General features: G+C 41.8%; 38 protein-coding genes, 1 pseudogene and 1 other annotated feature. Of the genes and pseudogenes, 25 read left to right on the top strand and 14 right to left on the bottom strand.

From position 1 onward, the window contains the following. The 5 genes and pseudogenes from Q7J41_RS08380 to Q7J41_RS08360 form a co-directional block, all read left to right on the top strand. A pseudogene (locus Q7J41_RS08380) lies at positions 1–303 on the top strand (hypothetical protein); the annotation flags it as partial. Then, on the top strand, positions 304–1,050 hold the full coding sequence (locus tag Q7J41_RS08375) for a lantibiotic immunity ABC transporter MutG family permease subunit (RefSeq protein ID WP_304887061.1): 747 nt from the start codon (positions 304–306) through the stop codon (positions 1,048–1,050). It begins immediately after the preceding pseudogene. 9 nt (positions 1,051–1,059) lie between these two features. Next, complete coding sequence (locus Q7J41_RS08370) at positions 1,060–1,722, top strand: response regulator transcription factor (RefSeq protein WP_304887060.1); 663 nt, start codon at positions 1,060–1,062, stop codon at positions 1,720–1,722. Beyond that, positions 1,710–3,098 carry a HAMP domain-containing sensor histidine kinase gene (locus Q7J41_RS08365; RefSeq protein ID WP_304887058.1) on the top strand — a complete coding sequence of 463 codons (1,389 nt, stop codon included), beginning with the start codon at positions 1,710–1,712 and terminating at the stop codon, positions 3,096–3,098. The genes Q7J41_RS08370 and Q7J41_RS08365 overlap by 13 nt, the downstream gene beginning before the upstream one ends. A 34-nt stretch (positions 3,099–3,132) precedes the next feature. Beyond that, a complete protein-coding gene (locus Q7J41_RS08360) occupies positions 3,133–3,762 on the top strand; it encodes a DUF3786 domain-containing protein (protein ID WP_304887056.1) in 630 nt (209 codons plus the stop codon). 269 nt (positions 3,763–4,031) lie between these two features. Here the strand turns inward: Q7J41_RS08360 and Q7J41_RS08355 are convergent, their stop codons facing one another. Beyond that, positions 4,032–6,317 carry a methyl-accepting chemotaxis protein gene (locus tag Q7J41_RS08355; RefSeq protein ID WP_304887054.1) on the bottom strand — a complete coding sequence of 762 codons (2,286 nt, stop codon included), beginning with the start codon at positions 6,315–6,317 and terminating at the stop codon, positions 4,032–4,034. Positions 6,318–6,587: 270 nt separating this feature from the next. Between Q7J41_RS08355 and Q7J41_RS08350 the strand changes: the two genes are divergently transcribed. The 3 genes from Q7J41_RS08350 to Q7J41_RS08340 all read left to right on the top strand — a co-directional run bounded on the left by Q7J41_RS08350 (position 6,588) and on the right by Q7J41_RS08340 (position 10,623). Beyond that, the gene (locus Q7J41_RS08350; RefSeq protein ID WP_370651000.1) at positions 6,588–7,040 is read left to right on the top strand and encodes a MarR family winged helix-turn-helix transcriptional regulator; all 453 of its coding nucleotides are present in this window, start codon (positions 6,588–6,590) and stop codon (positions 7,038–7,040) included. Then, positions 7,040–8,503 (top strand): MFS transporter, encoded by a 1,464-nt coding sequence (locus Q7J41_RS08345; protein WP_304887050.1) that lies wholly within the window; start codon positions 7,040–7,042, stop codon positions 8,501–8,503. Before Q7J41_RS08350 ends, Q7J41_RS08345 begins: the two co-directional genes overlap by 1 nt. 152 nt (positions 8,504–8,655) lie before the next feature. After that, positions 8,656–9,036, top strand: a binding site (T-box leader). Between the two features lie 48 nt (positions 9,037–9,084). After that, positions 9,085–10,623, top strand: a complete 1,539-nt coding sequence (locus tag Q7J41_RS08340) for a 2-isopropylmalate synthase (RefSeq protein ID WP_304887048.1) — start codon at positions 9,085–9,087, stop codon at positions 10,621–10,623. 112 nt (positions 10,624–10,735) lie between these two features. Here the strand turns inward: Q7J41_RS08340 and Q7J41_RS08335 are convergent, their stop codons facing one another. The 5 genes from Q7J41_RS08335 to Q7J41_RS08315 all read right to left on the bottom strand — a co-directional run bounded on the left by Q7J41_RS08335 (position 10,736) and on the right by Q7J41_RS08315 (position 14,357). After that, positions 10,736–11,128 (bottom strand): cupin domain-containing protein, encoded by a 393-nt coding sequence (locus Q7J41_RS08335; RefSeq protein WP_304887046.1) that lies wholly within the window; start codon positions 11,126–11,128, stop codon positions 10,736–10,738. A gap of 100 nt (positions 11,129–11,228) precedes the next feature. Beyond that, positions 11,229–11,969: an AraC family transcriptional regulator gene (locus Q7J41_RS08330; protein ID WP_304887045.1), complete on the bottom strand. Its 741-nt coding sequence runs from the start codon at positions 11,967–11,969 to the stop codon at positions 11,229–11,231. A 45-nt stretch (positions 11,970–12,014) separates the two neighbouring features. Next, complete coding sequence (locus Q7J41_RS08325) at positions 12,015–12,851, bottom strand: creatininase family protein (RefSeq protein ID WP_304887044.1); 837 nt, start codon at positions 12,849–12,851, stop codon at positions 12,015–12,017. 60 nt (positions 12,852–12,911) lie between these two features. After that, positions 12,912–13,769: a MerR family transcriptional regulator gene (locus tag Q7J41_RS08320; protein ID WP_304887042.1), complete on the bottom strand. Its 858-nt coding sequence runs from the start codon at positions 13,767–13,769 to the stop codon at positions 12,912–12,914. A gap of 147 nt (positions 13,770–13,916) precedes the next feature. Continuing rightward, the gene (locus Q7J41_RS08315) at positions 13,917–14,357 is read right to left on the bottom strand and encodes a MarR family winged helix-turn-helix transcriptional regulator (RefSeq protein WP_304887041.1); all 441 of its coding nucleotides are present in this window, start codon (positions 14,355–14,357) and stop codon (positions 13,917–13,919) included. A gap of 141 nt (positions 14,358–14,498) precedes the next feature. Between Q7J41_RS08315 and Q7J41_RS08310 the strand changes: the two genes are divergently transcribed. Beyond that, positions 14,499–15,686 (top strand): aspartate aminotransferase family protein, encoded by a 1,188-nt coding sequence (locus tag Q7J41_RS08310; RefSeq protein WP_304887064.1) that lies wholly within the window; start codon positions 14,499–14,501, stop codon positions 15,684–15,686. A 198-nt stretch (positions 15,687–15,884) separates the two neighbouring features. On the opposite strand, the gene Q7J41_RS08305 is transcribed toward Q7J41_RS08310, so the two are convergent. Continuing rightward, positions 15,885–16,592 (bottom strand): cytochrome b5 domain-containing protein, encoded by a 708-nt coding sequence (locus tag Q7J41_RS08305; protein WP_304887039.1) that lies wholly within the window; start codon positions 16,590–16,592, stop codon positions 15,885–15,887. Between the two features lie 452 nt (positions 16,593–17,044). On the opposite strand from Q7J41_RS08305, the gene Q7J41_RS08300 reads away from it, so the two are divergent. Together Q7J41_RS08300 and Q7J41_RS08295 are read left to right on the top strand one after the other, a co-directional pair. Continuing rightward, the gene (locus Q7J41_RS08300) at positions 17,045–17,332 is read left to right on the top strand and encodes a response regulator (protein WP_304887038.1); all 288 of its coding nucleotides are present in this window, start codon (positions 17,045–17,047) and stop codon (positions 17,330–17,332) included. A gap of 761 nt (positions 17,333–18,093) precedes the next feature. After that, entirely contained in the window at positions 18,094–19,731 is a 1,638-nt protein-coding gene (locus tag Q7J41_RS08295) for a glucosyltransferase domain-containing protein (protein WP_304887037.1), read from the top strand. A gap of 112 nt (positions 19,732–19,843) precedes the next feature. Here the strand turns inward: Q7J41_RS08295 and Q7J41_RS08290 are convergent, their stop codons facing one another. Next, the gene (locus Q7J41_RS08290) at positions 19,844–20,992 is read right to left on the bottom strand and encodes a double-cubane-cluster-containing anaerobic reductase (protein WP_304887036.1); all 1,149 of its coding nucleotides are present in this window, start codon (positions 20,990–20,992) and stop codon (positions 19,844–19,846) included. A 355-nt stretch (positions 20,993–21,347) separates the two neighbouring features. On the opposite strand from Q7J41_RS08290, the gene Q7J41_RS08285 reads away from it, so the two are divergent. From Q7J41_RS08285 to Q7J41_RS08270, 4 genes are all read left to right on the top strand, one after another. Further along, the gene (locus Q7J41_RS08285) at positions 21,348–22,415 is read left to right on the top strand and encodes a DUF3798 domain-containing protein (RefSeq protein WP_304887034.1); all 1,068 of its coding nucleotides are present in this window, start codon (positions 21,348–21,350) and stop codon (positions 22,413–22,415) included. Positions 22,416–22,529: 114 nt separating this feature from the next. Further along, the gene (locus Q7J41_RS08280; protein WP_304887032.1) at positions 22,530–24,098 is read left to right on the top strand and encodes a sugar ABC transporter ATP-binding protein; all 1,569 of its coding nucleotides are present in this window, start codon (positions 22,530–22,532) and stop codon (positions 24,096–24,098) included. Then, positions 24,091–25,131: an ABC transporter permease gene (locus Q7J41_RS08275; RefSeq protein ID WP_304887031.1), complete on the top strand. Its 1,041-nt coding sequence runs from the start codon at positions 24,091–24,093 to the stop codon at positions 25,129–25,131. The genes Q7J41_RS08280 and Q7J41_RS08275 overlap by 8 nt, the downstream gene beginning before the upstream one ends. Further along, positions 25,121–26,194 carry an ABC transporter permease gene (locus Q7J41_RS08270; RefSeq protein WP_304887029.1) on the top strand — a complete coding sequence of 358 codons (1,074 nt, stop codon included), beginning with the start codon at positions 25,121–25,123 and terminating at the stop codon, positions 26,192–26,194. The genes Q7J41_RS08275 and Q7J41_RS08270 overlap by 11 nt, the downstream gene beginning before the upstream one ends. A gap of 161 nt (positions 26,195–26,355) precedes the next feature. Here the strand turns inward: Q7J41_RS08270 and Q7J41_RS08265 are convergent, their stop codons facing one another. The 4 genes from Q7J41_RS08265 to Q7J41_RS08250 all read right to left on the bottom strand — a co-directional run bounded on the left by Q7J41_RS08265 (position 26,356) and on the right by Q7J41_RS08250 (position 29,379). After that, complete coding sequence (locus tag Q7J41_RS08265) at positions 26,356–26,886, bottom strand: cysteine hydrolase family protein (protein WP_304887062.1); 531 nt, start codon at positions 26,884–26,886, stop codon at positions 26,356–26,358. Between the two features lie 122 nt (positions 26,887–27,008). After that, positions 27,009–27,374: a helix-turn-helix domain-containing protein gene (locus tag Q7J41_RS08260; protein WP_304887027.1), complete on the bottom strand. Its 366-nt coding sequence runs from the start codon at positions 27,372–27,374 to the stop codon at positions 27,009–27,011. Between the two features lie 147 nt (positions 27,375–27,521). Beyond that, on the bottom strand, positions 27,522–28,334 hold the full coding sequence (mutM, locus tag Q7J41_RS08255) for a DNA-formamidopyrimidine glycosylase (protein WP_304887024.1): 813 nt from the start codon (positions 28,332–28,334) through the stop codon (positions 27,522–27,524). Between the two features lie 217 nt (positions 28,335–28,551). Further along, positions 28,552–29,379, bottom strand: a complete 828-nt coding sequence (locus tag Q7J41_RS08250) for a helix-turn-helix domain-containing protein (protein WP_304887022.1) — start codon at positions 29,377–29,379, stop codon at positions 28,552–28,554. A gap of 311 nt (positions 29,380–29,690) precedes the next feature. Between Q7J41_RS08250 and Q7J41_RS08245 the strand changes: the two genes are divergently transcribed. The 3 genes from Q7J41_RS08245 to Q7J41_RS08235 are packed head-to-tail and all read left to right on the top strand — an operon-like array spanning position 29,691 to position 33,991. Then, a complete protein-coding gene (locus tag Q7J41_RS08245) occupies positions 29,691–31,805 on the top strand; it encodes an FAD-dependent oxidoreductase (protein ID WP_304887020.1) in 2,115 nt (704 codons plus the stop codon). 11 nt (positions 31,806–31,816) lie between these two features. Next, the gene (locus Q7J41_RS08240; RefSeq protein WP_304887018.1) at positions 31,817–32,503 is read left to right on the top strand and encodes an NADH-ubiquinone oxidoreductase-F iron-sulfur binding region domain-containing protein; all 687 of its coding nucleotides are present in this window, start codon (positions 31,817–31,819) and stop codon (positions 32,501–32,503) included. Positions 32,504–32,536: 33 nt separating this feature from the next. Then, positions 32,537–33,991 carry an FAD-dependent oxidoreductase gene (locus Q7J41_RS08235; protein WP_304887017.1) on the top strand — a complete coding sequence of 485 codons (1,455 nt, stop codon included), beginning with the start codon at positions 32,537–32,539 and terminating at the stop codon, positions 33,989–33,991. A gap of 177 nt (positions 33,992–34,168) precedes the next feature. On the opposite strand, the gene Q7J41_RS08230 is transcribed toward Q7J41_RS08235, so the two are convergent. Continuing rightward, entirely contained in the window at positions 34,169–34,297 is a 129-nt protein-coding gene (locus Q7J41_RS08230; RefSeq protein WP_304887015.1) for an SDR family oxidoreductase, read from the bottom strand. A 2-nt stretch (positions 34,298–34,299) separates the two neighbouring features. Here Q7J41_RS08230 and Q7J41_RS08225 point away from each other — a divergent pair, with 2 nt between their 5' ends. The 5 genes from Q7J41_RS08225 to Q7J41_RS08205 all read left to right on the top strand — a co-directional run bounded on the left by Q7J41_RS08225 (position 34,300) and on the right by Q7J41_RS08205 (position 40,059). Beyond that, complete coding sequence (locus Q7J41_RS08225; RefSeq protein WP_304887013.1) at positions 34,300–34,491, top strand: helix-turn-helix domain-containing protein; 192 nt, start codon at positions 34,300–34,302, stop codon at positions 34,489–34,491. Between the two features lie 219 nt (positions 34,492–34,710). Continuing rightward, positions 34,711–35,310 carry a helix-turn-helix domain-containing protein gene (locus tag Q7J41_RS08220; protein ID WP_304887011.1) on the top strand — a complete coding sequence of 200 codons (600 nt, stop codon included), beginning with the start codon at positions 34,711–34,713 and terminating at the stop codon, positions 35,308–35,310. A 356-nt stretch (positions 35,311–35,666) separates the two neighbouring features. Next, positions 35,667–36,287 carry a TetR/AcrR family transcriptional regulator gene (locus Q7J41_RS08215; RefSeq protein WP_304887010.1) on the top strand — a complete coding sequence of 207 codons (621 nt, stop codon included), beginning with the start codon at positions 35,667–35,669 and terminating at the stop codon, positions 36,285–36,287. Positions 36,288–36,462: 175 nt separating this feature from the next. Then, complete coding sequence (locus tag Q7J41_RS08210) at positions 36,463–37,161, top strand: ABC transporter ATP-binding protein (protein WP_304887007.1); 699 nt, start codon at positions 36,463–36,465, stop codon at positions 37,159–37,161. Positions 37,162–37,170: 9 nt separating this feature from the next. Continuing rightward, the gene (locus Q7J41_RS08205) at positions 37,171–40,059 is read left to right on the top strand and encodes an FtsX-like permease family protein (RefSeq protein WP_304887005.1); all 2,889 of its coding nucleotides are present in this window, start codon (positions 37,171–37,173) and stop codon (positions 40,057–40,059) included. Between the two features lie 165 nt (positions 40,060–40,224). On the opposite strand, the gene Q7J41_RS08200 is transcribed toward Q7J41_RS08205, so the two are convergent. Next, positions 40,225–40,875, bottom strand: coding sequence for a DUF3786 domain-containing protein (locus Q7J41_RS08200; protein ID WP_304887003.1), 651 nt, complete (start codon positions 40,873–40,875; stop codon positions 40,225–40,227). Between the two features lie 309 nt (positions 40,876–41,184). Here Q7J41_RS08200 and Q7J41_RS08195 point away from each other — a divergent pair, with 309 nt between their 5' ends. After that, a complete protein-coding gene (locus tag Q7J41_RS08195) occupies positions 41,185–41,550 on the top strand; it encodes a cysteine hydrolase family protein (protein ID WP_304887001.1) in 366 nt (121 codons plus the stop codon). A gap of 74 nt (positions 41,551–41,624) precedes the next feature. Next, on the top strand, positions 41,625–41,960 hold a 336-nt coding region (locus Q7J41_RS08190), incomplete at its 3' end, for a DUF305 domain-containing protein (protein WP_304886999.1).

The following is a 41,960-nucleotide window of genomic DNA, read 5'->3' as shown; positions in this document are numbered from 1 at the left end:
ATTTGCATGTTTCTGGCGGATCGATTCAATCTTTTTGTGACAACGCTGTTTAACGTCGGCATGGTTATTTTATCGGTGGTGTCATTTGGAACGGAATCAATTATAGCGTATTCCCCATATGGTGTCGGTGTGGCCTTGATGTGTCCGATTCTCCATATTTTGCCCAATGGTTTACCCGTTCCGGAAGGCAGTCCGTTATTAGTTAACAATGGCATCGGGAGTGCGGCACTGGGTTGTATGCTCGTTTTTATCATGCTAGTGGCAGCAACGGCCTGGGCCTTTAAAGATCGGGAGGGAAAATAAATGAAGTTTAAAAATCTGCTGATTACTGATATAATGAAACTTAAATCAACCCCAGTTCTGTGGCTGCACTTGCTGGTGCCGATGATTGGGTTGATGGTATTTTTGAGTTATTATTCGGTGAGTTCGATGGACGGCTTTATGAAACAAAAAACCTATATTACGGTGATGTGCGTGGCGTTTCCGATTCTGATTGGCGTGATTACCGCGATGGTGGCCGAAGCTGAAGACCAGGCCGGGAATTATCGCAATCTGTTGAACGTCTTTCCGGTCAAGTGGTCGGCGCTGATGAGTAAATACCTGGTACTGATTGCGCTTGGGGCGCTAAGTACCGTGATTGCCGTGATTGGTTTTTATCTTGGCATGTCGCAAATGATAACCGCATTGCCGATCGGAACTTATTTTGCATTGACGGGCATTCTATTTGGGTGCAGTCTGTTTTTATATGCATTTCATTTATTCTTAAGTCTGCGTTTTTCAAAATCGGTTTCTGTCGGCATTGGGATCTTTGAAGCCCTCATTGTGGCCCTTTTCAGAACCGGAATGGGGGATGGCCGATGGCCTTATTTCCCCTGTGCCTGGAGCATCCGTTTTGCCTGGACGACGATTACGCAAAGTGGCAAGGGCATCATGATCCCGGATCCGATGATGACGCTGGGGATCGTTTTGAGTATTACGGTTACCATTTTGGCGATGGTACTTCTGATGGTGTGGTTTTCGAGGTGGGAAGGCCGTAAATCGGAAGAATAGGAGTGGGTTATGGCAAATATATTAGTGGTCGATGATGACCCCGGGATGTTGGATTTAATCGCCAATGTCCTGAGTAAAAATGGTCATCTAATAAAAAAAATCGAAGTACCCGAGGATGTCTTAAAAGAAAAATTGAATTATTATCAGCTCATAATCCTGGATGTGATGATGCCAGGGATGAGTGGCTTTGAATTATGTCATAAAATCAGAAATCAGGTAGATTGTCCGATTCTTTTTTTAACAGCCAAAGCGGAAGAAGCGGCGATTATTTATGGTCTTGGTTTGGGGGCCGATGATTACCTGACCAAACCATTTGTTATTACCGAACTACGGGCGCGGGTTGACGCCCATTTAAGGCGGGAATCACGCCAAAAGACCCATGCCTTTACGGTCGGTAATTGTCATTTTTTTATGTCCCGAAAAGCCTGTTACATTGGTGATGCACCTATTGCACTGACTAAAAGCGAGTATGAAATATCAGAGCTGTTGGCGTTACATCATGGGCAGGTGTTTTCCAAAGAACAGATTTATGAGTCGGTGTTTGGCGTTTTTGGCGAGAGTGACAACAGCGTGATTGTCGAACATGTCAAAAACATTCGCGGTAAATTTGCATTAAGCAAAGAAGAGCCCATCAAAACAGTTCGGGGAGTGGGCTACAAATGGGAAGCATAAGGGGTAAAAATAAATCGTTGCGGCGGATATTTTTATACTATCTGGGATGCATACTGGGATTTAGTTTACTTATTATCGGAGCCAATTTTGGACTTTTATCGTATGCGCTTAACTCGGCAATTATCTATCCGGCAAATTACGCGGAATCATTTATTCAAAAAAACAGTGCGATACTTCAAAGCTCAAAGACGATTACCCCAGATATGATTCCCGATGGGTCTGGCTTTGGCGTTTATGATCTGACTGGCACTTATCAATATGGTTCATTTCCTGAGGATGGGTCGGATGCTCTTGAAAAAATCAGCCAGGTATGGAAGAATTATGAAAATGGGGACTCGTCATTGAGTGGGTCGGCATTTATTTATGTGATCCAAAGAGAAAATGAAGTGCTCCTAATCACTTATCCAATCTCATTGCAATTTAGTGATACACGCTTGCGCCAGGCCTTTCCAAATTTGGAAGCGCTCTGGATCGGACTCTTTACGCTGGAAATGATTGGAATGATTGTGATTCTATCAATCATTTTTGGTAAATACTTAGGCGAAAAAATAGCGGTCTTGCAGGCGGCTTCCCGGAACATTGAAAATCAGAACCTGGATTTTGATCTGGGCGGAAGCGATGTGCGAGAAATCAATCAGGTGTTGGACAGCCTGTATCAGCTCCGGGATGCGCTAAAAGAGTCGTTGCTGCAGCAATGGCAGATTAAAAAAGGAAAACAGGAACAAATTTCCGCTTTAGCCCACGATATCAAAACGCCATTAACGATCATCAAGGGGAATGTCGAGCTTTTAGGCGAAACGGTCTTAGACCCGGAGCAAATGCAATATCAGAAATATATCATCGAAAATGCGACCCAAATAGAAGGCTATATTAATAAATTGGTTGAGCTTTCAAAATCGGAAACACCGGAAGCGTTGGCGGTTAAAAAGGTGGCGGTTAAGAATTTACTTGATGGCATCCAAGAGCAGACTAGGGGGATGATCATAAAAAAGAACATTAATCTCACCTGGCAGGAAATCGATTTGGACAAGGAAGTGATTCAAGCTGATCGGGAAAAGTTACACCGGGCGATTATGAATGTGATGGGAAATGCCGTTGAATTTACGCCACCCCAGGGAACCATTGCGGTAACGGCGCAAAAAAGGGACAGTGAACTGATCTTGACCATTCGTGATGGTGGAAAAGGCTTTGGAGACCAGGCGCTACGCCATGGGAAAGAGCAATTCTTCATGTCGGATAGCAGCAGGACCGATCACAAACATCACGGGATGGGACTTTATATTGCCGACAACATTGTGAAGCAGCATGGTGGTCAGCTTGTCATTGGCAACACGGCCCAAGGTGGTTTGGTAACCATCACCCTTAAGATATTATAGCTATGTATGAAAAAAATCAGAAAGAGAGACGAATATGGAACTAGATAATTACAAAAAAGTATGTGAATACTGGCGCTTAAAGGCGCTGGAGTTTAACTACGAAGAACGCTATGCCGCTCTGGGACTGCCTGGCTATAATGAGAATAATTTGCCGATCACTTACTTTGGCGTGAACTACGAAATCAACCGCAGCGATGCCAGCATTATCCGGGTCGATAAACCGGAAGAAGAGGTGGACTTTTACACCCAATCAGCCATCTACCACTTATTTCATTTCTCACAAGAAGCACCGCGAAATTCCGGTAATTTTATTCCCCTCCACGAGCTCCGGGGTGCGGCGCCGTTTAGTCCGGCATTTAAAAAATCGACGCTCTCTCCTTTTGCCAAAACATTTGAAGGCAAAACCCAGCAATTGATTGCGGCGGCAGAAAAACTGGGCTTTGAACGGTTACCAAATTCAGACGCCGGCTTTCAGGCCATGGCCTTTGTCTGTATGCCAATCCGGTTTCTATTTTGGGATGGTGACGATGAGCTGCCCGCCCAGGCCACCATCCTTTTTGACGAAAAAATTACCGATTTTACCCATGAAGAAACCGTCATCGGCATCGGCTCGGATCTCGTCAACCGTCTTATTGACGCGGCAGGATTAAAACGATTGGTATAAATAAAAACCGATTGATCAGGATTATCTCGATTTAAGACCAATGGGCATAAAAAAAGCCACCACGTTAAGTGATGGCTTCAGACTGTCAAAAAAGATAACCCAGTACCGACAATTGTTACATCATGTTGTACGCATCGGAGCGGACACGGCAAAGCCTGTCCGATTCCGCAGCGAACAACAGATTAATAATTGGTCGGTACGGTAGTTTATCGACAACCTCAAGCCACCACGTTAAGTGATGGCTTTTATTTTGGTAGGGAATAGGCAAATTATCGCAGCTGAAACTGATCGATCATTTGTTTTAATAAAACCGCTTGGCCAGATAATTCTTCACTGGCGGCTGCACTTTGTTCGGCAGTGGCCGAATTCTGCTGGACAACCTGGGCAACTTGTTCGACACCCATGTTGATCTGCGCAATTCCGGTGGCTTGTTCGTTGGATGCGGTGGCAATATTACCAATCAGGCTGGTAACTTGGCCAATACCGGTGACAATTTCATCCAGCGCGGCAGCGGTTTCATCGGCAATTTTGGTGCCTTCCTGAACCTTGCTGATGGAACCTTCGATCAGTCCGGTTGTCTCTTTGGCGGCATCGGCACTTCGGGCGGCCAAGGTTCTGACTTCTTCAGCAACGACGGCAAAGCCCTTGCCGTGTTGTCCGGCCCGTGCGGCTTCAACCGCCGCATTTAGAGCGAGAATGTTAGTTTGGAAAGCAATATCATCTATGACTTTAATGATTTTTGAAATATCGTCAGAAGACTTGTTAATGTCGACCATCGAGCGCTGCATTTCTGTCATTTGATGATTGCCTTTATCGGCGTTTTCCGCAACTTCGGTGGCCAGATCTCTGGCTTTGTTTGCATTGACAGCATTGTTTTTAGTCTGGTCAGCGATTTCAGTGATGGATGCCGTCAATTCCTGAATCGAGCTGGCTTGTTCGGTGGAGCCTTGAGCCAGTGACTGGCTGCTGTCAGAGATTTGATTGGCACCGGCATTCACTTGTTCAGCCGCGTTGTTGATATCACTCATGAGCGAGTTTAGTTTTTTAATAATCGTATTTAGCGAAATAGAAATAGCATTAAAATCACCCCGGTATACTCTCATGTCGTCGATGCTCAAATTGCCATTGCCGATTTCTTCAGTAACGGCCGAAATTTCAGTTACAACGGTTCTGAAGCGGCTTCCCATGGTGTTAACCGATGTTTTTAACGCTTCAAAACTTCCTTGATAGGCGCCATTTACGGTGGCATTTAAATTTCCTTCGGACATTTCATCCATAGTTGCTGCGACTTCATTGATGGGTTCTGAAATTTTTTCAAGAATGCCGTTCATACCCTTAATCAGTTTTTGCCAGGCACCGCCGAAGCGTGTTTCATCGGCCCGGATCTCCAACTCACCTTGGATGGCGGCCCGGGTAAGCTGGGTGGCATCTTCGATGAGATCGCTAATTGAATCTTTTACGCGGATCAGATTATTTTCGATGGTCATAAACTGTTCATAGGTAGCGTTGGTATACTCATTTGGTTTCTGAATAGCTATATTGAAATCCAGATTTCCGGCGGTCAATCGCTCTAAGTTTTCTTCTAAACGCAGGACTTCTTTTTTGGTGAAATGGGCCACACTTTCACTTGGGGTCGTATCGTGAGATGTTTCCAGATAACCAATCGTTTCGCCTTTTTTATTTATAACAGCGGTTGTATCCATGCGATAGTAGCGGTCTCTGAATTCAAAAGGATATTCGACACGGCCAGTTTTTTTGAAGGCAGTGACGCCGCAATTTTCAGTCTTGCACATTTGCAGATTACATTCGGAGCAAGCTCTGCCATACATGTCTTCGCGCCGTTCGGCAGTTCCGGTTTTTTTCATTAAATCACCGAGTGCTTTATTAAGAAAAGTAATCTGTGAATCCGTGTTAACGACTGTCACACGGTAAGGCATGGCATCAAGAATGGCCTGAAAGAAATCACTTTGATTCGACACCGTTTCCATGGCCAGATTAACCTGTTCGATAGCATTTTTATAATCGCCGCTCAAATCGGTTTCCGGCTTCGTGCTTTCTGGTAGCATCACCAGATAATCAACAACGGTTCGTACTGATTTTTGTATTGTCAGCAAACTATTTCCCATTAGATCTTTTGTTGAGGTTGGGTTTATGGCTACCGATAGGTCACCAGCACCGATTCGATTAGCAATCTCTGCCTGTAATTTAAACCGCTCTGCGATCTCAATCAAGGTATAACCTAATCGTCCCAACTGATCTCGAGGCTGTTCAGCATCGTAGTTAACTTCAGTATCACCAGCTACGATGCAATTGGCAACTTCGATGAGCTGAGATATTTTATCAGAGGTTTCTTTCAAGCCAAGTACAATTACGCCAACGATAACAATTAATCCGATGGTATCGATGAGGATCATGCTGTTTTGGATCTTTGAAAACTGATCGAGGTTCTGGCTTAAAACAACCATAGAAATACCAATGGTTGCAAAAAAAACTAAAGCAACAGGCAGGACAACCGTTAACAGGATCTTTGATAACAAACTTTTTTCATACTTCATTTATACTCCTTTTTGATATGGTATTAAATACGTTTAAACAATAATTCAGGTTTGTTCACCACTTTTCCTTGAAAGATTATACCGCTGATCTACGCTTGCATAGATGCTGTTACTCTTCACAGCGTGGATATTCAATCGAATCTGTTTAGTTACTTCCAACATTATATCTGATCGTTTTAGTAAATTCAATCTAAATATTTGTTTTTGATAACAAGTTGACAACTCAATGCAAAAAAAATATAATAAGGTTGACTAGTCAATAATAAAGGAGTGAGTACATTGGAAATTGAAAACATGCATTTTATTATGCTCAATAATAAAATATTCAGAAACAACCAGATTCAATTGGACAAGGTGATGAAAAAATATGGCTTAAGCAGTGGTTCGATGCCTTATCTTTTTATTCTCGAAAAAAGCGAGGGTGTCAGCCTCCATCAACTCAGCAGAAAAATTGGCAATGATAAGGCCATGACTACCCGCACCATTAAACGGCTGATTGCGTTGGAATATGTTTATAAAGTCGGTAAAGATGGGGATTGTCGAGCCTATCAATTATATCTGACCGAAAAAGCCAAAGCGGTATTACCTGAGATGCACGGGGAAATTCAGGAGATTGTGGACTTGATCTCGGTAGATTTATCGCCGGAAGAGAAGGCCGTGACTCTAGCATCAATGAAAAAAATATTTATGCGAACTCAGCAGCTCAGAGTCGAGGAGGAATGATGGAAAAAAATTATGAGAAAAATAAATGGCCAATTCTGCTAATTGTGGTCATGTCCACCTTTATGGCCACCTTGGATAGCAGTATCGTCAATGTGGCATTACCACAGATGGCCAAGGTACTGGATGTTGATACCTCTCAAATTCAGCTGGTGGTAACCAGTTATCTAATTGTCATTGTGGGGATCATCCTGATCTTTGGAAAACTGGGGGATATGCTGGGCAAGACCAAGATCTTTATCTTCGGCATTGCGTTGTTCACCATGGGATCGCTGCTTTGCGGTATCACCAGTGTTTTTCCGGTGCTTATCGGGGCTCGGATTGTTCAGGCGGTTGGTGCCGCCGCAACCATGGCCAACAATCAGGGCATCATTACTCAGGTTTTTCCGGCCACTGAGCGGGGCAAGGCTCTGGGTTTAACCGGCACATCAGTGGCCTTGGGATCTCTGGTTGGTCCCGGTCTTGGGGGCATCATTGTGGGCACTTCCAGTTGGGAATATATCTTTCTGATCAATGTACCGGTGGGTGTAGTGGTCTTATTTTTTGCCATCAAGCTGCTGCCGCGAAGCAATAAAAAGGCAACGGATCGGTTGGATATGCTGGGAGCGGCACTGTTTATGCTCAGCATCGTGCCATTATTTGTGGCATTGGGACAGGTGCCAAGTCTGGGTTTTGGTAATCCGCTGATTCTGACTGCATTTATGGTGTCGATACTATCATTTATCGCATTTATCCGGGTAGAACAAAAACGTGAAAGTCCGTTAATTCCATTGGAAATTTTTAAAAATAAACTATTTTCACTGAGTGTATTTTGCGCTTTCATTGCCTTTGTTGGTCTATTTTGCTACAGTATTATTCAACCTTTCTATCTCCAGGACGTTATGGCTTATTCACCCGAGCAGGCAGGAGTAATTATGATGATTTTCCCGTTGATTTTAATGGTGCTGGCACCAGTCAGCGGTCATGTATCCGACAAAATCGGATCGGAATTGTTAACCTTCATCGGCTTGCTGCTCATCAGTCTGGGTCTGTTTTTGATGTCAAACCTTACAGAACAGTCATCGCTGATGACCTTGGTCATCTTCATTGTCGTTATATCTGTTGGGATGGGCTTGTTCCAATCCCCGAATAATTCACTGATCATGTCAACCGTCGGAAGACATCAGCTGGGGATTGCCGGGAGCATCAATGCTCTGGTTCGAAATATGGGTATGGTTTGCGGGATTGCTCTGGCTACCACCTTGCTTTATAGCAGTATGAGCGCTGAACTGGGTTATCGTGTGACGGATTATGTGGTCGGTCAAAATGTAGCTTTCATCAACGGGATGCGAACGGTCTACATTGTAGCGGCGGTGATCTGTCTGATTGGAGCGGTATTAACCTTGTTGCGACTGCTGAGAAAAAAGTCAAGAATGGTGGATAAAATTGCTGTGCAGGAAAATGAAATACATGCCAGTCAAGAATAAACAAAAAGCGAATAATGGACTAAGAATCAAACTATGCCGATAAAAGGGTATTATGCAATCTGCTTTTTGTGTCCATGTACCGTGCGTAGTTTGCTTTGAACTAGATATAGGGTTGACAAGCGTCCCTTATTCGTTTATGATAAAGCAAATATAAAAAGACGTTGATGAGGAATAGTAGTTTTTAGATGATTGACAGAGATCTGCTGGCTGGTGCGAAGCAGAAATCAGAAAAAGATGAACTCACCTCGGAGTTGCTTGCTGAAATGACGCTGATGAAAAAATCCGGCGAAAAAGTAGGTTAAGACGGAAGCCCGCCGTTACGAGGGATGGATATCGGTTTTATTAAACCCGTATTGAAAACTAACCGTATAAAATAGAGTGGTATAGCAGATTTTCGTCTGTCTCGTTTGAGACAGGCGTTTTTTTATACAAAAATAGTTTTTATCGGCAGAATAAAGGGTATCGAGAAAGTGCATACAGTCACCTGTATGAATAAGAGTGGTACCGCGGAAAGCTCCCTTTTCGTCTCTGATTGAGATGAAGAGGGAGCTTTTTTACACAAAATTCATAAAAGGAGAAAGATGATGTCACGAAAAATTTATGTATTCGACACAACCTTAAGAGATGGGGAACAGGTGCCGGGAGCTAAACTGAATCTGGCAGAAAAGCTGGACGTTGCCGAACAAATTGCCAAAATGAAGGTGGATATGATGGAGGTGGGGTTTCCTTCGTCATCGCAAGGGGATTTTGAGGCCGTTCGGGCGATCAGTCGGAAAGTCGGGAAGGATGTCTGGATTGCAGCATTGGGCCGAGCCATACAATCGGATATTGATTGTATTTATGAGAGTATTCGGGAAGCTGAGCTTCCCCTGATTCATATTGTATTGGGATCATCAGATGTCCACGTATCAAAGAAGTTTAGAAAGACACCCCAGCAGGTGATCGAGATGGGTGTGGGTGCGGTTAAATATGCCAGCAGCCTGCTGCCCCAGGTTCAATATTCGCTGGAGGATGCCAGTCGTTCGGAGTTTGAGTATCTCTGGCAAACCATTGAAGCGGTGGTAAAAGCTGGTGCCACCATCATCAATGTACCGGATACGGTGGGGTTTGCCATTCCGGAAGAATTCGGGAAACTGATCTATCGGATTAATGATCGTTTGAGAAATCTGGATCCCAGCGTTTTACTCAGTGTTCATTGTCATAATGATACCGGTTTGGCCACTGCCAATACCCTGGCAGCGGTAAAAAATGGGGCGGATAAGGTGGAATGCACCATCAACGGCATTGGTGAGCGAGCCGGGAATACCGCTTTGGAAGAAGTGGTCATGGGGATTTCTCTCCATGAAGCTTATTATGGTGGGCATACCACGGTGGATACCCGTCAGATTTATGAAACCTCCCGGATTGTCAGTGCGACCATGGGGTTAGATGTTCAGGTTAATAAGGCCATCACCGGAGAAAATGCCTTTGCGCATTCCTCCGGTATCCATCAGGATGGATTACTCAAATCAAAAGACGTGTACGAAATTATGGATCCGGAAACCATTGGAGCTCCGGCAATGGAAATCGTCCTCACCGCCAGATCCGGTCGGCACGCATTTATGCACGTTACTCAACGTCTGGGTTTTGCGATTCCCGAAGAATCCTTGGAGGACATCTATCAGCAGTTTCTAACTATGGCGGATGCCCAAAAAGAGATCTATGATAATGATGTGCTGACGCTCTTGAAAAAAAGCGCCCTTACCAGTGGCGGAAATAACCGTGAATTATGGCAACTGCTCGATTATGAGCTGACGGTAACCGACAGCCGCCCTGCGGCAACGGTAACGCTGGCCAGAGGTGACAAAGAAGTGGTGATAAGTCAAACCGGGTCAGGTGTCATCGATGCGCTTTATGGGGCAATTATAGAAGCAATCGCTGCGCCAATTGAACTTATCGATTACCGAATCAACAGCTTAAGTCGGGGAAAAGGCAGCCTAGGAAAAGTCACTACCCAAATTCGCTATGCGGATCAATTATACTCCGGGAAGGCGATTGAGCAGGATGTGATGCGTGCCAGTGCCCTAGCGCTGATTAATGCGGTAAATAAAATGCTGTTGGAACAGGCATCTGGATGTTAACATAAGAAAACATCAGAGAAAACAATCGTTTGATTATCAGCAGCGTCTTACATTAACAAAATAAACCCAGGTTTTTAACCTGGGTTTAAAGCACTGAGTCGTCAAAATAAAATTAAGCTAATGCGGGAATGAATTTTGCGAACAAATAAAGGCCGTCATCGTTAGCAATTACTTCATGTTCGATGCCGGCAGACATAATGGAGATGGTACCAGGTTCATAAAGGATGTTCTGGCCGGCATTAATACAGGTTCCAGAACCCCCAATCACTTCATGGGTTTCTAACTGTTTTTCGTGAACATGATTTAAGATGCTTTTATTAGGGGCGATTTTCACAAGATGGTAACTAAATTGTCCGTCGGTATCAGCAGCGGTGATAAGGTGTTTAAGTTCTACCCCTTCAAATGCCGGATGTGGTGTCCAGAGAATGTCACAAAATTCTTTGGTAGCATTGGGAACGGCCAATACGCCATTGTTAAAGTTTAAGAAAGTTTCTGGTTTTTTCATTTTAAATACCTCACTTTATTTTAAAAGCACTTTTAATTTGTGTGCTTTCTAAAATAACTATATCAAAATCAGATCGGTGTTGATTGTAAAAAATTGCTCGTTAATCCAAGATTTTCAAGGAAGCTAGATATTCAGAGGGTGTTATACCGACTATTTTTTTGAAATATTTAATAAAATGACTCTGATCATAAAAGCCGGTTGATTGCGCCGTTTCAGTCATCGTTGATCCGTTTGTGAGAAGATGCTGGGCTTTTCTGATCCGGTTCTGGATCTGAAAACGATGGGGCGATAATCCAATCGCTTTTTTAAATTCCCGGATTAAATAATATTTACTGACAAAGACCTGTTGCGATAATGCATCCAGGGTGATATCTTCTTCTGGCTGAGTCTCAATCAAATTCTTTGCTTCAGTAATAATTGTGGCATAATCAGCATCCAATTTGATAGCCATATCATACACCAGTTCCAGAGCATCTAAAAAAGCTTTAACCTGTGGATGTGTGAGAAAGCCATCGTAAACTAATTGGTTTGCAAGATCACGAATCAGCAGTTTGCCAGTATTAAAATCATGGGTGTCCAAAAATTCTGTGCCAATACATAATGTAATAATCGAATATTGACCAGAAGAGGGAATGAGGGAATGAACCATATACGGAGGGATAATAAATAAATCATCCGTAGTGAATTCGTAGACAACATTTTTTTTAGTCAAAATAACGTTGCCATCAAGGATCAAACCAATGGCATAAATTGAAATGTGATTATGATTGTCAAACGTAAGATTGGTGTTATCTAATAACGCAAATTCAATTTTATATGGATCACATTTGTAATATTTCATTGATTCACCCACGACAATTTATTTGTAAAGATTTTTGCAGAAATTTTATAAATATTGATGTAATGTATTTTCGGAAAACTTGATTATTGCGGACGCATATTTTTCTGCGATAATATCCTCCATAATTTTTATTTTTTCCAGGTCAATATTGGATGGATTGCCACAATAGCCTAACGGCGTCATACTTTTTGCAAATTCACCACCCATAAGCCATGCTTTTAAATCGCTTATGGTCAGGTTGGTTGGTTTTAAAGTTTTGGCTTTTTCAATATCTACCAGCTTGTTGTAGGAAAGTGCCATCCAGCTTGTTTCGGTTGCCCCGGCATGAATATCAATAACACTGGTTTCAAGATTAGCTTTATTTGGATCTAATTCGACGCTTGCTAAATAGGCCGCATCTTGATTTAAATCCATTCGCGAAATTAGATTTTTATCAATCAAGAAATAGGCTTCAATGTTTTTTTTATTTGCTTGCTCGACAATCTCAACAATTGTTTTAATATGGATAAAATCACCGTGAAAATTTAGTAAAAATATCTTTTTAAATCCCCATTTGTTTAAATTGTCTAAAATTTCCAGGACCATCATTGTCATTGTTTCAGGCTTAATTGAAAAAGAACCAACAAAACCATCGGTAATACTGTTTACGCCCCAATAAAATGGCGGAGCAATAACAACTGGATGATCTTTAACCTTCAGTTTTTGTTTAACCTTCTGACATAAAGATTGAGTTAAATAAATATCGGTTCCGGTGCATAAATGTGGACCATGTTCTTCAACAACCGAAATCGGCAGCAACACCCAAGCATTTTGCTTGATTGATTCTTCAATTTCCGGATAGGGCATATCCACCAAGGTGTCTTTAAAAATAGAATATTTCATCGCATTTTCTCCTTTGGGTTCTTTAATAATTAAATTATAAAGGCTGTCCTAAGGAGAGGGTCAAACATTATTTGCAAAAATCTGAATTTCAGTTAAAAAAAGATCGCTTATATCGGTAGTCGCCTCACTGATATAATAAATCTCAAGAGCAGTAATTTGATTAGTAACGGTGTTAATGAATGGATCGCTGAACAGTTCATTAAAAACCAGTTTCTGAAGTGAATCGTAATTTCCTTTATGAAGAACACAGGCGTAGTGTCCGGCTGGCAAGGTTAGGATTTGAAAGTCCTCAAATCCTAACGGTGATTTTATGGCATAACCTATTTTTAAATTAACCGGTTGTGAGTTTTGGGAATTAGTTCTAAATGCCAATGGTGGCGAGCAGATATTGCTAAAATCCATGCCCTGTTCCTGGAGGTGGTCTAAGATCGTTTTATAAGTATCTCTAAAAACTGAAGCTGGATAGATGCCATTGTATTCTTTGTAGATGATGGTTCTGGATGGAAGCTCTTTTAGTATTAAAGCTTCAGTTTCATTACCGCTTAAATTTTCTGTGATTTCAGCAAAATGGGATTTTATCGTCTGGATTTTTCTAAGTTTTTCAGAAAGCAAAGCGATTTCGTTTTTAATACTTGTTTCTTGTGTCACTAAAAGATGATTTAAACTGTCAAAAATATTTTCAGGCGTATTCTGATGATAAAAAGTGCTGATATCCTCTAGTGAAAGACCCAATTCCTGTAATTGTTTGATTGTAGTTAATCGGGTAATCTGCGACTTTTTATAAAAACGATAATTATTATTCTGATTCACTAATGCCGGTTTTAAGAGACCTAATTGATCATAATAACGTAAGGTTTTATGAGAGACTTTACATGTTTTTACGACTTCTCCGATGCTCAATAAGGTATCACTGCTCACGGGTAACTCCTTTAATTTTTCTTTTAATTATGTTATTGTTTTGCATAAATTACTCAACAGTAAACAATCAGTTAAATAACTCCCATGGTGTCAACACGCTTACGATTTATCAGTCTCAAGTTCTGAGTACACCGCTTTTCTAGATGTTCAAGACTCTTTATCAAAAGCATTCAAAATAACCTCAAGTGCATGCAAAACAGGCATCTTTTCATTATCAGGAAGATTGGAAAAAATTTCAGCAAAGAAAATATCATTATTGGTTTCGATGGTTTCAAAAATTATTTTACCGGAATCTGAAAGCGATATGTTAATACTGCGTCGATCTTTCTGAGAGGCGATACGCTGGACATATCTTTTTTTTACCAGTCCATCCACAGTCCGACTGGTGGTACTCATGTCAATCGCTAAAATGACTGATAGTTCTTTCAGTGAGATGGTCCCAAGACGTCCAATTTCGACTAAGGCATGACATTGGGCAAGAGTTAAGACTTCCGCACAACAACTACCGTTATTTTTTTTTAGCAGTCCTAATTTTCGTTCAAGGATGCGGATCTGTTCTCTGAATTGTTTTGGATTAGATAATTTCAAGGTATTTCCTCCTTTTTAACTGGGTCTATTGTAGCATGATATGTTTAATAGTACAATTATTGTTGTTAACAATAATTGCAACTTGCAATTAAAAACACACTATGTTATAGTTGTAATCAAATTTGAAAGGAAGTATCAATGATGAATCCAACAATAAAAAAGGCAGAAACGTATTTTCTCCATACTTATAACCGTTATCCGATTGTTTTAGAATATGGTAGCGGGGTATATCTCTTTGATGATTCTGGCAAACAATATCTTGATTTTGCTGCGGGTATTGGTGTGTTTGCATTAGGTTACGCCAATGCTGAATATAATGAAAGCTTGAAAAAACAGATCGATCAATTAATTCATACGTCAAATTTGTTTTATAATAAACCATCAGCAGATGCGGCCGAAAAATTTGCCGCATCATCCGGGATGGAGAAGGTATTTTTTACCAATTCTGGGACAGAGGCGATTGAAGGGGCAATTAAGATTGCCCGTAAATATTATTTTAATAAAACAGGAAGTGCCGAAGGTGAGATAATCGCTATGGATCATTCTTTCCATGGACGAAGTATGGGGGCCTTGGCGGTTACCGGACAACCAAATTATCAGAAAGCGTTTGGACCCATGATTCCGAATATAAAATTTGCGACGTTTAATAATCTAGAAAGTGTTAAAGAACAAATTGGGGAAAAAACGTGTGCAATTCTTCTCGAGACCATTCAGGGCGAGGGTGGCTTGTATCCAGCTACTAAAGAATTTCTGGTCGGAGTAGAAAAACTATGTGCCGATTATGACCTGTTACTGATGTTGGATGAAATACAATGCGGAATGGGACGAACCGGGAATATGTTTGCTTATCAGGCTTATGGCGTCATTCCGGATGTCATTACTGCGGCCAAAGCCTTGGGATGTGGTATTCCGGTTGGGACCTTTGCGGCAAGGGGGAAAGCGGCAGCTGTTTTAGAACCGGGTGATCATGGCACGACATATGGTTTTAATCCATTAGCTGGTGCAGCTGTCAAAACGGTGTTTGATATTTATGAAGAAACCCATTTGTTAGAGCATGTTTTAGTAGTTAGTAATTATTTAGAAGTGCAATTAGATCAACTGGCAGATTGTTATCCGTGTATAAAACAACGTCGGGGGAAAGGGTTGATGCAGGCGCTAGAGCTGGATTTTCCGGTAAAAGATGTCATTGTCAAAGCCCAGAAAAATAATCTGATTATGATCACGGCGGGTCCAAATGTTTTGCGATTCCTGCCGCCCTTAATTATTGAGAAGAAACATATTGATGAAATGATCCGGATTTTAAAAGGTTGTTTAGAGGAAATACAGTAGCCGACACCCTTCACTTAATTCAGTTTCGGCTTTTTCGTAATTTCCGCAGGGATCAATGGTAATTCCGCAAGCAATTAAGCAAATAAAAAAGGCGCCGGAGCACCTTTAAATAAGTGGAAATAGCAAGATAGGTTGAATTATAGTATGTCATCTTTTCATTTGTCTGAAAAATCAAGGTTTAAATAGTTATAAGTTACGTCAATTAATATATTCGCCTACAACGGGAAGATTCTTAAATACGGTATCGCCATGAGGTGAAGCCGAAATTGCTTGGGTCAAATCGGTGCCAGCACTATGACCATTGTGTTGACCGTTCACCCATTGCCGATTGTTCGACACATCATAGACCACGTTTTTGTACGCAACATAGGCTGCATTGCCATTTTTGCCATTATATTTGGCCAAGTCATCCTTTGTAAAACTCGTTGAATTACTAGTGGTTTGTGAGGCCTGTACCGTAGTGGCGGTATTTTTTATCAATGCATTATTCAGTACATAGGGTGCTAACAAATGTAAGGCAATACCCAAGACAATAAAAACGGCAATTGATCGGTGTGTCAGAAACCACACGCCCTTTCGAGGACGGTGGGTGCGTGTTGCATAGATGCCTAAAGTGACCTGCAAAATAATTAATGCTGCCGCAAGGAGTCCCGTAAGATTTATTCCAAATTGGCTGAATTGAACTGTGAAATGGGCAATTAGCAGTAGTGCGGTTAATAGACCAAAAAATTTATGATTGCGAACAAAAACGGTCATTAGTAATTTCATTGTTTTTTTGCCAAACTCATTGGCAGAAATCTTTTTACCCCATTCTTTATTAACAAATTTTACGCCATAGTTTAATAGGGTACATCCAAACGCAACGATCAAAAGCAGACCAAACAACTCACCAAGTTCTTTATACATTTTATTTTTCCTTTACTGATTCAAATAATAAAAATAACCAGTATAACATTTTTTTTATAGTTATACTGGTTATTTTTATTTTATGGTTCAGAAATATAGGTAGGTGTGGAATGACAAATCATCTGAGTGGATGAGTCAAGAATCGCCCTCAGATGGTCTTGCAAACGAAACATGCCAGAGGATTTTGTTGCCTGATTCATTTTCGGGTTATTCCAAATTTAATTACCTGTTTGGGGCAAATATCTAAAGGTGTCTGTCCTTGTCAGATTTATTTTTTTTGTTAACAGGGCTTTCTTCATATGCATTCATTGCTTTAACAGTGGAACTAATATGGCTTCCCACTGCGAGTTGAGGTGTATTTGTAAGTTTAATAAAAAATGTAAAAATAAAAAATCGCATTTTCTCTTTCATAACGACTGAGTCCCAGCGAATAGAAAGAAACGTGAAAAAGAATGAAAACAGTATTAATAATTGATGATGATCTTGAAGTGCAGCAATTAATTAAGACTTATCTGGAAAGAGAAGGTTTTGGTTTTGGTGTTTATTGCACGACGCTTTCCAGAGAAGGATTGGAAATGATCAAAGAAAAGAAGATCGATCTGATTATATTGGATATCTTTCTTCCCGACGGCAATGGACTGGAGGTATGTAAAGAAATCAGGAGTACTTCTAAAATTCCGATTGCTTTAATCAGTGCAAAAGGAGATGAGTCTGACAAGGTATTAGGGCTGGGTCCTTAGCGAACCCATACAGAAAAAGTATTTCGTGAACGGTGAACAGCCACAATTGAATTGGGAGACTAAAAAGCGCTTGCATGATGTAGCGTGGTATTATCATGCCGTTGAGAATTGTTACTATAAGAGAATGGAAAATCAGATCGAGTCAATTTTAACCCTGCAAAGGCTGTGATTGCAGTTATGTCATAAGTAATTTGATAATAGTATACCTCCACTTAGGTGGTGGTTAATGACTTTCTATATTCGTTTAGGGTTCTTTGTTTTCAGAAATCGGATTATATAAAATCCGTCGAGTACTTCATATCAACCACGAGGTTTATACAATTTTTGAAACGGTAACCTTGTAAAATTATATTTCAACTTCAATTTCAGCTAAATTTAATGCTTTTTCGTCGACATTCACCTGGGTAATCGTTTTGCCAACAGTCGTTAATGAGACAATTATCTCTGATGGCTTTTTCATTAAAAGCCTTTTGATTGATTGTTTATAGGAAAATGAAAAGGGCTTGAAATCTAAAATTCAGTTTTATCAAAGAAATTTTTGCTATAACATCTTCAGAAGTCAACCAACCAGAGAAAACATTGGTACTTGTTTTTTCCACTTGACCGTTTTACATTGGTTGGTTTTGTGCTAAAAGATGGTCTAAATTAAAAATTTAATTACGAAGTGAATTTTTATTGCTAGCGGAATAGGGAATTGAGTTATTGCTTGCAATGAGATAATCACACAATAATATTCAAAATGGAGTTTGATGGAGACAACGATGGTTAACTTAAAAGAAAACGTAAAATTCTTCCTGAACAGCAGATGGTTTATGATTACATTACTGATTGTAACAATCATGAGTTTCGGATTCACCTTAACGCACCCAACGATTAGTGTCGATGATGCCGCCATGGATTATTATTACAGGCAAAATGAGCTGCTGACGCAGGGGCGATTTTTTCAGGTGTTAATCGATAAGATATTGGGAATTTATAACTTCAGACCCTTCGTGCTGGACTATTTTGCCATTCTGAGTCTGATTGCAGCAGCGGTACTGTGGTGTTCGTTATTTAAGAAGGTTTCCAACAATCGATTAAAATTAATCAGCTATATTTTTTTTGCGTGTTTTTTTGTTTCATATCCATTGCTTACCGAAATATTTATTTATATGGGTTCTAATTTCGAAGTCTGTCTGGGACTTGCGATGATCGCGTTCATATTGTTTATTTTGTCAAGCGACACCCAAAAGCTGAACAAGCCGGGTACATATATCGTTGCATCCTTCTTAATAGCCTTGACGTTATCCTTATACGAATCGTTGGCGGTTGTCTATTTGTTTGGAATTTTTACCATTTTGATATTGCGGTTTTTATACAGTGATGATAGTAGGAACTTTAAAGATGTGTGTTTGCGGGGCTTATATTTTGTGATCCCGCTAATTATCGGCATCGTTCTGCGCCTACTTATTGATATGATCTTAAAGATTGCCTTTCATCTTGGCACCAGCACGAATGCATCGAAGGAAATTCATTGGGATCATGGAATCATGCAAAACCTGCCAAAGCTCATTGATGGAGTAACCTTGAGTTATTTTTACAATGCGTTGGTGTATCTGCCAATCACCTTTTTGGTGATCACGGTGGGAATAACAATTTTTCTGATGTTTTGGCAAGGATTCAAGTACCGGTCGGTATCAATCGCTGTTTTATATTTAGGAAGCATTTTGAGCGTGTTTTCTTTAACCATCCTCCAGGGAATTGAAACGCCATACCGGGCATGTTCGGTTTTTAGCGTTTTTACTGCCTTTGTTTTTATGCTCTCACTGCAGTTTGTTGAAGAAGGCAAATTCAGAACAGCAATAAAAAAAGCGTTTGTCGTGGTTCTTTGTATCTTTCTTATTTGGCAGTTAAATGATATTAACAAATGGTTCTACGTTGATTATATGCGGTACGAAGAAGAGGTCAATGTGGTCAACCAGGTTGCCACAGAAATCCGTTCAAATTACGATTTGGACAAACCGGTTGTCTTCTTGGGCGATTACAAGTTGTCGGATAATATCAACCAGTATACCTCGGCAGAAAAAAACAGTCTGGCCGGAATACTCTATATGAACCTGACCGGGATTGTACCGGAAGGCAAGTATGCGTACAAATTTGTCCAAAGCAATGGCGATAGTTTTCTAGATTGGGCCGTCGGCTGGAATTTCGAAAACAATGTTTCCGAAGCGCACAAGTTTTTTAAAGACCTGGGGTACGACTTCAAAGCTGATAATTACGCGATGCGAGAAGAAGCTTACTCGCTGGTGCAAGATAAGCCTCAGTGGCCGAAAAAAGGCGCTATTTTTGAAACCGATGAATTCATTGTTGTCAATTTCGGGGTCTCGGATAAATTCGCCAATCAAGTAAAACTCCATTAAAGATGAAGAATTGAAAAAAACCTTGATATGATTTGTATCGAGCTGGGTTTAAATACGATGGCGGCCTTCAATGTAATTAGGCAGTCAATTTTTCTTTCCCATGTTTCTTCAACTATTGCAATATTTCCAGGAAGGCTTCTAATCGTGTTCTGATTTGACCGGCATCAGAAGTGGAAAAATCGGCGTCGATGCAAATATAGGGAAGCTCCATGGTTTCAGTAACGAATTTTTTAGTATAGTAAGCTTCAACCGCAAAGGTATGACAGCCATGAAGAATCAGTTCAATCACCCCATCAACCTGGTAGTGTTTCAGCATTTCTTTCATATCCTCAAAACGGCCCTGATTGGGAGACATCACCGAACAATTTATCAGAAGATATTTTTCGGCCAGTGCCTGATAAGGATCGATGGTTTCGTCGACTAAGACTTTCTGGGTTCGGGGTCCGCTGCAACTGTCAAAAGCGACAACATCCGCCCCTAAATCTTCAACAGCTTTAAGAATTTTTTCCCGACAGCCGCCAATGGGGCACCCAGTAATCATCAAGCGGGGTCTTCTTTTTGCGTCTGGATTGGGGGCGACGTAACGAGCAAGATATTCTTCAATTTTTTGATTAAGACCTTCGACAACATCATCATCAGTAAAATGAAAATCCGTGGACTCAACCACGCTGGAGAGTTCGTAGCCGGAAACCGGAGATGGCACTAAGGCGGCTATTTCGTAAAGTTGTAAGAGTGCTTTTCTGACCCGATTACGATCAATAATTGCCTGTCGGAGTGATTCAGTGGTTATCGGTCGACCAAACTGCTGTTCCAGGAAGGTGGCGGTTTGTTTCATTTCCTCGGTCCAGGATTCAATGGCCAAGGGGGCGGTTTGACTTTGGGGAAGGTGCATGACATGGGTTGGTTTTATTTCGCCAAGCAGCTCGTACATTTTCTTCTTACCATCACAGGTTGTTTCCGCCAGGATGGCGTCGGAAAAGTAGAAATAGGGACATGAATCGGTAATGGCCAGGCCGTAGCTCGATTTAATCAGCGGGCATAGCGTTTTGGGTAGAAACTTTTCGGCCGCAGCGATGCTGGCATCATCACCGCCACAGAGGCTGACAAAATGGGCATCAATGGCCATAATTAACTCAACCGGTGTATAAGAACAGAAAATACCGACAACGTTTTTTCCTTTATCTTTTTCCTCTTTTATTTCGATAAACCCTTTCTTTTTGAGTTCATTAAATGTTTCAAATTCTGCAGGCAGGTTTAACATAATCACCATTCCTTTCAATTCTAATAAACGTTAGTATATGATGAACATTGAACCAGTGTCAAGAACCGAAATCGTTCAGTATAGCGTATGCGTAGCTGATTTACAGATTTATCAAGGTATTCAAACGCGATATTACAAAATGGAATAATCATGATTAAAATATCAAAAGATGTTATACAATGATTTATTTCAGCAGTTCAGCTGGAAAAATTATCCACAATAGGGTAAAATAATGGCGCTGTGTCCACGAAAATTAAAGGAAATTTAAAGGAGAAAGAAAACATTGAAGAAGAGGTTGATTTGTTTATTGATGTGTTTGGTCATTATCAGTACTTTGTTAACAGGCTGTAGTGGTGTGAACGGAAAGTCCGGAAGTTCAGATGGTGACTACCATATTGCGATTGTGACACCGACACTTTCAGCAAGTGAAGATGAGTTTAGAGCTGGGGAAGCAATGGCGAAAGAATATCCGAATGTTGTTACCCACCTGACGCTGCCAGAAAATTTTGAAGATGAAATTGAAACCTGTATCAGTACCATTGTCTCAGCAGCCGATGATCCCAAAATGAAAGCGGTGATTGTTGCTTCCGGTCAATCTGGTTTGATCCCGGCATTCCAACAAATTAAAGAAAAGAATCCGGAGATCATCACGATTACAGCTCCGATTTTTGACGAACCAGAAATGATGTCAAAATATATTGATATCAACCTGGACACCAACTGGATTAAGCGCGGGGAAACGATTCCGACCAAAGCAAAACAGATGGGTGCCAAAACATTTATCCACTATTCTTTCCCAACCCATTTATCAAAACCATTAATATCGGCCAGAAAAGATATGATGAAAAAAACATCTGAAGCACTGGGGATGGAATGGGTTGAGGTGGTTACCCCAGATCCTCAAACAGGGGACAGTGTTGAAGCCATGCAGCAATTCTTAAGAGAAGATATTCCCAGACAAATTGCTAAATATGGAAAAGATACCAACATCTTTGGAAGCAATTGCCCGATGTATGATGTGATTTTGGATGAAGCAATGAAAGAAGGTTTTATTGTTGCTGAACAGTGCTGCCCGACGCCAACACAAGCCTATCCAACGGTATTGGGGCTTGAAATAGCTGAAGAGGACGGAACAAATTTTGATAAAATCAATGAAATGATCAGTCAAAAAGTAGCAGATAAAGGGATGACCGGAAGATTGTCAGGTTGGCCGATTCCAGTCACCATTTATATGCCAGAGTTTGCTGTTTATTTAGCCATGGAAATGATTGATAATCCGGATTTCGATGCGAAAGATCCGGCCGTATTAAATCAACTGACAAAAGACAAATTCGGGATCGAAGTGGAGTATGAAAAATTAAATAGTAACGGTAAAACATATGATAATTATTTTGTAATGATTATGGATTCAATTTTCTATTAAAATGATAAAGTGAGATTGCTCTTTTGAGCAATCTCATAATTCATGTGCAAAACCTTTTCCTCACGATGTTTGTGAGGATTTTTTTATATCAGGGTGGTGAGGGAGACAAAAAGCATGAATGATTGTATAACAATACAACAGATCAGCAAAAATTTCGGAAATCAGAAGGCTTTAGATCATATCGATTTGGGCATCAAAAAAGGAGAAATTTACGGATTGGTCGGGGTAAATGGATCAGGAAAAAGCACATTGATGAATATTTTATTTGGGAATCGTGTTATTTCAGAATCCGGTGGATATACAGGGCAAATCAGAATTGAAAATAGAACCATTGCTATAGCCAATACCAAAGATGCAATAAAAAACGGCATCGGCATGATTCATCAGGAATTCATGTTGATTCCTGAGCTGAGCATATACGAAAGTATTAATTTAAATAAAGAAAAAACAATTAACCAGAATAAACAATCCTGGCTTCAGAAAATTTCATATTTAGATGACAAAGAAAACAAAACCTTGGCAAAAAAAACCTTAAAGACCCTCGGCTTCGATATCGATGTTTCACTGCTCGTGAAGAATTTGTCGGTTAATACCAAACAATTTGTAGAGATCGCCAGAGCGATTAATACGGACGATTTGAAGCTACTGCTTTTGGATGAACCAACAGCGGCATTAAATACTGAAGATTCAAACATTCTGATGAAAATCATTAAGGATCTTGCGGCAACAGGGGTTGCAATCCTCTTCTGCTCCCACCGTTTACACGAGGTATGCAACCTCTGCGATAAGGTATCGGTGCTTCGGGATGGCCGGTTGGTTTCAACGTATGGGCATCAGGAGATGTCCGTCGAGCTGCTGGCAAAAGAGATGATCGGTTCTGAAGTGGATCAAATGATCAGAGAAAAAGGCTGCACCAGTGAAGAAACGATTTTAACACTCCAGGATTTTTCGGTTAAATCTCCGGAAGAGCGCATTCGGGGTTTGAATTTAGCGGTAAAGAAAAAAGAAATTATGGGTATTACCAGTCTTTCCGGCCATGGGAAAGCGGCGTTGTGTTATGGCATCATTGGTTACTATCCGATGACTGGCGAAGTTTTTGTGGCAGGTGAAAAGAAAAATAATACCATCTCAGATTCCATCGCTAAAGGGTTGTTTTTACTGCCAGATGATCGGAAGGAAATGGGTTTGATGATGGAAGAATCGGTGGAATATAATATTGTCTTCTCCAGTTTTCAGTTAAAGGATAAATTCAAGAAGAAGATTCTGAAATTATTTTCTGTTGAAAATATGAAAATAATAGAACCCTATGTTAAAAAACAAATTGCAAAACTCAACATCAAATGTACCAGTCAGAAACAAAAAGTCAGGGAGTTAAGCGGCGGTAATCAGCAAAAGGTTTGTATCGCCAGAGCAGCGGCCATGGATCCGAAAATTCTCATTGTTATGGAACCCACCCGGGGAATTGATATCGGAGCCAAGGAAAAAATTCTGGAGATGATTGTGAAGATGAACCGGGATCGGGACATGACGATTCTTGTTGCATCCAGTGAAATCGAAGAACTGAAACGAATTTGTGATCGGATCGTTGTGTTGTGCGAAGGTAGATTATCAGGAATTCTGGATCCCGGGGCATCGGAAGAGGAATTTGCGTTAGCGTTGACCGGGGAGCTGAATAATGAGTGAACAAAGGTTAAGAGGCCTGCCCCAGATCGTCATCGGCAGTTTTTTAATGCTGCTTTTTATAATTGCCGCCGCCCTAAATTACAATATGGCCGAATTAATTAGTGGCTCTCTGATAAAATTTGCCATGAACGGAATATTTGTACTGGCATTAATTCCGATGATCAATGCCGGAGTTGGTTTGAACTTCGGGAGCTCAGTGGGGATTACCGCCGGTTTAATGGGCATGTGTATGGCCATTCAGTTTAGACTAACCGGAATCACCGGTTTTTTAGCAGCCGTCATCATCTCCATTCCGATTGCAATTGTCTTTGGCTTTTTCTATGGAAGAATATTAAACCGGGTCAAAGGAAAGGAAGATATCGCCGCGATTTTTATCGGCTTCGCCTTTATTCCCTTAATGAATTTTTTCTGGACCGTAGCACCTTTTAGTAATCGGGAGATGTTGTATCCCATTGGTGGAAGTGGGTTAAGACCAAAAATCAGTCTGGCGAATTATTTTACCAAGGTTTTGGATCAGTTGTTTGTCGTGAAGATTGGAACCATCGAAGTGCCTTGGGGATTACTGTTTTTTTATGCCGTGATTGCTTTGATAATTGTAGCATTTTTTAAAACAAAAAAAGGGAAAGCCCTGATTGCAATTGGCTCATATGAGAATTTTTGCAAATTGTCCGGATTAGGAATCAATTCAAATCGCATCCTGGGGGTGATTTTATCAACCGTCCTGGCCGGCATCGGCATTTGCGTTTATGCCCAGTCCTATGGTTTTGTGGAACTCTATGGTGGCCCGGGAGCATTTGCATTTCCGGCGATTTCCGCAATTTTAGTGGGGGGATGTACCGGCAAACGAGCCACTGTCTGCCAGGCTATGTTAGGAACCTACTTATATCAGACGATTTTCCTGCTGTCCGCCCCCATCGCCAACACCTTATTGGTTCCTCAGATGGCTGAAATTGTCCGGATGATCATCACCAATGGGATCATTCTCTATGCTTTTTTGAATCAACGAAAAGCAGGTGTTCACGATGAAAAATAAGCTGAATGCTGGCAGCGATATGATCTTCCCAGAAAAGCATCTCGTCCCACTGATTTTTGTTGCTTTGGCGATCATCTGTTATTTTTTAGCCGATGTTACCCCCGGTTTTGTGGTGGAACAAGTGACCGTTCGTTTTATTCGTAACAGTGTATTAGTGCTGGCCTTAATTGTGCCGATTCTGGCCGGAATGGGATTGAACTTTTCTATTATCGTCGGAGCGATGGCTGCCCAGGCTTCCTATATCATCGTATTAAATGCCAATTTGCCGGGCGGAATCGGCGCAGTCACCGTGTTTGGTTTGACCCTGGTCTTTAATATCCTGATCGGGTTGCTGCTCGGAAAACTTATGAATATCGTTAAAGGGCGGGAGATGATTACCTCCATCGTGATTGGATTGCTGGCGAATTATATTTATCAATTAGTATTTTTAGTTGGCTTTGGAACCGTCATCCCGGTTAACAACGAACATATTGTTCTGGACTCGGGAGTTGGCGTGAAAAGTATGTTGGATTTAAAAATATACCGGGATTTCTTTAACAGTTTTGGAACCTTCCAAATTGGCGGGACGCCCATTTCCGTTTTTCTAATCCTGATGATTTTGGCGATTGCCTTCTTAGTCTATTACATTACAAGAACCCCTCTGGGACAGAATATTAAAACCGTCGGTCTCAGCGCAATAAAGGCCGAATTGGCGGGGATTAATGTCGATCAGATGCGGATCATCGCGATTGTGATTTCAACCGTTTTGGCGGGAATCGGCCAGTTTATCTATCTCCAGAATATCGGATCGTTAAATGTCTATACCGAACATCTCAATGAAGATACCTTTTCCTGTGCGGCCTTGCTAGTCGGAGGTGCGACAATTAAATCGGCAAAAGTCAGACAGGCCTTGTTCGGGGTTGTCATCATCCATGCCATCTTTATTTTATCGCCGCTGGCCGGGATGAATTCATTTAATAATGTGGCCTTGGGTGAATATTTTAGAAGTTTCATTGTATATGGCGTAATCGCTTTGGCATTAATTTTAAATATCCGCTTGGAGGAAAACAAAGAGCGGGAATAGGGAAGGGGAGAAAACGCTTTGGATACGAAGCGTTTTTGGTGGCTCATTTGTATTGCGATAACCCGTCCATTTATATCAATTGTGGTTGTGACAGGTTAATGCCAAGCAGATAAAAATGCCGAATCAGCGGCTTGTCTTATTGTAATAAAGCAAGCCGTTTTTTAGGAGTCGGATTTTATAAATGTCTCGGTGCGCTTCACATCGGCAAAGGTATTTTGCAAGGCGGCCATAAAAGTAGTGTGGATAAGTTCAGCAGGAATCGGGGCATTCTCCCAAAGTAAATCTCTGGTGGTGCAGGCGTCGCTCAATAATTCGATTTCAAATCCCAGTCTTTTGGCTGAACGCACCGTGGTGTCGACGCACATATGGCTCATCATGCCGCAGATCACCAGCTGTTCGATGGCCGATTCTTTTAGTAGTTGAAGCAAATCCGTATTGAAGAAACTATCCGGGGTATTTTTGATAATTATCTTTTCCCCGGGAAAGGGCGATACCAGCGTATTGATATTGACACCCTCGGTCTCGGCGATGAAAAAGGGCGCCGCTGTGTTTATGTTGATATGCTGAACATGAAAGATGGGAAGCCCTTTTTTTCTAAAATAGGCTAAGGCGCGTTTAGCGTTTTGGGCAGCGGCGACCGGCTGATTAAGCTCAAAACGACCACCGGCAAAATAATCGTTTTGGATATCAATTAGTATTAATGCTTTTTTCTTTTCTTAAACCTCCTCGTTTTTTACAGTATAAGTCATCTTGATCAGGAGGTAAATTACCCACTTTTTTGTGGGTATGGTTTGTTGGAAGGAGAAAAAAACAATCATTTGCGATAGCAGATGCCCTTTTGATCCAAGATATCAGTCAGCTGGTGTTCAACCATATAGTCGATCCCAACTTCCTGCATGATTTCAATGGCCTTGAGGATCCGTTGGCCCCGTTCGGTGAGATAGTAATCAACATGAAGCGGATAACCCGGAGCGTTTTCTTTGTCAACGAGGCCAAATTGCCGAAGCTCATTTAATTGCTGCAGGAGCATTTTTTGGCTGATGCCGGTAATGCTTTTTTCCAGGTCAGAAAGAGAAACAGAAGCAGATCTCATCTGAAAAATGATAATTGTTTTCCATTTGCCTTTGATAATGTCGTGGACAATCTCAAGGGGGCAGGTATAATCATTGCGGATTTTCATTTAAAACTCCCTATAATTTGAAATAATAGTTTTGGCTTACTGTACCATGTTAATTCCACAGGTGAATGAAAATGATAAAAAAAGAATCAAGATGATGGCTTTTGTGCAGTTACGGATTCTGTTTGTATTCAAGTGGTTTTAAAAACTTTAGCCCTTCTTTTTTTGACACGCTTTACAATAATAAGTCCCTCGGCCACCAACCATTTCCTTGGTGATAGCGCCATTGCATACCGGACAGACTTTTTGGGTATGCACCTGTAACTGTACCTGAAACAACCCGGTAATGCCATTGGCGTCAAAAGAGTGTATCGTCGTTCCGCCCTGGGCAATGGCCTGCTCCAGAATTTCTTTCGATACGGCGATTAATTCAACGACCCGCTTTTTACTGACCCGTTTTCCGGGGGTAGCGGGATGCATTTTCATTCTAAAACAGATTTCATTGGCGTAGATATTGCCGATTCCAGTCATAATGGTTTGATTGAGTAACAAGGTTTTAATCGGCAGACTACTTTTATGTATTTTTGCATAGATCTCTTTAGGATCGGCGTTCCATGGTTCAGAGCCAAGTTTACAAAGCGGTAAATCATGACGATAGGTTTCTTTGCTTACCCGTTCTAAACGACCAAATTTACGGGTGTCCTGATAACGTAATTCGGTGCCATCACTAAAAACAAAGGTAAGATGTTCATGTTTGTTTAGCGGCTTTGAAGCGTCGACAATATTATACTTGCCTTCCATCCGTAAATGCGAAATAAAGGCATCATGATCCAAAATAAAGATCAGATATTTCCCCACCCGATCAATATCCCGAATGGTTTGTCCGGTTAGTGACGCTACGAAATCATTCGTATCACCGGCGACGATCTTATCGTAATGAACCCGGATTTCCTTAATTTTTTTGCCAATAATAAAATTTTTCAACGTTCGGCGAACGGTTTCGACTTCTGGTAGTTCTGGCATTGCTTTTCACCTGCTTTAGTAGTTGATCGTGTTTTAGAAAAAACATAGCTTGTCACAATTGATGAGTATAACTTAAAACGTGGTAATCGGCCAGGCTTTTTTATCAAGACTTTGTCTAACCGATTACACCGGGAAAGTTGCGACGATTAGATCGTAGCTTCGATTTTAACCAAATTTATTGCTTTTTCGCTTTGGAAATTCAGCCAAAAACAGTTTTTTAGAATTTTCGCATGATCTGCAGATCCATGTAATAATCGTACTTGGTATTGGCCGAAACCTTGACCATCCGGGAAATCAGATAAACCGTATCGTCCAGTCTAATATCGTGGGTGAGACTGTAGCGGATCAGATTTCTCAGGGCAGCCAGACAGTTTTCTTCAGAATACAGAAAGTGCTGATTTAGATAGCGCCCCTCCGGGATAAGTTTCGATTTAAGTCCGGGAATTTTTTTGTCCGAAAAGATGCCAAAGCCTTTGACGTTCAGAGCCTGGCTTTTTTCATAATCGGCAATGGAATAGAGGGTGCACATCATATTGTTTTCCCGGTTGTGGATATTACCGGAGTCGATGCTGATCCGGCTGACATGCTTGTCCAGATCGTAAATGGATACATCCAGCTCTTTGTAATAGAGGTTACGCGAGAGTAGATACTCTTCGTGAATGAGGATTTCTTCATCACGATTTTCCCGGTATTTGATATCGGTGATCAGCTCTTCGGTGAACTGTTTAGAATATTCCAGCTCAGATATTTTCTGATCAAGCTGATTTTTGTGGGCCTCCAGCAGCTTCTGTAGTTTCTGGTGGTCTTTGTTTTCGCCCATCAGCTCCCGAATTTCTTCAAGGGGAACAAAAAGCACCTTATTGAGATAGCGGATCACATCGATAGTAAAAAACTGGTCGTAGCTGTAATAGCGATATTTGGTTTGGACATCCACCTGCTCGGGTTTGAGGAGATTTAATTGATCATAATTGCGCAAAGCTTTGGTGGGAATATTGAGAATCTGGGATACTTCGCCAATCGAATATAATTTTTTTATTTTTTTCACACTTTCCCCTTGACTTTGCCCCTAGGGCAAACCTTATAGTCTCATTATAAATTGATTGATATTTAACAGTCAAGCGATAGTAACTGGATTTTTTTTCGGCGACAGAACTGTGTTGGAAGACTGCTACCGTACGATCAATTGTTAATCAGTTGTTTGCTGCGGGGATCGGACAGGCTATGTCGTGTTTGTCCTAATGCAAACGACACAATGTAACAATTGACGGTATTGCAGCATCAACCGAGATACTGTTTGTTTTAGAAATGAGGAAAAATCATTCAAACTAAGCGTATAAATGAAATGGAGTGTGTTAATTGAAAACGGTATCGATAACGATTGACGGGCATGTGCTGTTGGTGGATTCGGGGGACAGTATTTTACATGCAGCCCTGAAGGCAGACCTGTACATCCCGCATTTATGCCACCATCCGGATCTGCCGGATATTGGAGCCTGCCGGCTTTGCGTGATAGAAATCGAAGGGGTGGATGAGATTAAAACCGCCTGTTCAACCCGAGTAGAAGAAAACATGGTCATTTACTCGAAAACTGAGAAACTCAATGCCATGCGGCGGTTGTCGATGGAGTTGATGCTGGCCAACCATGTGGATGACTGTACCACCTGTCCCAAGTATTTAAAATGCGAGCTCCAGTCTCTGATTCAGTATCTGGGAGTCAGCACTGCCCGACTTAAACGAACCTTGAATGCCGTCCCGGTAAATACGGCCAACCCATTGTTTGTTCGGGATTTGAACCGTTGTGTGTCCTGCGGGCGCTGTGTCCGGGCTTGTCGGGATCTGCGGGGTGTGGACGTGTTGGATTATGCGGTGATGGCGGATGATCGAATCATGGTGGATGTAAAAAACCATCACTTGATGACAGAAGAAGGTTGTCGGTTCTGTGGTGCCTGCGTGGAAGTCTGTCCCACCGGTGCCCTTCAGGACAAGGACGGCGTTTTTTCCGATGATCTCAACCGGGAAATTGGTCTGGTGCCCTGTCGGTCAGGCTGTCCTGCACAGATTAATGTACCCAAGTACATCCGGGCGATTAAAGAAGGTGACGATCAGGAAGCCATTGCCGTGATCCGGGAGCGGGCACCTTTTCCCCATTCGTTGGGATATGTGTGCATGGCCTTTTGTGAAGATGTCTGCCGTCGGAAGGAAATTAACGAAGCTCTGTCGATCCGGGAACTCAAAAAATTTGCCGCTACTCAGGATCAGGGACTCTGGAAAGAAAAGATCGTGGTCAAACCGAACAGCGGTAAAAAAGTAGCCGTCATTGGCAGTGGTCCGGCGGGGTTGACAGCAGCCTATTATCTGAAAAAATCCGGTCATGCAGTCACTGTGTTTGAAAAAATGCCAGTGGCCGGGGGCATGCTAACAACCGGAATTCCCAGCTACCGATTGCCTCGTGAAGCAGTGGCGGCCGAAATTGCCATCATTACCGATATGGGAGTTGAGATTTGTACCAGTACCGAAATATCCGATCTGGAGGCCTTGAAAAAATCGGGCTATGATGAAATTCTGATTGCCATCGGTGCCGGAAAGGGTACCCGGTTGCCGATTGACGGTGCGAACTGTGACAATGTGGAAGAAAATATCGACTTTCTGAGAAAAGCGGCTCTGAATCAAGCGCCGATCCTTCAGGGCAAGGTAGTGGTGCTCGGCGGCGGAAATGTGGCTTTTGATTGTGCCCGCACCGCCCGCCGCTTGGGTGCTGGAGAGGTAACCATCCTGTGTCTGGAAAGTCGGGTCGGGATGACTGCCAGTCTGGACGAAATCGAAGAAGGACTGGAAGAAGGGATCAAAATCATTAATAATACTTCCTTTAATGCCATTGAACATCAGGGTAGTCGGGCAACTGGGGTCTGTTGCCAAAAGGTGAAAAGTTTTAATCTAGATGACAACAAAAAAATGCAGCTGGAGCTGGCTCCGGATTCAGACCATGTGATTCCGGCGGACACCATTATCTTTGCTATTGGACAGCGTCCCGAAATTCCGGCCGGATGGGATCTGCCGCTGACTCCTGGAAACTGCATCGGATCGGTGGATGAGGTGAAGACGGCAGATAAATCGGTCTATCTGGCTGGGGATGTCTCTTACGGTACCCATTCAGTGATCCGCGCCATCGCCTCCGGTCGAAAAGCGGCCATAGCCATGGATCTGGCTTTGGGCGGCGATGGAAAAATCGAGGAGATGCTGTCTCGGGAAAAAGTTGCAGGGACTTATCTGGGTCGGGACGATACCTTTCTTGGTAAAAAACGGGAGATACCGATCCAGGAAAACCCAGACCAGCGGACTGCCGACTTTTCTGCCGTGAACCATTGTTTAGCAGCAGAGGAAGCCTGCAACGAAGCGGTACGCTGTCTCCAGTGTGACATGCGGGTGGCCATCACGAAACCTCGAATCTGGGCCAGTTACGGGATTAAATAGGAAGGGATAAGATGGAAAGTAAAATCAGAAAACAATGGAAAATGGCATCTCTGGATGAGATTAAACGCTTTGTGCTATCCTCCTTTACAGAAGTTAAAAAAAACCCCTGCCCAGTGGATCAACTGCGGCGTTTTACCGATCATACCCGGCGCAACAGTTGTGGGGAGTGTGTGATCTGCCGGGAAGGTTTGCTACAGCTGGCGGTGGTCACCGAGAGTATTACCCAAGGATTGGGCCGGGAGCAGGATGTGGAAATCATCAAGGATATCTCAGCCGATCTGGTGCTGGGATCTGGCTGTGACTATGGTAAGGAAGTGGGGAGAATTGTTAGTCAGCGGATTGCCGAAAACGCCGAGGATCTTACCAGACATATCAAGCGAAAACGCTGCGATACCTTGGTCTGCAATAAGCTATTAACCTTTTATGTAGCCCCCGAAACCTGTACCGGCTGTAGTAAATGTGTGGATATCTGCCCGGTGAGTGCTATTGCTGGCGGGGATCGGCTGATCCATGTGATTGATGTCTCCCTCTGCAACCGTTGCGGTGCCTGCGAGGATGTCTGCGACGACAAAGCGATTATTCGGGCAGGGGCGGTTCTGCCAAAGTTACCGGAGGCACCCATTCCAGCGGGCAGCTTTCAGGTGGAAACCGAAGCTAGTGGGTTAATGTCCCGAAAACGACGGCGAAAAAGTGAATAAATAGAAAAAGATATAAATAGAAGGAGAAAAACAATGAGAGAATTTGAAACAGATGTGATTGTGGTAGGTGGCGGTGCAGCCGGTTTGGCAGCGGCTATTTCAGCAGCCGAAAACGGTGCCGAGGTAACCATTCTGGAAAAAGCCAACACCACCGGCGGTTGTGCCAACATGGCCATGGGGTTGTTAGGCGTTGAAACCAAGCTTCAGAAAGAACGCCTGATTGGAATTACCAGAGAACAGGCCTACGAAAAATTCATGGATTACACCCACTGGCGATCTGATGCCAGACTGGTAAAAAAATATATCGATCAATCGGCAGGAACGATTGAATGGCTTCAGGACATGGGCGTCGAATTTGCCCTGCCATCCAAATATTTTCCAGGTTCTGAAGCCACCTGGCACATCGTTCAGCCGAAATCCGGCAAACCGGGTCTTCGGGCTGCGGCAACCATGATCAAAGCCATGACCGAACGGGCTGAAGAACTGGGGGTTAAGATTATGCTGGAGACTCCAGTTAAAGAACTGATTAAAGAAGACAGCGAAATCATCGGCGTCGCCGCCAATGATAAAGATGGTGAGTTGGAAGTTTTTGGCGGTGCGGTGATTATCACCACCGGCGGCTTTGGGGACAATCCGGAATTTATTGAAAAGTACACCCCTTATCAATGGGGTAAAGATCTCTTTTCCTACCGGATTCCTGGCCTCACGGGTGACGGTATTCAGATGGCCTGGGATGCCGGCGCGGGCAAAGACTATATGGACATGGAGCTGGTTTTCTTCGCACCCAACACTGGCGGTTACGCTCCGATTGAACTGCCCTTCCGTCAGCCAAATGTATTTGTGAATCTCGATGGCAAGCGTTTTTACAACGAGGCCGTGGTGGAAAACCCGGTCTTCTCGGTGAACGCCATTGCCCGACAGAAAGAACGGATTGTTTTCTCCATTGTCGATGATAAGATCATGAAAAAATATGAAGAAAACGGCTTTGATCTGATTAACGTGGTGACTTCGTCCATGGATATGAATGATTTCAAGCAGGAAATGGAAGAACACATAAAAAACGGCAGTGACGTTTTTTATGTGGCCGATTCTCTGGAAGAACTGGCCGAAAAGACCGGCATTGACAAGGCTGGTCTGGTTGCCAGCATGACTGAATACAATGCCATGTGCCAATCTGGCGATACGCAGTTCAATAAGGATCGCAAATACATGACCCCACTGGATGGCAGTAAATTCTATGCCCTGAAATTTGCGCCCAGTGCCTACGGTAGTCTTGGCGGTATCCGTATCAACGATAACACTGAGGTAGTGGATAACAGTCTGATCAAAATACCTGGTCTTTATGCCGCCGGCACCGATGCTAATGCTGTCTGTAATCCGGACTATGTCTTTGTATTGCCTGGCAATACTCTGGGCTTTGCAGTGAATTCAGGCCGGATGGCCGGAAAAAATGCGGTGACTTATATTAAAGAAGAATTGGCTGAATAACGGTCAAATGGCCAGGAGACTGAGTATCGGGTGGTTTTGTCTTTGATTGCAATGGGGTGCTATTTATTCTTAAGTGGTTCTAAATTATCGTGAAGCAAAAAAGCTAAGAGCAGGGACACAAAATCCCTGCTCTAACTTTCACAGCTCCCGAATCGTCACTATTTTCTTTCGTCTGATTTAGAAGATGGTGTATCCACCGTCTACAGCTAGGCTGGCACCGTGAATAAAGGAGGCATCGTCGCTTGCCAGGAAGAGAATAGCCTTTCCGACCTCTTCTGGTGCGCCCGCTTTTGTGGCGGGGCTCATTATTGAAAGTCTATTTAGATAGCGGCTGCAGTATCAAGCTGACTTCAGAAAAATTGTTTGTTCGCAGGAATTCTCTGGCATATCGGTTGGACCGGATCGTTGAAATCAGTCATATCGATCTGGATGACGCTTATATTCGGTTTTTGATCCGAATGTCTTATCTGATTGACTGTTATAAAGGCCAGGATGCCTAAATATAAACGTTCATCTGTACCAGACGGCTCGCAAGCATATCTCAAAAAAATATTGACACCGTTAATCTTATTAGATAACATGGTTATATAAACTAAGTTGCATGTAAAATACAATTAGATGTAGCTGGAAGTATGACTGATATCGTCGTTAAATTGTTGACATCTGTTTGCAATTGAACAGAAACGATACTAGAATGTTATGAGAGCTGGTGCAAATTTTTGTCAAGTAACAATGTAAATGAAGAAATTTTAGAATTGATTAATCATGGCGATAATAATCGGGTGGCATTCAGGCGACACACTGGTGGACCCAATCTGTTAAGTAAGCTCCTTTCATCGTTTGCAAATGCATCGGGTGGTAAATTGATTATCGGTGTTGGCGATGAGGGTAAAATATACGGCTGTAAAAAAGATTCGGTGGTCGAGACATTTAATAAGGCAAAAGAGAAATTAATACCCTGCCCGAAGATGTTGATTGAATTTGTTGAGTTGGAAAAGAAGCAAATCGCAATTATTTCAATTGAAAAAACTGAAAAGATTGTTGCTTCCAGCTTAGGCGTATTCAAAAGAGCTGATCATTCGGACGAAAGAATGAAAACGGAAGAAATTTCAGAAAAAAACCTGAATACAACAGCGGATGATTTTAAAAGTACCGTTGATGAAATGGCGCAACAGATTACCCAACTTACCATTTCTTTGGATGATACCGTCAGACGGTATCAAGAAAAAAACAAACTGAGCCGAAAGATTATGGAATGGATTGCCTGTGGTATTATTGGGATCGTTTTATCGATGACTATTAATTTTCTGATCGGCTGAAATGAACCGGATACAATAATCCAATTTGTTCAACAAACATAAGGGGAAAACATATTCCGCTTATGTTTGTTGATTTTTTATACCTACTTGAAAATACATTTTATTGGCAAAGGCAAGCACGGCTGATTTAAGAATAATTACTTCGGACGCCTTTGTTTGTTGGCTGGTCTAAAAACGAGAGTACCTTGATTGAAATCATTAGGGTGGGAATTGACTATTTTTTGCCCGTATCTCTCACCGCCAGTCCCCTTTTATTTCGGTTTTAAACGGCAATTTGTGTTCGTAAGGATTGACAGGGGCGGCTTATCATGATAACATAACACTGTTATCTAAAATAGTTTGAGCAAAGGTGCAAAATGGGGAATGAAACCGAAACACGAGAACGATTATTAGAAGTTGCGAAGGATGAGTTTCTTGAATTGGGCTACGAAAAAGCTTCGATGCGAAAGATTTGCAAAAAAGCCGGGGTTACAACGGGCGCCTTGTATTTCTTTTTTAAAGATAAGAATGATCTGTTTGCGGCATTAGTTAGAAAAGTTGCTGATGAAATAAAAATGATCATTGTCCATCATACCGAAAAAGAACAAGCTATTTATGTGGATGCAAAAACGACGTCACAGGAATTAATTGCTGATGGGATACAACAGGGTCGAGACTTTGTAACCTATATGTATGCCAATAAAGATGTGTTTATTTTACTTCTTTGTAAAGCCAATGGATCAGCATATGAGAATTTCTATGATGAACTGGTGGACTTAATGGAAAAAAACACGCTTCAATTTCTGGATCATATAACTTTAGCAGATGTTCCGGAAAATGAGATCAATCCCTACACCATGCATTGGCTGGCTCATCTGGAGACGTCCTCTTTTGCCCAATTGCTGACACATGGATTGACTTTGGAAGAAGCCTTGATTCAAGCTGAGGTCATTGCCAAATACCTAACTGGAGGCTGGCTGGAGATACTAAAAAAGTGATAAGATGAAATTATTAATAAAGAAAAATAAAATTGAATTCGAATCTGGAATTCAATTTTATTTTTAAATTAAGCATAACACTGTTATGCGGTGCAAACATCAGATTTTTTTGACTAATCTGCAAAAATAAGTTTCAGAATAAGCGATTGATATTCAAAATATGAAAGGGGCAAAAATGTTTATTGAAGTGAATGATATTAAAAAAAGTTATGGCGAAGGAGGAAGCTACGTTCAAGTACTAAAAGGTATTTCCACCGGAATTGAAAAGGGTCAAATCTGTGCGATATTGGGGCCAAGCGGATCGGGAAAATCGACGCTGCTTAATACCATCGGCGGGTTGGACACCATCGATAGCGGTAGCATAAAAATAAGTAACATTGAAATCACTAAGCTGAATCCCAAAGAATTGTCACTATACCGACGAAATTTACTGGGTTTTATTTTTCAGTTTTATAATCTTGTTCCAAATCTTACGGTTAAAGAAAATATCCAGGTTTGTGAATACCTGACAAAAACACCGCTGGATATTAATGAATTACTGGAAGTATTGGGGTTAACCGAGCATCAGAAAAAATTTCCCTCCCAATTATCGGGGGGGCAGCAACAGCGGTGTGCGATTGCCAGAGCACTGATCAAGAATCCCGAGTTGCTATTGTGTGACGAACCGACCGGAGCGCTGGACTATCAGGCATCCCGGGAGATTCTGATGCTGATTGAGAAGATTAATAAAAAATATGGTACCACCATGCTCATTGTTACCCATAATACTGCGATTAAAGAAATGGTTCATCGGGTCATAAAAATCAAAGACGGTCAAATCAGTGAAGACTACGCCAACAAGGTATTAAAACCGGCCAGTCAATTGGAATGGTAGGTTTTTCCAATGATTTTGAATAAGCGAATCATCCGGGAGTTGAAAGAAAACTGGGTACGATATGGAGCATTGGTATTTTTAATCATCTTTTCGCTGGGGTTGGTCGTGAGCATGGCTGGTTCCACCGATGTAGTCAATTATACCATTGATACAAATAATGAAAAAAATCAACTGGAAGACGGAGAATTTTCGGTTTATGTTCCGCTAACCGAAAATCAGAAGCTGGAACTTGAAAAGATGGGAGCTAAAACCGAAGAATCCTTCTACATGGATTTAATGGGGGCAGAAAAATCCATTCTTCGTATTTTTGAAAATCGAAAGAATATCAATACTATTGAGCTGGAGGAGGGAAGGCTGGCCGATCAAATGGGTGAAATCGTCCTGGAGAAACACTACGCCGAAAATTATGGGATAAGGGTTGGACAGTCCATGATCGTGAATCAGAAAAACTATCTGGTGACCGGGATCGGAACAGTGCCGGATTATTCTAATGTTGTCCAAAATGTTTCGGACGTGTTGGCGGATTTAAAACAATTCAGCATCGGATTTGTCTCCGAAGCAGAATTTAAGCAACTGTTAGCAGAAGATATCAATGTCGAATATAATTACAGCTATAAGTTGGACGGGAACCTGACCGCTTCGGAACTTAAAGAAAAATTGGTTGATCTGGATTTTGATAAAACAAAGGTCGCCAATAAATATATGCAAGAAATCATCAATACCATTGAAAAAGGAAAGAATGACTTATCCGGTGGTGTTAATGATTTAGCAGATGGGACACAAATACTGGCAAATGGAACCAGCTCACTCAAACAAGGAACCAATGAATTGGCAGATGGAGCAGGCAGCCTGGCAAATGGAACCGATCAATTAAGCGCAGGGTTAGAAGAATTGACAAGTTCCAATATCACTTTAAATAAAGCGGCTGACGATGTCTTTCAGGGGATGATTGCGCAGGTAAACAGCGAATTTGAAAAAATGGGGATGACAGTCACCATTACCGGCGATAATTACAGTGCTGTGATTGATGGCTTAATCAAAGCCATTGGAGGCTCAGATGCGAATGCTGTGATCGTGCTTAATACCATGAAAGCGCAACTGGATAGTTACAAAAAGTTTAAAGATGGACTGAGCGCCTATACCAATGGTGTTGAATCTGCCTATTCAGGGTCGGCGGAATTGTCAGTAGGAGCGGCTGATCTGTATCAAGGCAGTGTGGCCGTGGCAAGTGGGGTCAGTACCTTGAGTAATGGCTCTTCCGAGTTAAACAGTGGGATGGGCGAATTTAAAAATCAGGTCACCAGTTTTATCGATGAAAATATGGATTATCAATATGTCAATCTGATCGCTTTTCTAGAAGCTGATGATAATCAACGGATTACAAGCTGTAAAAGCGATGCCGCCATTAATAAAAACTCTGCTTTAATTGCGGGAGTTATTATTATCACCTTAATTGCCTATATGATTTCAGTATTTGTCATTCATACCATCGATAAGGAAAGTGCGGTGATCGGGGCACTCTATTCGATGGGTTATGTAAAAAAAGAACTGCTCAGACATTTTATGATCTTGCCGATGCTGATTGTCACAGCATCGGCAATGCTGGGAACCGGCTTGGGGTTTCTGCTGATTGGAGAAAATATTAAAGAAAATGTTGCCTATTATTCTTATCCCGGCTATTCGATGGTATTTCCACCATATCTTTTGATTTATGGTGTTTTGCTACCCGTACTGATCGCTTTGCTTGTCAATTATATGGTTATCAACAGCAAATTATCCATGGCGCCACTTAAACTGCTCAGGCGGGAAAAAAAACAGCATAAGTTGGCCAACATCGATTTGAAGGAGATGGGCTTTATTAATCGATATCGGATTCGCCAGTTGCTGCGCGAAATCAGAGGGAATCTCACCATGTTTTGGGGATTGTTTATTGCTATTCTACTCATGGTTTTTGGATTTAGTATTTATGGAAGTGTTAGTGCTTATGTCAATAATGTGGCATCCGACGTCGAGTACAATTATCTTTACTTCTTAAAATATCCCATGGAAAATGCCCCCAACGATGTTACCAAAGCTTATACCGAGTCCTTGACGGCAGAACTTTATTTAACCGGGGGCGAGATGGACGTGACGGTCCAAGGAATTGATGATGAAAACCCCTATTTTGATTTCCCGTTGGATGGCGAAAAAAATGATGTGATCATTTCTGATTCAGTTGCCAATAAGTTCGGTTATAAGGTGGGGGATGAGATTACGCTGTCTGATAATCTTGAAGATCGAAATTATAACTTTAGGGTTAAAGAAGTGGTTAGTTTTGCCAGCGGTCTCTATATTTTCATGGACATTAAAGACATGCGCGAGCTGTTTGGACAGGAAGACGACTACTATAATACCCTAATGTCTGATCATGAACTGGATATTGAAGCGGGAAGAATTGCCACGGTCATAACGGTTGATAAAATGGTCGCTGCGGCCAGACAAATGTTCACCATGATGTATGGGTTGGTTATTACCATTCTGGGCGCATCGGTAATGCTCTTTGCGATTGTTATGTATTTATTAGTAAAAATGATGATTGATAAATCAACCTTCAGCATTTCATTAATCAAGGTGTTTGGCTATAATGAGCGGGAAATAAAAAAGTTATACCTGGGCACCACCTTCTATACGGTTGCGCTCTCGACCCTTATTGCCATTCCGGTCAGCAAAATGATTATAAATAAGATTTACCCATATATGGTATCGAATGTTTCGGCCGGGATGAATGCCACCATGTCACCCCAATCCTATCTGATCATGGTGGCGATTATTTTAAGTGCTTATGCCATCGTTAATTTTATGATCGGCAGGCACTTGAAAAAGATTTCCCTGGTAGAAATTTTAAAAGAACGCGAATAGCTGGAAATATCGGCGGACGTAATAGGAACCTGCGTGGAAAAATTTGGATCGGACAGAGCAGGAACTGTTTGCGATAATCAGTTTTTTCTAAAGAAAACAGAAGCCGGGCGAGCAACGTATTTATCAATAGTGGACTGACATTATCTTATGCTGACAGGGATCTCGCTACATATGAAAGAGCGGTCCCTTAATATCGACCTGAGCCACTTCAGCCAACCGCTCAATACCTTCAATGGCGAGACTGACAGTGCTTTCCACATGGATAAAATCGGTGGCACTCAGATCGTAAAGGATATTTCCCTGGGCTGGGAATTCATCATCACCATCCCAGAAAAGGAAGTTTATGGGAATGCAGTCAAATGAGTTTAAACAATAGCCGACATCCGAGTGTGAAAGTTTGACACCGCCAAGAATTTCGCAGGCGCACGAAAGTTTTTCGATCTGTCCGGTAAAAGTTTCGGCAAATGGCTCTAGCACATGTTTTTCAAAGGCTGTTGTAAACGGGGCAGCGCCATTTAATTCTCTAAAGGGAACCCATTTATCCTTGAACTGAGCACCCGGTTTGACAAAACCGAAAAGGGTGAAGATATTTAGTTGGCTGACAATTGAAACTGGTTTAAAATCTTCAACAGTCACAATTTCGCCAGTTTGAGAATGAACTCCAAATTTTCGTCCGAAGAGTTTCAAAGTAAGATAATCTTCCTCGCTCTTAAGTTCCGGTAATTTTTCCATGAGCTGTTGTTTGTCCATTGCAATAAATTTTAATCGCCAGTCTTCGCAGGCTTTTAGATAGTTATTGGTTGTATCGTTTAACATTTGTTTCTCCTTATTCTATCAGATCATTTATCGATTTTTTTCACTTATATCTGCCTCAGTTTAACAGGATTATGACAGCAATTCAACAAAAAAAATCATCCTTGTGGATATTTAAAGGGCGATATATGATCTCAACTGAGAAGTGAAAAAGAATCATGCTAATAAATATAGAACGACTAAGCAGCACTCTCTGTGCAAGTATGGTTGGTAAGTTTCTTCTATCCAGCCACATTTTGTAGTAGAATAAAGAAAAACGAGGAGAGTTGGAAATGATTTCTTATCGCAAAGAGTTGCATTTTAATTTACCCATTGGTAATAGATTATCAGCAAGATTTTGTCGATGGAACGCTTGGCTTTCCCCAGTTGGTTCGTCTTGAGGAACCGATTGCCAAAAAAATATTGGAATATCGCCAAAAAGGACAGGAAATTCTGTTTACCTATGACACGCATACGGCAGATTATCTAAACACTCAGGAAGGAAGAAATTTACCGGTTGTTCATTGCATCAAAGGAACCGCCGGGTGGGAACTTTATGGCAAGGTGGCGCTGCCGGAAGCGGAGATTATTGTCGATGCCAGCTGCGTCGCCAGTAATGAAGACCGTCTTAATGAGGCGGCTTTGGATGTGACACAGTCACATCCAATAATATTTAAACATGATATACTTAGCAAATAAGATTAAAGTTTCAACGATATGATTTAAAATGCTGCCGCTGGAATGATTTTAGTCTGAAAGTGAAGGTGTCTATTATGAAAAAGACAACAATCGTGATACTTGGGGTAACACTTGCCGCGGTACTATTGATTCTGTTTGGGATGATGACTTATATCATCTTTTTGTTAACAAATAACGGCACAGCTCGACAAAACCTTAATAACGGATCTGGATGGATGATGGGTTCAGGGATGATGAATTCTGAGATGAGAGACTCTGGAATGATGCAGGAATCGATTGAAAGCGAACATGATTATTTAGTGCATATGATTGCACATCACGAGGAAGCTGTTTCGTCTGCCAATATTTTGAAAGCGAATACGCAGCGTGAAGAAATGAAAAAATTTGCGGACGATATTATTAAAACCCAG

This window comes from Acetobacterium sp. (assembly GCF_030652775.1).
GTDB lineage: Bacteria > Bacillota > Clostridia > Eubacteriales > Eubacteriaceae > Acetobacterium.
This window is presented reverse-complemented; position numbering and strand designations above follow the sequence as displayed.

Coding starts and splice junctions, on each gene's coding strand:
- Q7J41_RS08375 (WP_304887061.1), top strand. CDS start 304: ATGAAGTTTAAAAATCTGCTGATTACTGATATAATGAAACTTAAATCA.
- Q7J41_RS08370 (WP_304887060.1), top strand. CDS start 1,060: ATGGCAAATATATTAGTGGTCGATGATGACCCCGGGATGTTGGATTTA.
- Q7J41_RS08365 (WP_304887058.1), top strand. CDS start 1,710: ATGGGAAGCATAAGGGGTAAAAATAAATCGTTGCGGCGGATATTTTTA.
- Q7J41_RS08360 (WP_304887056.1), top strand. CDS start 3,133: ATGGAACTAGATAATTACAAAAAAGTATGTGAATACTGGCGCTTAAAG.
- Q7J41_RS08355 (WP_304887054.1), bottom strand. CDS start 6,317: ATGAAGTATGAAAAAAGTTTGTTATCAAAGATCCTGTTAACGGTTGTC.
- Q7J41_RS08345 (WP_304887050.1), top strand. CDS start 7,040: ATGGAAAAAAATTATGAGAAAAATAAATGGCCAATTCTGCTAATTGTG.
- Q7J41_RS08340 (WP_304887048.1), top strand. CDS start 9,085: ATGATGTCACGAAAAATTTATGTATTCGACACAACCTTAAGAGATGGG.
- Q7J41_RS08335 (WP_304887046.1), bottom strand. CDS start 11,128: ATGAAAAAACCAGAAACTTTCTTAAACTTTAACAATGGCGTATTGGCC.
- Q7J41_RS08330 (WP_304887045.1), bottom strand. CDS start 11,969: ATGAAATATTACAAATGTGATCCATATAAAATTGAATTTGCGTTATTA.
- Q7J41_RS08325 (WP_304887044.1), bottom strand. CDS start 12,851: ATGAAATATTCTATTTTTAAAGACACCTTGGTGGATATGCCCTATCCG.
- Q7J41_RS08310 (WP_304887064.1), top strand. CDS start 14,499: ATGAATCCAACAATAAAAAAGGCAGAAACGTATTTTCTCCATACTTAT.
- Q7J41_RS08305 (WP_304887039.1), bottom strand. CDS start 16,592: ATGTATAAAGAACTTGGTGAGTTGTTTGGTCTGCTTTTGATCGTTGCG.
- Q7J41_RS08300 (WP_304887038.1), top strand. CDS start 17,045: ATGAAAACAGTATTAATAATTGATGATGATCTTGAAGTGCAGCAATTA.
- Q7J41_RS08295 (WP_304887037.1), top strand. CDS start 18,094: ATGGTTAACTTAAAAGAAAACGTAAAATTCTTCCTGAACAGCAGATGG.
- Q7J41_RS08290 (WP_304887036.1), bottom strand. CDS start 20,992: ATGTTAAACCTGCCTGCAGAATTTGAAACATTTAATGAACTCAAAAAG.
- Q7J41_RS08280 (WP_304887032.1), top strand. CDS start 22,530: ATGAATGATTGTATAACAATACAACAGATCAGCAAAAATTTCGGAAAT.
- Q7J41_RS08275 (WP_304887031.1), top strand. CDS start 24,091: ATGAGTGAACAAAGGTTAAGAGGCCTGCCCCAGATCGTCATCGGCAGT.
- Q7J41_RS08270 (WP_304887029.1), top strand. CDS start 25,121: ATGAAAAATAAGCTGAATGCTGGCAGCGATATGATCTTCCCAGAAAAG.
- Q7J41_RS08260 (WP_304887027.1), bottom strand. CDS start 27,374: ATGAAAATCCGCAATGATTATACCTGCCCCCTTGAGATTGTCCACGAC.
- mutM (WP_304887024.1), bottom strand. CDS start 28,334: ATGCCAGAACTACCAGAAGTCGAAACCGTTCGCCGAACGTTGAAAAAT.
- Q7J41_RS08240 (WP_304887018.1), top strand. CDS start 31,817: ATGGAAAGTAAAATCAGAAAACAATGGAAAATGGCATCTCTGGATGAG.
- Q7J41_RS08235 (WP_304887017.1), top strand. CDS start 32,537: ATGAGAGAATTTGAAACAGATGTGATTGTGGTAGGTGGCGGTGCAGCC.
- Q7J41_RS08230 (WP_304887015.1), bottom strand. CDS start 34,297: ATGAGCCCCGCCACAAAAGCGGGCGCACCAGAAGAGGTCGGAAAGGCT.
- Q7J41_RS08215 (WP_304887010.1), top strand. CDS start 35,667: ATGGGGAATGAAACCGAAACACGAGAACGATTATTAGAAGTTGCGAAG.
- Q7J41_RS08210 (WP_304887007.1), top strand. CDS start 36,463: ATGTTTATTGAAGTGAATGATATTAAAAAAAGTTATGGCGAAGGAGGA.
- Q7J41_RS08205 (WP_304887005.1), top strand. CDS start 37,171: ATGATTTTGAATAAGCGAATCATCCGGGAGTTGAAAGAAAACTGGGTA.
- Q7J41_RS08200 (WP_304887003.1), bottom strand. CDS start 40,875: ATGTTAAACGATACAACCAATAACTATCTAAAAGCCTGCGAAGACTGG.